The organism is Psychromonas arctica, assembly GCF_036697365.1.
In the GTDB taxonomy this organism is placed as follows: domain Bacteria; phylum Pseudomonadota; class Gammaproteobacteria; order Enterobacterales; family Psychromonadaceae; genus Psychromonas; species Psychromonas arctica_A.
In genome coordinates this window covers 57,672-115,342 of the sequence record NZ_JBAHZA010000010.1, presented here as the reverse complement: position 1 = coordinate 115,342, position 57,671 = coordinate 57,672, and the positions used below count along the sequence as shown (strand labels likewise).

57 protein-coding genes and 1 pseudogene (2 of these 58 cut by a window edge) are annotated in these 57,671 nt (G+C 36.9%); 33 read left to right on the top strand and 25 right to left on the bottom strand.

The features are described from left to right. The 5 genes and pseudogenes from V5290_RS12390 to cdd form a co-directional block, all read left to right on the top strand. A protein-coding gene (locus V5290_RS12390; RefSeq protein ID WP_333386138.1) for an ABC transporter permease crosses the window boundary here: on the top strand, nt 1-608 show its 3' portion. It extends 67 nt beyond the left edge of the window; only the last 608 of its 675 coding nucleotides appear in the window; its start codon lies beyond the left edge, outside the window; the stop codon is at nt 606-608. A 533-nt stretch (nt 609-1,141) separates the two neighbouring features. Continuing rightward, a complete protein-coding gene (locus V5290_RS12385; RefSeq protein WP_333386137.1) occupies nt 1,142-2,140 on the top strand; it encodes a YheT family hydrolase in 999 nt (332 codons plus the stop codon). A 220-nt stretch (nt 2,141-2,360) separates the two neighbouring features. Further along, nucleotides 2,361-2,537: pseudogene (locus tag V5290_RS12380) on the top strand (hypothetical protein); the annotation flags it as partial. Nucleotides 2,538-2,749: 212 nt separating this feature from the next. Next, nucleotides 2,750-3,508 carry a uridine phosphorylase gene (gene udp, locus V5290_RS12375; protein WP_333386134.1) on the top strand — a complete coding sequence of 253 codons (759 nt, stop codon included), beginning with the start codon at nt 2,750-2,752 and terminating at the stop codon, nt 3,506-3,508. A gap of 177 nt (nt 3,509-3,685) precedes the next feature. After that, the gene (cdd, locus tag V5290_RS12370) at nt 3,686-4,093 is read left to right on the top strand and encodes a cytidine deaminase (RefSeq protein WP_333386131.1); all 408 of its coding nucleotides are present in this window, start codon (nt 3,686-3,688) and stop codon (nt 4,091-4,093) included. A 111-nt stretch (nt 4,094-4,204) separates the two neighbouring features. On the opposite strand, the gene V5290_RS12365 is transcribed toward cdd, so the two are convergent. Next, nucleotides 4,205-5,569 (bottom strand): hypothetical protein, encoded by a 1,365-nt coding sequence (locus V5290_RS12365; protein WP_333386128.1) that lies wholly within the window; start codon nt 5,567-5,569, stop codon nt 4,205-4,207. 383 nt (nt 5,570-5,952) lie between these two features. Here V5290_RS12365 and tal point away from each other — a divergent pair, with 383 nt between their 5' ends. The 9 genes from tal to V5290_RS12320 all read left to right on the top strand — a co-directional run bounded on the left by tal (nt 5,953) and on the right by V5290_RS12320 (nt 15,267). Beyond that, nucleotides 5,953-6,903 (top strand): transaldolase, encoded by a 951-nt coding sequence (gene tal / locus V5290_RS12360; RefSeq protein ID WP_333386125.1) that lies wholly within the window; start codon nt 5,953-5,955, stop codon nt 6,901-6,903. A gap of 156 nt (nt 6,904-7,059) precedes the next feature. Further along, a complete protein-coding gene (locus tag V5290_RS12355; RefSeq protein WP_333386122.1) occupies nt 7,060-8,316 on the top strand; it encodes a NupC/NupG family nucleoside CNT transporter in 1,257 nt (418 codons plus the stop codon). Between the two features lie 130 nt (nt 8,317-8,446). Beyond that, a complete protein-coding gene (gene deoC, locus V5290_RS12350; RefSeq protein ID WP_333386119.1) occupies nt 8,447-9,220 on the top strand; it encodes a deoxyribose-phosphate aldolase in 774 nt (257 codons plus the stop codon). Then, nucleotides 9,220-10,467, top strand: coding sequence for a phosphopentomutase (locus V5290_RS12345; protein WP_333386116.1), 1,248 nt, complete (start codon nt 9,220-9,222; stop codon nt 10,465-10,467). Before deoC ends, V5290_RS12345 begins: the two co-directional genes overlap by 1 nt. A gap of 15 nt (nt 10,468-10,482) precedes the next feature. After that, nucleotides 10,483-11,193 (top strand): purine-nucleoside phosphorylase, encoded by a 711-nt coding sequence (deoD, locus tag V5290_RS12340; protein WP_333386113.1) that lies wholly within the window; start codon nt 10,483-10,485, stop codon nt 11,191-11,193. A 173-nt stretch (nt 11,194-11,366) separates the two neighbouring features. Next, nucleotides 11,367-12,155, top strand: coding sequence for an outer membrane protein OmpK (locus tag V5290_RS12335; protein WP_333386111.1), 789 nt, complete (start codon nt 11,367-11,369; stop codon nt 12,153-12,155). A 177-nt stretch (nt 12,156-12,332) separates the two neighbouring features. Further along, a complete protein-coding gene (deoA, locus tag V5290_RS12330) occupies nt 12,333-13,652 on the top strand; it encodes a thymidine phosphorylase (protein ID WP_333386208.1) in 1,320 nt (439 codons plus the stop codon). Between the two features lie 374 nt (nt 13,653-14,026). Next, a complete protein-coding gene (gene add / locus V5290_RS12325) occupies nt 14,027-15,028 on the top strand; it encodes an adenosine deaminase (RefSeq protein WP_333386108.1) in 1,002 nt (333 codons plus the stop codon). Nucleotides 15,029-15,051: 23 nt separating this feature from the next. Continuing rightward, on the top strand, nt 15,052-15,267 hold the full coding sequence (locus V5290_RS12320; protein ID WP_333386205.1) for a TIGR02450 family Trp-rich protein: 216 nt from the start codon (nt 15,052-15,054) through the stop codon (nt 15,265-15,267). A 92-nt stretch (nt 15,268-15,359) separates the two neighbouring features. Here V5290_RS12320 and V5290_RS12315 read toward each other — a convergent pair whose 3' ends face one another. Further along, nucleotides 15,360-17,189, bottom strand: a complete 1,830-nt coding sequence (locus V5290_RS12315; protein WP_333386105.1) for an ABC transporter ATP-binding protein — start codon at nt 17,187-17,189, stop codon at nt 15,360-15,362. A 207-nt stretch (nt 17,190-17,396) separates the two neighbouring features. Between V5290_RS12315 and V5290_RS12310 the strand changes: the two genes are divergently transcribed. Further along, a complete protein-coding gene (locus V5290_RS12310) occupies nt 17,397-18,431 on the top strand; it encodes an adenosine deaminase (RefSeq protein ID WP_333386102.1) in 1,035 nt (344 codons plus the stop codon). 183 nt (nt 18,432-18,614) lie between these two features. Here V5290_RS12310 and V5290_RS12305 read toward each other — a convergent pair whose 3' ends face one another. Further along, on the bottom strand, nt 18,615-19,085 hold the full coding sequence (locus V5290_RS12305) for an Lrp/AsnC family transcriptional regulator (protein ID WP_333386099.1): 471 nt from the start codon (nt 19,083-19,085) through the stop codon (nt 18,615-18,617). 149 nt (nt 19,086-19,234) lie between these two features. Between V5290_RS12305 and V5290_RS12300 the strand changes: the two genes are divergently transcribed. Continuing rightward, on the top strand, nt 19,235-20,149 hold the full coding sequence (locus V5290_RS12300; protein ID WP_333386096.1) for a DMT family transporter: 915 nt from the start codon (nt 19,235-19,237) through the stop codon (nt 20,147-20,149). A gap of 28 nt (nt 20,150-20,177) precedes the next feature. Continuing rightward, complete coding sequence (locus tag V5290_RS12295; RefSeq protein WP_333386093.1) at nt 20,178-21,353, top strand: aromatic amino acid transaminase; 1,176 nt, start codon at nt 20,178-20,180, stop codon at nt 21,351-21,353. A 184-nt stretch (nt 21,354-21,537) separates the two neighbouring features. Here V5290_RS12295 and V5290_RS12290 read toward each other — a convergent pair whose 3' ends face one another. Then, complete coding sequence (locus V5290_RS12290) at nt 21,538-23,049, bottom strand: DUF3943 domain-containing protein (protein ID WP_333386090.1); 1,512 nt, start codon at nt 23,047-23,049, stop codon at nt 21,538-21,540. A 276-nt stretch (nt 23,050-23,325) separates the two neighbouring features. Between V5290_RS12290 and V5290_RS12285 the strand changes: the two genes are divergently transcribed. Further along, entirely contained in the window at nt 23,326-24,366 is a 1,041-nt protein-coding gene (locus V5290_RS12285; RefSeq protein ID WP_333386088.1) for an acyltransferase, read from the top strand. Nucleotides 24,367-24,461: 95 nt separating this feature from the next. On the opposite strand, the gene V5290_RS12280 is transcribed toward V5290_RS12285, so the two are convergent. The 4 genes from V5290_RS12280 to cmoA form a co-directional block, all read right to left on the bottom strand. Continuing rightward, on the bottom strand, nt 24,462-26,546 hold the full coding sequence (locus V5290_RS12280; RefSeq protein WP_333386086.1) for a sodium:proton antiporter: 2,085 nt from the start codon (nt 26,544-26,546) through the stop codon (nt 24,462-24,464). Nucleotides 26,547-26,797: 251 nt separating this feature from the next. Beyond that, entirely contained in the window at nt 26,798-27,388 is a 591-nt protein-coding gene (locus tag V5290_RS12275; RefSeq protein WP_333386083.1) for a CoA pyrophosphatase, read from the bottom strand. Between the two features lie 241 nt (nt 27,389-27,629). Further along, the gene (gene cmoB, locus V5290_RS12270) at nt 27,630-28,616 is read right to left on the bottom strand and encodes a tRNA 5-methoxyuridine(34)/uridine 5-oxyacetic acid(34) synthase CmoB (RefSeq protein WP_333386080.1); all 987 of its coding nucleotides are present in this window, start codon (nt 28,614-28,616) and stop codon (nt 27,630-27,632) included. 35 nt (nt 28,617-28,651) lie between these two features. Further along, the gene (cmoA, locus tag V5290_RS12265; protein ID WP_333386077.1) at nt 28,652-29,386 is read right to left on the bottom strand and encodes a carboxy-S-adenosyl-L-methionine synthase CmoA; all 735 of its coding nucleotides are present in this window, start codon (nt 29,384-29,386) and stop codon (nt 28,652-28,654) included. A gap of 172 nt (nt 29,387-29,558) precedes the next feature. Between cmoA and aspS the strand changes: the two genes are divergently transcribed. After that, a complete protein-coding gene (aspS, locus tag V5290_RS12260) occupies nt 29,559-31,349 on the top strand; it encodes an aspartate--tRNA ligase (protein WP_333386075.1) in 1,791 nt (596 codons plus the stop codon). Nucleotides 31,350-31,536: 187 nt separating this feature from the next. Here the strand turns inward: aspS and V5290_RS12255 are convergent, their stop codons facing one another. Next, nucleotides 31,537-32,514, bottom strand: a complete 978-nt coding sequence (locus V5290_RS12255; RefSeq protein WP_333386073.1) for an integron integrase — start codon at nt 32,512-32,514, stop codon at nt 31,537-31,539. 247 nt (nt 32,515-32,761) lie between these two features. Between V5290_RS12255 and V5290_RS12250 the strand changes: the two genes are divergently transcribed. From V5290_RS12250 to V5290_RS12210, 9 genes are all read left to right on the top strand, one after another. Then, nucleotides 32,762-33,562, top strand: coding sequence for a hypothetical protein (locus tag V5290_RS12250; RefSeq protein WP_333386069.1), 801 nt, complete (start codon nt 32,762-32,764; stop codon nt 33,560-33,562). A 161-nt stretch (nt 33,563-33,723) separates the two neighbouring features. After that, complete coding sequence (locus V5290_RS12245; RefSeq protein WP_333386067.1) at nt 33,724-34,092, top strand: hypothetical protein; 369 nt, start codon at nt 33,724-33,726, stop codon at nt 34,090-34,092. A 144-nt stretch (nt 34,093-34,236) separates the two neighbouring features. After that, the gene (locus V5290_RS12240) at nt 34,237-35,124 is read left to right on the top strand and encodes a hypothetical protein (RefSeq protein ID WP_333386064.1); all 888 of its coding nucleotides are present in this window, start codon (nt 34,237-34,239) and stop codon (nt 35,122-35,124) included. A 114-nt stretch (nt 35,125-35,238) separates the two neighbouring features. Continuing rightward, nucleotides 35,239-35,616, top strand: coding sequence for a hypothetical protein (locus tag V5290_RS12235; RefSeq protein WP_333386061.1), 378 nt, complete (start codon nt 35,239-35,241; stop codon nt 35,614-35,616). 122 nt (nt 35,617-35,738) lie between these two features. Then, nucleotides 35,739-36,725 (top strand): hypothetical protein, encoded by a 987-nt coding sequence (locus V5290_RS12230; RefSeq protein WP_333386058.1) that lies wholly within the window; start codon nt 35,739-35,741, stop codon nt 36,723-36,725. 114 nt (nt 36,726-36,839) lie between these two features. Further along, nucleotides 36,840-37,376 carry a hypothetical protein gene (locus V5290_RS12225; RefSeq protein ID WP_333386055.1) on the top strand — a complete coding sequence of 179 codons (537 nt, stop codon included), beginning with the start codon at nt 36,840-36,842 and terminating at the stop codon, nt 37,374-37,376. A gap of 147 nt (nt 37,377-37,523) precedes the next feature. Continuing rightward, nucleotides 37,524-38,033 carry a hypothetical protein gene (locus tag V5290_RS12220; RefSeq protein ID WP_333386053.1) on the top strand — a complete coding sequence of 170 codons (510 nt, stop codon included), beginning with the start codon at nt 37,524-37,526 and terminating at the stop codon, nt 38,031-38,033. A 109-nt stretch (nt 38,034-38,142) separates the two neighbouring features. Next, on the top strand, nt 38,143-38,379 hold the full coding sequence (locus tag V5290_RS12215; RefSeq protein WP_333386050.1) for a hypothetical protein: 237 nt from the start codon (nt 38,143-38,145) through the stop codon (nt 38,377-38,379). A gap of 54 nt (nt 38,380-38,433) precedes the next feature. Next, a complete protein-coding gene (locus V5290_RS12210; protein WP_333386047.1) occupies nt 38,434-39,426 on the top strand; it encodes a transposase in 993 nt (330 codons plus the stop codon). 456 nt (nt 39,427-39,882) lie between these two features. Here V5290_RS12210 and V5290_RS12205 read toward each other — a convergent pair whose 3' ends face one another. Further along, nucleotides 39,883-40,356, bottom strand: a complete 474-nt coding sequence (locus V5290_RS12205) for a hypothetical protein (RefSeq protein ID WP_333386045.1) — start codon at nt 40,354-40,356, stop codon at nt 39,883-39,885. 5 nt (nt 40,357-40,361) lie between these two features. Then, a complete protein-coding gene (locus V5290_RS12200; RefSeq protein ID WP_333386042.1) occupies nt 40,362-40,997 on the bottom strand; it encodes a hypothetical protein in 636 nt (211 codons plus the stop codon). A 148-nt stretch (nt 40,998-41,145) separates the two neighbouring features. Between V5290_RS12200 and V5290_RS12195 the strand changes: the two genes are divergently transcribed. Together V5290_RS12195 and V5290_RS12190 are read left to right on the top strand one after the other, a co-directional pair. Beyond that, nucleotides 41,146-41,376 carry a transposase gene (locus V5290_RS12195; protein WP_333386039.1) on the top strand — a complete coding sequence of 77 codons (231 nt, stop codon included), beginning with the start codon at nt 41,146-41,148 and terminating at the stop codon, nt 41,374-41,376. Between the two features lie 326 nt (nt 41,377-41,702). Beyond that, nucleotides 41,703-42,086, top strand: coding sequence for a hypothetical protein (locus tag V5290_RS12190; protein WP_333386036.1), 384 nt, complete (start codon nt 41,703-41,705; stop codon nt 42,084-42,086). A 522-nt stretch (nt 42,087-42,608) separates the two neighbouring features. Here the strand turns inward: V5290_RS12190 and V5290_RS12185 are convergent. After that, nucleotides 42,609-43,937, bottom strand: coding sequence for a hypothetical protein (locus V5290_RS12185; protein WP_333386033.1), 1,329 nt, complete (start codon nt 43,935-43,937; stop codon nt 42,609-42,611). 1 nt (nt 43,938) lies between these two features. Further along, nucleotides 43,939-44,268, bottom strand: coding sequence for a methanolan biosynthesis protein EpsI (locus V5290_RS12180; RefSeq protein WP_333386030.1), 330 nt, complete (start codon nt 44,266-44,268; stop codon nt 43,939-43,941). Nucleotides 44,269-44,716: 448 nt separating this feature from the next. On the opposite strand from V5290_RS12180, the gene V5290_RS12175 reads away from it, so the two are divergent. After that, nucleotides 44,717-44,881 (top strand): hypothetical protein, encoded by a 165-nt coding sequence (locus tag V5290_RS12175; RefSeq protein WP_333386027.1) that lies wholly within the window; start codon nt 44,717-44,719, stop codon nt 44,879-44,881. Nucleotides 44,882-44,979: 98 nt separating this feature from the next. Here the strand turns inward: V5290_RS12175 and V5290_RS12170 are convergent, their stop codons facing one another. From V5290_RS12170 to V5290_RS12135, 8 genes are all read right to left on the bottom strand, one after another. Beyond that, the gene (locus V5290_RS12170; protein ID WP_333386024.1) at nt 44,980-45,621 is read right to left on the bottom strand and encodes a YhcB family protein; all 642 of its coding nucleotides are present in this window, start codon (nt 45,619-45,621) and stop codon (nt 44,980-44,982) included. 609 nt (nt 45,622-46,230) lie between these two features. Then, nucleotides 46,231-47,442 (bottom strand): hypothetical protein, encoded by a 1,212-nt coding sequence (locus tag V5290_RS12165; protein WP_333386022.1) that lies wholly within the window; start codon nt 47,440-47,442, stop codon nt 46,231-46,233. A gap of 735 nt (nt 47,443-48,177) precedes the next feature. Beyond that, nucleotides 48,178-48,537 (bottom strand): hypothetical protein, encoded by a 360-nt coding sequence (locus V5290_RS12160; RefSeq protein ID WP_333386019.1) that lies wholly within the window; start codon nt 48,535-48,537, stop codon nt 48,178-48,180. A 17-nt stretch (nt 48,538-48,554) separates the two neighbouring features. Beyond that, nucleotides 48,555-48,968 (bottom strand): roadblock/LC7 domain-containing protein, encoded by a 414-nt coding sequence (locus V5290_RS12155; protein ID WP_333386017.1) that lies wholly within the window; start codon nt 48,966-48,968, stop codon nt 48,555-48,557. A 5-nt stretch (nt 48,969-48,973) separates the two neighbouring features. Further along, nucleotides 48,974-49,522 carry a GTP-binding protein gene (locus V5290_RS12150; protein WP_333386015.1) on the bottom strand — a complete coding sequence of 183 codons (549 nt, stop codon included), beginning with the start codon at nt 49,520-49,522 and terminating at the stop codon, nt 48,974-48,976. Between the two features lie 2 nt (nt 49,523-49,524). After that, nucleotides 49,525-50,421 carry a hypothetical protein gene (locus tag V5290_RS12145; RefSeq protein ID WP_333386012.1) on the bottom strand — a complete coding sequence of 299 codons (897 nt, stop codon included), beginning with the start codon at nt 50,419-50,421 and terminating at the stop codon, nt 49,525-49,527. Nucleotides 50,422-50,801: 380 nt separating this feature from the next. Next, entirely contained in the window at nt 50,802-51,299 is a 498-nt protein-coding gene (locus V5290_RS12140; RefSeq protein ID WP_333386010.1) for an Hsp20 family protein, read from the bottom strand. Nucleotides 51,300-51,480: 181 nt separating this feature from the next. Further along, nucleotides 51,481-52,380 carry a LysR family transcriptional regulator gene (locus V5290_RS12135; RefSeq protein WP_333386007.1) on the bottom strand — a complete coding sequence of 300 codons (900 nt, stop codon included), beginning with the start codon at nt 52,378-52,380 and terminating at the stop codon, nt 51,481-51,483. Nucleotides 52,381-52,503: 123 nt separating this feature from the next. On the opposite strand from V5290_RS12135, the gene V5290_RS12130 reads away from it, so the two are divergent. Next, nucleotides 52,504-53,664 carry an alpha-hydroxy acid oxidase gene (locus V5290_RS12130; protein WP_333386005.1) on the top strand — a complete coding sequence of 387 codons (1,161 nt, stop codon included), beginning with the start codon at nt 52,504-52,506 and terminating at the stop codon, nt 53,662-53,664. An 87-nt stretch (nt 53,665-53,751) separates the two neighbouring features. On the opposite strand, the gene V5290_RS12125 is transcribed toward V5290_RS12130, so the two are convergent. The 3 genes from V5290_RS12125 to queC form a co-directional block, all read right to left on the bottom strand. Further along, entirely contained in the window at nt 53,752-54,456 is a 705-nt protein-coding gene (locus tag V5290_RS12125) for a DUF3581 domain-containing protein (RefSeq protein ID WP_333386001.1), read from the bottom strand. A gap of 172 nt (nt 54,457-54,628) precedes the next feature. After that, on the bottom strand, nt 54,629-55,282 hold the full coding sequence (locus tag V5290_RS12120) for a cupin domain-containing protein (protein WP_333385998.1): 654 nt from the start codon (nt 55,280-55,282) through the stop codon (nt 54,629-54,631). A 28-nt stretch (nt 55,283-55,310) separates the two neighbouring features. Continuing rightward, nucleotides 55,311-55,973 (bottom strand): 7-cyano-7-deazaguanine synthase QueC, encoded by a 663-nt coding sequence (queC, locus tag V5290_RS12115; protein ID WP_333385996.1) that lies wholly within the window; start codon nt 55,971-55,973, stop codon nt 55,311-55,313. A gap of 85 nt (nt 55,974-56,058) precedes the next feature. Between queC and queE the strand changes: the two genes are divergently transcribed. After that, entirely contained in the window at nt 56,059-56,736 is a 678-nt protein-coding gene (gene queE, locus V5290_RS12110; protein ID WP_333385993.1) for a 7-carboxy-7-deazaguanine synthase QueE, read from the top strand. A 100-nt stretch (nt 56,737-56,836) separates the two neighbouring features. On the opposite strand, the gene V5290_RS12105 is transcribed toward queE, so the two are convergent. Then, nucleotides 56,837-57,671: the 3' portion of a polysaccharide lyase family 7 protein gene (locus V5290_RS12105; RefSeq protein ID WP_333385989.1), read on the bottom strand. Its footprint extends 26 nt past the window's final position; only the last 835 of its 861 coding nucleotides appear in the window; its start codon lies off the right edge, out of view — the gene reads right to left on this strand; it ends in the stop codon at nt 56,837-56,839.

Sequence of the window (57,671 nt, the reverse complement as noted above, 5' to 3'; positions counted from 1 at the left end):
TGGTCGCGGCATCACTATTGATTGGTTTAGTGATTGCAATTCCTGCGGGTATTTTACGTAGCCATTCAAATTGGTTTATTAAAGGACCGATTTGGGCTTATATGTATTTTTTCCGTGGCTCACCGTTATTAGTACAACTGTTCCTTATCTATTATGGTGCCGCACAGTTTGATTCTTTACGAGAGAGTTGGTTATGGTACTACTTTCAAGAAGCTTGGTTTTGTGCTTTATTAGCCTTCGCCTTGAATACAGGTGCTTATACCGCTGAAATCGTTCGTGGTGTGATCAGTACAATGCCGATTGGTGAATTAGAAGCTGCTAAAGCTTATGGTATGAGTCGTTGGCAGCGTCTAAAACGCATCACATTGCCTAACTCTTTACGTCGAGCGCTACCTGCATATAGTAACGAAATTATCTTTATGATCCACGGCAGTGCAATCGCTGGCGTAGTAACTATTGTCGATATTACAGGGGCAGCTCGCGTGGTTAATGCACGTTATTATGCGCCTTTTGAAGCTTATTTAGCTGCGGGACTGTTATATATGTGCCTAACATTTTCTGTTATTTATCTATTCAAGCTGTGGGAAAAGAGCTACCAACATAACTAAATAAAATACCATACCAATCATATTCAATAGCCGTGATTGGTCTTATTGTGAGTGTGTTAAAACTTAATCGTCACACTCATATTAACCCTTTCTTTTAAGTACGATCTGTACATGTGAATATGTAAACGTATTAACTTTTCTTACCGACTTCTTTTAGATTATTTATGAATTTTCAGGTGAATTTTTCCGTATTATATTTCTTCAGCGCAAACAGGTTAAGCTTCGAAAGACTCAATTTATGCCTTGAAATTAGTCATTTTTCCTACCTAAAATTTAGATTACTTATACCAATCACACTAAGTAACTGATCTATTTTACTTGTTAAAATAACTTATTTCTTCGTTGTAACTTTCGTAAATAGAACAAATATTTAACTTAAGTTATGCCTTAAACTAAGTTATTTTTCCTGCGCAAAATTTAGATCACTTATTTAATGCAATTGGTATTATTTAAAATAATTGGTATAAAGTAGATCTGTTAATAAATGTGGTTAGTATTATATTAATCACAACATGAACAAAGTTAGGAACACAATGAACCAATTTACTCCTGCAATAGGCCTCTCTAACCATCATTTACAATCTATTATATCCAGTACTGGTCCGCGTAAGTGGCTTGAAAAAAAACGTTGTAAACAATTGTTGGCAACTGCAATTAAAGAGGTTATTACTACACCGCAAGGAGTTAAATTATTAGGTTATCTAACTAAAGCGTCTAAAGGTAATAAAGGCTTAGCTATTTTATTACATGGTTGGGAAGGGTGCTCTGAATCTCTATACATGTTGTCTACAGGTCAAAAACTACTTGATCAAGGCTATGATGTTTTTCGTTTAAACTTTCGAGATCATGGTGGTACTCAACATCTGAATAAAGATTTATTTAATTCAGTACGAATACAAGAAGTCATTGAGTCTGTGAAGTATCTTTGTGATAAATATGGCGGGAGTCATAACTTGTTGTGTGGTTATTCATTGGGGGGAAACTTTTGTTTACGTGTTGCTAATTTAGCAAAGCAGCAAGAATTAAAATTAGATCAAGCGATTGCTATTTGCCCTTTATTACATCCTCCAACAACGATGGAAGCTTTAAATACTGGTTTTCCTGTTTATGAAAAATATTTTGTAAAAAGATGGAAAAATTCATTATTTAAAAAATTACAGCATCACTCTCATCTTACTTATGGCGATGCTTTGTCAAAGCTTAACTCTTTAGATGCAATGAATGACTTTTTTGTTGTCGAACATACAGGTTTTGAATCTACCCAAGCTTATTTTGAGGGATATTCTATTTTAGGCAATGCATTACAAAAGCTAGAAATATCGACGACTATTATTACGTCATTAGACGATCCTATTATTCCAGCACATCAATTAGACGACTTGTATGATTCGCCATTTTTATCAATTGATTTGCAAGATAAAGGTGGGCACTGTGCTTTCATTAAAAATTGGAAATTAGAAAGTTGGGTATGCGATCGCGTAGTTCATTATGCGAGTTTACAATATAGCAAACGCAGTACTCATCAACGTTAGTTGTTCTTTATCATGCTCTTTAAAGCAATTACTTTGTAAGGGGATGAGTTATTACTAAAATATGGTTTACTCATTTCATAAGATAACCACATATTTTGTTAGTAGATTGTTTATAGGGCTATTTTTAGTCATTGTGTCGATCTAGGTCTCACTTTATTCCCTTTTTACTTCATACACTGATTTTACTTTATACAAACATTTTTCAGTACTGGAGTTATTAATGCCGTCAAATCCATCAAGTTTAGCTTCTCGTCAAGCGTTAGCTAATGCCATTCGTGCTCTTAGTATGGATGCAGTTCAACAAGCCAATTCAGGTCACCCTGGCGTACCAATGGGGATGGCAGATATTGTACAAGTGCTATGGACTGACTTCCTAAAGCACAACCCAACTAATCCAGGTTAAGCTGAGCGCGGCCGCTTTACTTTATCCTGGTACAAGTATGTTGGCTTAAACGGCAAAGTGATTGGTATGACAACTTTTGATGAGTTAGCACCAGCAGATCAACTGTTTGAATGTTTGGTTTCACTGTTAAGAACGTGATACAAACCGCAACCCATTTATAATTAAAGAATAAAAAACGGTTATATACCGTTAATGAAGGAGATTTTATGTCTGATGTATTTCATTTAGGATTAACCAAAGCGATGTTAGATGGGGCAACTTTAGCGATTGTCCCAGGTGATCCTGAGCGCGTAAAACGTATTGCAGAGTTGATGGAGAATGCAACTTTTCTAGCGAGTCATCGCGAGTATACGAGTTATCTTGCTTATATTGATACTAAGCCTGTTGTTATTTGCTCAACAGGTATCGGTGGTCCCTCAACATCGATAGCAGTAGAAGAGCTAGCGCAGCTTGGTGTACGTACTTTTTTACGCATTGGAACAACAGGCGCTATTCAACCACATGTTAACGTTGGAGATGTGATTGTGACACAAGCTTCAGTGCGTTTAGACGGTGCAAGCTTACACTTCGCTCCATTAGAGTTCCCTGCGGTTGCTGACTTTAATGCTACTACTGCAATGGTTGCAGCTTGTCGTGATGCAAATATAGAACCGCATGTTGGTGTAACGGCTTCTAGTGATACCTTTTATCCTGGACAAGAACGCTACGATACGGTTTCGGGGCGTGTAATACGTCAGTTCAAAGGTTCAATGCAAGAGTGGCAAGAGCTTGGTGTACTTAACTATGAAATGGAGTCATCGACGCTCTTTACTATGTGTGCATCACAAGGTTGGGCAGCTGCCTGCGTAGCTGGCGTAATTGTAAACCGAACTCAACAAGAGATTCCAGATGAGGCGACCATGAAAAAAACAGAGTCGCATGCAATCTCAATTGTAGTCGCTGCAGCAAAAAAATTATTAAGTTAGGCTACAGGTAGTACTAAATAAAAATACTATTAAAACAAAAAATAAAACAAAAAATCAGAGTGGGTCGTACAACAAATTGAGAAGCTTCAAATGTAATTGGATCACTCAATTTTACAAAACAATAAGTTAAAGCAATTATATATTGTATTTTTTAAGGATATAACAGGGAATTAAATAATGAAAAAAAACTATTTTAGCGAATTAAAAACACTGCTAGATAATAGCTCTGCACCTTATTCAGGGTTTAATGTTGCTTCAGTTGTTGTGTGTAAAGATGGGCGTGTTTTTAAGGGGGTAAATGTAGAATCAGCAGCTTATCCAACGACCATTTGTGCAGAGCGTAATGCAATCTTTACTGCTATTGCGGAAGGGATCAAAAAAGGTGATATTCAAGAAGTACACATTGGTGCTCGTAATGCTGAAAAACAGCTGGTGACGGCACAGCCATGTGGTTCATGTCGCCAAGTGATTGCAGAGCAATCGATGAATGACTGTACTGTCTACAGCTACCAGTCTGAAACAGAATATTCTGAGAATACTATTGCGACACTATTACCTTTTGCTTTTTTAGGTGAAGAGCTTTAGCTCATAATATTCACTGAACTTAAATTTTCACCTCACTTTGATCACCAAAGCACTTTTATATTTAAAGTTATACGGTTGTTTAGACTGAGGTTTTTCATTCTATTCCTTTGATTATTCACCCGTATATTCTTTATAAGTCATGGCTTCATTTAGCAAGTTCATTTCAGTATAAATATGATCAGCAACTGCGAATTGCATCGCTGGAGTTTGCCCATTTTGGCTTTGACAAAAATTAAATAACACCCTGTGTATTTCAGATAGATTAGTAATAGTATTAAAACTATTTAAGCTTTTATTTAAATGTGTATCTAGGTATTTATAATAACGATTAAGGTGCTCTGTATCTTCCATCGTAAAAGGATATTGAAGCGGCTTATTATCAGTTAATAATGAATAAGCACCTTTTTCAAAGCTAAACCAACGATCGCTCCACCAACCAACTTTTCTATTCTTAATAACATCTTGGTTATTCATAAAGGGCAAATAATAGTAGATATCGGCTTTACCTGTTTTAATTTCAGGATATGCAGACATTAACGCGGCAGCACGAATACTACTTTCTAACTCAATATAATGGCTATAGTGCTGCACATTTTTAATGAAACCACGTAATAATGAAAAATGTACATAGACCAGCTTATTTGGATAAATCAAATTACAGTGATTGATTGCTTTTAATTCACCAATTAAGAGTTTCTCAAAATGCTTACGATGTAATGTTTGTTGGTAATGGCTTTTAATTTCGTTTTCAATGTTATTGGAATAGGATTCTTTAATGACCGTATTCTCAGTACTATTGTAAATATCTTGTTTGAGTAGATTTACTTTAGTGAGATTAGTGGTCTGCAAAAGAATATAACCGCTAACTGCTTCGGCACTTAATAGCGTATAAAAACCACGCTTATGATGTAAATGGACAACTTTACCTTGCGTTTGTAATGATAAAGCTTCTCGGTTTACCGCTTCTTGCTCCTTTAAACGACTAAAATTAGTCAATAACAATGATAACTTTTCTAAATAAAAATAATAAAGGCGAGCTGACAATCCTGTTCTTCTAATGGCACTGTTAATATCTAATTTATCAATAATAGTTTGTAGTACCTGGGTAATGGCCTCAATATTTTTATGTTTAGTTTCGCTGTATACATGTTGGCAACTTTTGCATTTTAAACGTTGTGTACCAGCAATAGTAAAACCATGTAATTGTGAGCTATTCTTTTTATTAAAGAAAAAGTGACTATAGCAATGACGACAATGTGTGATTTTCCTCCCAAAATGAAAATCAAGCTTTTCTTTTAAGATATTTTCAATTAATTGGTTATTTATCCAAGGAGGATTACTTCCGCACGCTTTACACTCAATAGAGAGATAACCTAAACGTTTGCTCTGATAAACATAATCTTCGCTGTTAGCTACACCAAAGTTCCTACAACTCACTGTTTTACAACAATTAAAATCTTTTCTTATATCAAACATACGTTTTTCTCCTTGAGGGCCACATTAGCATAAACCACATATTTTGTTAGTGCCAGGCTATGTGAGGGGCCAAATATCAACTATAGTGATCTGGATCACATTTGTGATTTGTTCGAATGCCTAGAATTTGTTCATAGGAAACGAGATAGAAGAAATTTGTAAGAAGTAACATGGAAGTTGTTTGTCAGATTTATTTTTAAAATATATCTATACCGCCACCATGAATACTATCAAATATTGTGAAAGTATTAGGATTTATATTGGTCACTGACTTTGTCCATATTGATACCATCCTTTTTATCGTAAAAACACCTGTATAAATAAGAGACTCGTTGTAATGAGATCTCTGCTTACCAATAATGTATGAAAGTGAAGGATTGAATATGCAAAGTAAATTAGAGCAGTTACGTAAAGTAACGACCGTGGTTGCAGATACTGGCGATATAGAAGCGATAAAACAATATCAACCTGAAGACGCAACAACTAACCCATCACTTATTTTAAAAGCAGCTTCTATTGAAGCTTATGCACCACTAGTTGCCGATGCCATTGAGTATGCGAAAAAACAAAGCGCCGATAAGCAACAACAAGTACAAATTGCTTGCGATATGCTAGCGGTAAATATTGGTAAAGAGATCTTAACGACTATCCCTGGTCGCATTTCTACTGAAGTAGATGCTCGTCTTTCATACAACACAGAAGCAAGTCTAGCAAAGGCTCGTCAGCTAGTAAAAATGTATAACGATGCCGGAATCAGCAACGATCGTATTTTAATTAAGCTAGCGGCAACCTGGAACGGTATTCAAGCAGCTAAAATACTTGAAAAAGAGGGAATTAACTGTAACCTCACGCTGCTTTTTTCGTTCGCTCAAGCACAAGCCTGTGCAGAAGCGAATGTATTCCTTATTTCACCTTTTGTTGGTCGTATTATGGATTGGTATAAAGCTAAGCAGGGAACTGATTTTTCTGCTGCTGAAGATCCTGGTGTGCTATCGGTTACAAAGATTTATAACTATTACAAAGAGCACGGTTACAACACAGTTGTAATGGGAGCAAGCTTTAGAAATATAGGTGAAATTTTAGAATTAGCAGGCTGCGACCGTTTAACGATTAGCCCACAGTTATTACAAGAGCTAAGTGATTCAGAAGGTACGATTGAAACCAAATTAGTCGCAGATAAAAAAGTTAAAGCTGCACCAACAGCGTTAACAGAGTCAGACTTCTTATGGGCTCACAATCAAGACCCAATGGCTGTAGAAAAATTAGCAGAAGGTATTCGTAACTTCGCAGTGGATCAGAACATATTAGAAACCATGATTATGGAGAAATTATAATCGCGGTGCGCAAATTTGGTTTGTTATGGATGATAACAAACCACAACATATTCGAGTTTTTCGGATTATACATGCCTGGGTTGGCCAGGATATCAGACGGAGATGACTGTTGAGTTATTCTTCAGTCTAACTGACATAAATGAACGGAGTACAAATATGCAAATCGTTATGGGCTTAGTAGGTATTATCAGCCTTCTTTTAATTGCCTTTATTTTCTCAAAAAATAAAAAAGCAATCAATTACAGAACAGTGGGTGGGGCGTTTGCGATTCAAGCTATTATCCCTGCTCTTGTTATCTTTACACCGTGGGGCGTTACATTCCTACAAGGTATTACTAGTGGTGTACAAAGCGTAATTGATAGTGCCAATGCTGGTGTTAGCTTTTTATTTGGCGGATTAGTGTCAGGTAAAATGTTTGAAGTGTTTGGCGGTGGCGGTTTTGTCTTTGCATTTAAAGTACTCCCTATCATTATTTTCTTTGCTTCGTTCATGGCTGTGTTATATCACCTAGGTATCATGCAGTTCATTATCAAAATTTTTGGTGGTGCATTACAAAAACTACTTGGTACAAGTCGTACCGAGTCTATGTCTGCGGCTGCTAACGTGTTTGTTGGTCAAACAGAAGCACCATTAGTGGTTAAACCGTACATTAAACATATGACTCGTTCTGAATTATTTGCTGTTATGTGTGGTGGTTTAGCATCGGTAGCAGGTTCGGTATTAGTAGGTTACGCATCTTTGGGAGTAAGTCTTGAGTACCTAATTGCAGCTTCTTTCATGGCTGCACCGGGTGGTCTATTAATGGCTAAAATCTTAGAGCCTGAAACGGAAGTAGCACAAGAATTATCTGCTAAAGACTTAGCTGCTGCTGAAGAAGAAGATAAACCTGTTAACGTAATTGATGCTGCTGCATCTGGTGCTTCATCAGGTCTTAAATTAGCGCTAAATGTAGGTGCAATGTTAATCGCATTCATCGCATTAATTGCACTCATTAACAATATCTTAGGTTCTGTTGGTGGTTTTGTTGGTTTTGAAGCATTAACACTTGAGCAAATCTTAGGTTATTTATTTGCGCCAATTGCTTTCTTAATTGGTATTCCATGGTCTGAAGCGGTTGCTGCAGGTAGCTTACTTGGTCAAAAACTAGTAGTGAATGAATTTGTTGCTTACATTAACTTCATCGGTGTTAAAGAAGCAATGAGTGAGCATTCTCAAGTAATTATTACTGTTGCTTTATGTGGTTTTGCTAACTTATCTTCAATGGCAATCTTACTCGGTGGTTTAGGTGTATTAGCACCATCTCGCCGTGCTGATATTGCGCGTCTAGGACTTAAAGCGGTAATGGCTGGTACGTTATCTAACTTAATGAGTGCGACGTTAGTAGGTATATTCTTTGCACTAAGCATCGCATAAATATTGAGTATTAATGAGGGTTCGTTTAGAACCCTCATTTGTTTTATTTTAGTTTTATCAATTGTGTTAATAATTTATTAATCAACATAATCGATAAACCCTAAATACAATGAAATCAAAGGATTTTTAAATGAGTGATTTACAATTAGCATCGCGACAAGCAATTCATTTGATGGATTTAACGACATTAAACGATGACGACACAGATCAAAAGGTCATCGACTTATGTAAGCAAGCGCATAGCGCTGCAGGAAATACGGCTGCTGTTTGTATCTATCCCCGTTTCATTCCCATCGCACGTAAAACATTACAAGCTCAAGGCACTACTGATGTCAAAATAGCAACAGTAACTAACTTCCCTCATGGTAACGATGACGTTGCTATCGCTGTTGCAGAAACTAAGGCCGCTGTAGCGTACGGCGCAGATGAAGTTGACCTAGTATTCCCATATAAAGCGCTGATTGCAGGTAATGCTTCTGTTGGTGAAGAGATGGTGAAGGCTTGCCGTGAAGTATGCGGCGAAGCGGTCGCACTAAAAGTGATTATTGAAACAGGCGAATTAAAAACAGCTGAACTGATCGAACAAGCAAGCTTGATTTGTATTGAAGCAGGCGCTGATTTTATTAAAACATCAACGGGTAAAGTACCCGTTAATGCAACGTTAGAAGCGACTAAAGTGATGATCGAATCGATCAAAAAGTCAGGAAAAGACGTTGGCTTTAAAGCTGCTGGTGGCGTTAAAGATGCACAAACAGCAAACGATTACATGCAATTAGCTCGTGACATTATGGGCGCTGATTGGGTAGATGTTGATCATTTCCGTTTTGGTGCATCTAGCTTACTAGGCAACTTGCTAACTGAACTTAATTTATCAGATACACCTGTAGAGACGGGAGGTTACTAATGAAACGTACCATTATTTTATTATTAGATTCGTTAGGCATAGGCGCAAGCCATGATGCAGACCAATTTGTAGGTAGTTTAGCTGATGGCACTACGTTCAATGATGTAGGTGCAAATACTTTCGGTAGTATTGCTAAGCTGTGTGCAGCTGGAGAAGCTGATATCGGTCGAAAAGGGCCTCTACATTTACCAAACCTAACTAAATTAGGTTTAGCACACGCCTGTAAAGAAAGTTCAGGTGAATTCCCAATGGGCTTAGATGAGTCTATCGAACCTATTTCTGCTTATGGTTATGCCCAAGAAATCTCGACAGGTAAAGATACGCCAAGTGGTCACTGGGAAATTGCTGGTGCACCTGTTTTATATGAATGGGGTTACTTTAAAGATAAGCAAAATAGCTTTCCACAGGAACTATTAGACTTAATCGTTGAACGTACTGGTATTTCTGGTTATTTAGGTAACTGTCACTCTTCCGGTACTGTGATTTTAGATGAGTTAGGTGAAGAACATATTAAAACGGGCAAGCCTATTTTCTACACATCAAGTGATAGTGTATTCCAAATAGCCTGCCACGAAGAAACTTACGGTGTAGAAGCATTGTACGACCTATGTAAAACCGTTCGTGAGTTACTTGAACCTTACAATATTGGTCGTGTTATTGCGCGCCCATTCTTAGGTGACAAACCGGGTAACTTTGCTCGTACCGGTAATCGTCATGACTATTCAGTATTACCGCCAAGTAAGACACTACTAGATCGTATGGAAAGTGCCGGCGGTGAAGTGGTGAGTATTGGTAAAATTTCTGATATTTACGCGGCACAAGGTATTACGCAAGCGATTAAAGCAACTGGCTTAGAAGCGTTATTTGATGCGACGTTAAAATCACTAAAAGAAGCAACTAAAGAGACCATTATCTTTACTAACTTTGTAAACTTCGATGCTGACTTTGGTCACCGTCGTGATGTAGCGGGTTACGCTGCAGCACTAGAGTATTTTGATACTCGTATACCAGAGTTACTTGAAGTATTAGACGACGAAGATCTTGTTGTGCTGTCCGCTGACCATGGTTGTGACCCAACTTGGCCTGGTTCAGACCACACACGTGAACACATTCCTGTACTTTTCTACGGAAAAAACGTACCAGCTGGCCCAGTTGGTTTACGTGACACCTTTGCAGATATCGGCCAAACAATTGCTGAATATCATCAATTACCGGATCTTGAATACGGTAAAAGTATTTTTAAATAATGTTGGAGAAATAAGATGGCAACACCTCATATTAATGCAGTAGACAATGCATTTGCAGAAACAGTATTAATGCCTGGCGATCCACTTCGCGCTAAGTATATTGCTGACAACTTTTTAGAAGATGCTGTGCAAGTAACTGACGTACGCAACATGTTAGGTTTTACGGGTACTTACAAAGGAAAAAAACTATCTGTAATGGGTAGTGGTATGGGAATCCCATCTTGTTCTATTTATGCAACAGAGCTAATTAAAGATTACGGTGTAAAAAACATTATCCGTGTTGGTAGCTGTGGTGCTGTTAGCCCAGATATCAAAGTACGTGACGTGATCATTGGTATGGGTGCTTCTACAGATTCAAAAGCAAACCGTATTCGTTTTGCGAACCACGACTTTGCAGCTATTGCTAGTTACGAGTTATTAGAAAAAGCGGTAAACGCTGCACGTGCTCGTAACATTAAAGCGCAAGTAGGTAACATTTTTTCTGCTGATACATTCTACACGCCGGAGCCTGAAGTATTCGATACATTAGAAAAATACAACATTCTAGGTGTAGAGATGGAAGCGGCTGGATTATACGGCGTTGCAGCTGAATATGGCGCAAAAGCACTATGTATTTTGACAGTATCGGATCATATCCGCACTGGCGAACAACTATCTTCTGATCTGCGTCAAAATAGCTTTGATGAGATGGTACTAATCGCACTTGATTCTGTAGTTGCAGAATAAGTGGGAATCAAAAAGACCTGGCATGAAGTTATTGAGTCACTGAGATGACAGGCATTTTGTTATCACTCACTAGTGTGCAAGTGGTGGTAACAAAATTTTATTATTGAGCTTTTAGCCGCTGACGGCAAAAATTCATCACTAAGCATTTTTTACTTTTTAAAAGGAATTTAACTATGAAAAAAACACTACTCCCTCTAGCCTTGCTTGCTTCATCTTCTGCATTCGCAGCCGACTATACTGACGGCGATACGCATAAAAATGATTACAAATGGATGCAAGGTAACTTAATGTACGCTGTAAACGAGCTTCCTGGTGAATCAGATCATGATTATCTTGAGCTTGAGTTCGGAGGACGTGCAGGGATTTTAGATTACTACGGTTACGCTGACGTATTTAACCTAGCAAGCAGTGAGTCTTCTGACAAAGATGGCGAAGATAAAATATTTATTAAGTTTGCACCGCGTATCTCTCTTGATGGATTAACAGGTAAAGATCTATCTTTTGGTCCTGTTGAAGAAGTGTACTTTGCAACACTATTTAACTGGAGTGGCGGTAGCGATTCAGTAAATAACTCTTTCTGGGGTATTGGCTCTGATGTAATGGTGCCATGGTTAGGTAAAGTTGGTTTAAACCTTTACGGACTTTATGACCTAAATGAAAAAGAATGGAATGGTTACCAAATTTCTACTAACTGGTTCAAACCTTTCTACTTCTTTGACAATGGTTCATTTGTCTCTTACCAAGGTTACATCGATTACCAGTTTGGCTACGATGATGATTTTTCTGCATTGTACAATGATAACGGCGGTGCAATGTTCAACGGTATCTATTGGCACTCAGATCGTTACTCTGTAGGTTACGGTCTAAAAGCATTTAAAGATGCTTACGCTTTAAGAGATGGTGGTTTCGCAGGTAAAACAACTGGTTTAACTCATTTCTTCGCAGTTACTTACAAGTTCTAATAATAAATAATACCTGTACTTAAATTATTTAAGTTAATGATGTTAATGCTTGCAGCATAGTGGCTGTGCTGCAAGCAGTCTTACTTTTCCCCAATTACTTCCTAAGTTATTTGTAAATATGATCTATTTACAAATCATTTAGTGATGATCTCACCTAATTATTGGAGTGCACCTATGATCCTAGTACCGCAAGAAATTATTCGTCATAAACGTGATGGTAAAACCTTAAGTAACGAACAGATTAACTATTTTATTCAAGGTATTACCGATAATAGTATTAGTGAAGGGCAAATTGCTGCTTTTGCTATGGCTATCTATTTTCAAGATATGAATATGGATGAGCGTGTAGCGATAGCCTCTGCCATGCGAGATTCAGGTGATGTACTTGATTGGTCATCATTAAATCTAAATGGTCCAATCGTTGATAAACATTCTACCGGTGGTGTTGGTGATGTTATTTCATTAATGCTAGGCCCTATGGTCGCTGCATGTGGTGGTTATGTGCCAATGATCTCTGGTCGAGGTTTAGGCCATACAGGTGGTACCTTAGATAAGCTTGATGCCATTCCTGGCTATCAAACTACAGTAACCAATCAACACTTCAGAGAGGTGGTTAAAACCGCGGGTGTTGCCATTATTGGGCAAAGCGCCAATCTAGCACCCGCTGACAAACGCTTCTATGCAACGCGTGACATTACCGCTACCGTTGAATCTATTCCATTAATTACTGCATCGATTTTATCTAAAAAATTAGCGGCAGGTTTAGATGCTCTAGTGATGGATGTAAAAGCCGGCAGCGGTGCTTTCATGCCAACCTATGAGCAGTCTCAACAGCTAGCAAGAAGTATTGTTGACGTAGCCAATGGTGCGGGATGTAAAACCTCCGCTTTAATTACTAATATGGATCAAGTACTAGCTAGCAGCGCTGGCAATGCCGTTGAAGTGCGAGAAGCGGTCCGTTTTTTAACTGGTGAATACGTCAACCCAAGGTTACATGAAGTCACTATGTCCTTATGTGCTGAAATGCTAGTGTCTGCTAATTTAGCTTCTGATACGGAGCAGGCTAAAGGCAAGTTGCAAGCAGTATTAGATAACGGAAAAGCAGCGGAAGTGTTTGGCAAAATGGTGGCTGGCCTGGGTGGCCCAGCTGATTTTGTAGAAAACTACGATAATCACTTGGTTAAATCTGCGATTATTCGTCCTATATTTGCTAACCAATCTGGTTATGTGACTGCTATTGATGCACGAGAAGTTGGTATGTCAGTGGTAAACATGGGAGGAGGGCGTCGGGTTGCAACAGATAATATTGATTTTGCAGTAGGCTTGAGTGAACTAATAAGCATTGGCGATAAAGTTGATACTCAGACGCCAATTGCCATGATACATGCGCAAACTGAGCAGCAGTTTATCGAGGTTCAGGCAAATATATTAAGTGCGATTCAATGCTCTGATACTAAACCAAATGCTGAACCACAGGTATATGAGACGATACGATAAAGTTAAAATAAATAAAGTACCGAGGAATTTAAAGTAAGTGGCGTTAAATTTAACCTTAGTTTTTGGTTAAAGTTACTACCCCTTAGTGTAAGATAGCGCCCCTTAAAATTTGTAGTAAACAGAAAAAGTAAAGCGAGTTATTAATTAACTTACAGATTAACTCACTAAGTAACTCTATAATGCATAGTTAACAACATATTATGTTAACTCACTTAATTTTCTATTTAAAATTAGTTTATTAAGCATTTTGTTTATGACAAAAAATAACCGCATTACTTATACTGTGCTGACTTAAATTACCTTAATTTGTAACCTCGGAAATTGCATTTTAAGGTGGTTTGGGTTCTAAAACTGTTTCATAAAAGGAATAAATAATGATTAATAAAAATATCCCTCTCACTGATATTCACCGCCATTTAGATGGCAATATTCGTATTGAAACTATATTAGAACTAGGCCAAAAATTTAATTTACCATTACCTGCAACGGAGATTGAAGCTTTACGTCCGTTTGTTCAGGTAGTTGAAACACAGCCTGATCTTGTTTCTTTCTTATCAAAGTTAGATTGGGGTGTTGCAGTATTAGGTGACTTAGACGCATGCTACCGTGTTGCTTATGAAAACGTGCAAGATGCTAAAAATGCATTAATCGATTACACCGAATTACGTTTTTCACCTTATTACATGGCGATGAAGCACAACTTACCTGTACAAGGTGTTGTTGAAGCTGTTGTAGCTGGTGTCGCAGCAGGTAGTCGTGATTTTAACGTTAAAACTAACTTAATAGGTATTATGAGCCGTACTTTTGGTGCTGAAGCTTGTCAAATTGAGTTAGACGGTTTATTGAGCCAAAAAGACAAACTAGTTGCTGTTGATTTAGCCGGTGATGAACTCGGTCAGCCTGGTAATATCTTCGTTAAACACTTTAAGCAAGTACGTGATGCTGATTTACGAGTGACTGTACATGCAGGTGAAGCTGCCGGTGCAGAAAGTATCTGGCAAGCGATCCAAACACTAGGCGCGGAACGTATTGGTCATGGTGTGAAGGCTATTGAAGACATTAAACTAATGGATTACTTGGCAGAGAATAAAATTGGTATCGAGTCATGCATTACCTCTAATATTCAAACTAGTACCATTGCTGATATCAGCAAGCATCCTATTAAAACATTCTTAAACCACGGTGTACTAGCTTGTTTAAATACAGATGATCCTGCAGTTGAAGGTATTGAACTGCCTTTTGAATACGAAGTGGCAGCACCGCAAGCGGGGCTATCAGTTGAGCAAATTAAACAAGCACAAATTAATGGTTTAGAAATCGCTTTCTTATCTGAAGCAGAAAAAGCCGCGTTAAGAGAGATTGCTGCAAACCGTTAATTTCTTGTATAGGAGTGATGGTTATCAATCAGATAAACCCGAAAAAACTATTAAATAGTAAATGGACGGCGGTTAAGTCTATTAATAAAGAGAAGCACTTTTTAATTACCAAAGTGACCTTTGATGAAGAAGGGGTTGTCATTTTGTGTGTTATTGAAGCGATTATCTCTAACCGCCAAATAGAAATTGATTGGCGAGATTTAAAGAATATAGACCTGTGGAAGCAGGGCTGGAAATAACCTCTTAGCTGTTTAAATAGTTGCTATTCACGCATTAAAAAGCCATCAATTATGATGGCTTTTTTTGTGTCTAAAAGTCGAAGTGTAGACTACTAATCACACCCTAAAAAACCACCAGTTTGATGTGCCCAAAGTTGTGCATAAACACCGTTTTGCGCAAGCAACTCTTGATGGCTACCTTGCTCAATAATGTTGCCTTTATCTAACACAATTAATCGATCCATCGCTGCAATAGTTGATAAACGGTGTGCAATCGCAATCACTGTTTTACCCTGCATCAATTCGTTTAAGCTTTCCTGAATCGCAGCTTCAACTTCAGAGTCTAGGGCTGATGTTGCTTCATCTAATATCAAGATAGGAGCATCTTTTAATAACACACGAGAAATGGCGATTCGTTGTCGTTGCCCACCAGAAAGTTTCACGCCACGTTCACCCACCTGTGCATCGTAACCGACATTACCCTCATTATCCGTTAACGTTGAGATGAACTCATGAGCTTGCGCTTGTTTCGTTGCATTCAACATATCTTCTTCAGTTGCATCGGGGCGACCATATAAAATATTTTCACGAATTGAACGGTGTAATAATGAAGTATCTTGCGTCACCATGCCTATTTGTAAGCGTAAACTTTCCTGCTGTACATCTTTGATGTCTTGCCCATCAATGATGATTTGACCTTTTTCTACGTCGTAAAAGCGCAGTAATAGATTAACTAAAGTTGATTTACCTGCCCCTGAACGGCCTACTAAGCCAATTTTTTCTCCAGCTTTAATATTTAGATCAAACCCTTCGATCACACCTTTATTTTCACCGTAATGAAAACTCATCTGTTTAAAGTATAAATTACCTTCAGTTACTTTAAGTGGCTTAGCATCTTCTTTATCTTGAATAATATTGGGCTTAGCTAAGGTATTCATACCGTCTGTCACTGTGCCGATATTTTCAAACAATGCACTTAACTCATACATGATCCATTGTGACATGCCGTTTAAACGTAAAGATAGGCTGATTGCAATGGCTATAGAGCCTACTGAAATGGCACTTTGCATCCATAAATAGATTGAAATAGCAGTGATTGAAAAGGCTAATAGATAGTTAGAAATCTGTACACACATATTGATGCCTGTTGCTAAGCGCATTTGGCGGTATACCGTATTTAAAAAGCCTTTCATTCCTTGTTTAGCATACTCTGATTCTGAATCAGTATGCGCAAATAACTTAACTGTTGATATATTTGTATAGCTATCAACAATGCGCCCTGTCATGGTTGAGCGTGCGTCTGCTTGCTCTGTCGCGACACTTTTTAATCTTGGTACAAAGTAGTATTGGATACCAATATAAACCACTAACCAAACTAGCATGGGTAGGGCAAGTCGATAGTCTGCTTGAGCCACCATAACAATCATTGAAATTAAATACACGACGATATAAACCATTACGTTTAATAATTTCATCACTGTTTCACGCACTGCTAATGCGGTTTGCATTACTTTGGTGGCGATACGTCCTGCAAAGTCATCTTGATAAAATGAAACGCTTTGTTTCAATAGATAGCGATGTGCAAACCAACGAATTGACATTGGATAGTTACCGAGTAACACCTGATGAATAACCAATGAATGTAACAGTATTAGCACTGGGATCACTACTAATACGGTTAATGACATCAATAACAGCTTTGCACCTTCATCTTGTAACAATGTTTCTGGATTTTTGGTTACTAGCCAATCGACTAGTTGTCCCATGAAGCCAAATAGAGAAACTTCTAACACCGCTAATGTTGCAATTAATAAAGTCATAAAGCACAAAGCTGTTTTATAGCCTTTTGTATAATGTAAACAAAATGCAAACAAGGTATTCGGCGGTTGAGTTGGTTCTTGATCATTTAATGCAGGCACTAAATTTTCAAAAAATTTAAACATGTTAAGTCCTTAAATCTTTTCGCTTTTATGACAGTCATTGAGTCAGTAGGGAGGTTTGAATAGGTGATCATAATGGTTAAGCGATACAACACAAGCTTTAATTAATATCCTACCTTTTTAGATGATTTTTATAATAAATGAGTGTGTTTATTTTATTCTCAATTAAAAATTAGCTATCTTAAGTGATGTTATCAAAAAGAGAATATTATGCCGAATTCAACGACACAAACTAACAATAGTTCGCCTTTATCAAGTTGGTTAACGCAATTACCTAAAATTGAATTGCATTTACATTTAGAAGGCAGCCTAGAGCCACAAATGTTATTTGACCTAGCTGTGCGTAATAACGTTGATTTGCCCTATGTAAATGTACAAGAGGTAACAAAAGCCTTTCAATTTACGCAATTGCAGGACTTCTTAGATATCTATTACCAAGCAGCGCAAGTATTGGTTACTGAGCAAGACTTTTATGACTTAACTTGGGCTTATTTATTGAAGTGTAAAGAGCAAAATGTATTACACGTTGAGCCATTCTTTGATCCACAAACTCACACTGATCGTGGCGTTGCTTTTAGTACTGTGATCAATGGTATTGACCAGGCATTAACAGACGGAAAAGAAAAGTTAGGTATCAGTAGCGAACTTATCATGTGCTTTTTACGTCACCTTGATGAGAAAAGTGCCTTTGAAACATTAGAGCAGGCGATGCCTTTCTTAGCAAAATTAAAAGGCGTTGGATTAGATAGTTCAGAATTAGGGCATCCACCTGAAAAATTCAGTCGAGTATTTGCCAAAGCACGTGAGCTAGGTTTATTAACGGTTGCCCATGCTGGCGAGGAAGGTCCTGCAGAGTTTATATGGACAGCCATTAATGATTTAAAAGTATCACGCGTAGATCATGGTGTTAATGCGATACAAGATCCTGAGTTAATTACCTACTTACGGCAAACTCAAATGCCACTTACAGTATGTCCTTTATCTAATACTAAGCTAAAAGTATTCGAGCATATGCAACAACACAATATTCTAGATCTATTAGCATTAGATATTTGTGTCACGGTAAATTCAGATGACCCGTCTTACTTTGGTGGTTACATGACTGAAAACTTTGAGGCGCTTGCTCAGGCGTTGGATTTGAATCAAACGCAAGCGATTAAGCTAGTTCAAAATAGTATTACAGCGAGTTTTTGTGATGAGCAGCGCAAGCAAGAATTAACTAAGATCTTAAATGATTATCAGTAAAGCCTTATTCCAGTAAAGTTTACTCTGTTCATACGCTATTTATACCAATTATATTAAATAAGTGATCTAAATTTTACGCAGGACAAATGACTGAGTTCAAGGCGTAATTTAAGTTAAGTAGTTGTTCTACTTTCGAAAATTACAACGAAGAAATAAGTTATTTTAACAAGTAAAGTAGATCAGTTAATTAGTGTGATTGGTATTATAGATAGGTAAAATACGCTGCGTGTTTAACTGCCTAACTGATAAATGCGTATGAATATCTTTGACGCTAGGTATCTTATGTAGTTTAGTCGTGAAGGCTTCGTATCCTGGTAAATCATGCGTCACTACTTCAATCAGATAATCAAATGCGCCAGACACAATATGTGCGTTCACTACTTCTTTCATTGCTAATAAAGCAGTTTCGAACTCCTCTAACGCTTTCTCTTGATGACGATTTAAGCTGACTTCTACAAAAAAGGTCATGTTGATTCCAACTCGTTTTTTGTTCAAGTTTGCTTGATAGTCTTCTATATAGTCTTCTTCTTCCAAACGCTTCAAGCGCCTTGCACAAGGGGAAGGAGATAAATTAACTTTATCTGCAAGCTCTGCGATAGAGATACGACCTTCTTTTTGTAATATGCTCAATATATCTTTGTCTATTTTATCCATAACTATCCCTGTTAGTGTTTTAATGCGTCAAATCTATTTTTTGGAGCTTATTAAGCTCAAAATAACTTAAATTAAATTTTATTTGAGTGATAAACGCGTGGTTTTTGATGAATAATATTATATCAAAATCTTAATAGGATGCAGAATTCATGCTTAATACTCAAAGTGTTTATAGTGATAAAGTCCATAGGCTATTTTTACCAACTAAGGTCTTAGGCTATTTAGCAATGACCTTAGTTTTATTTATTTGGTCGAGCTTTGCACTATCGATTCGTACTATAGACGGTTCAAGTTTAACTATTGCCGACGTCGCATTATTGCGATTTATGGTGCCCGCAATATTATTAGCCCCTTGGGCGATTAAACACCTTAGAGTGATTAAAACAATTAAGGCTGTTGATATCGCTCTTATTCTATTAGGTGGTATTCCCTTTGTATTCCTTGCTGCTTTAGGCGCTAAAAGTGTGCCAACAGCTTACGTCGGCACTATATTAGCTGGCACACCTGCTGTCTTTGTCGCCATTATCGGTGCAGTTTTCTTTGCTCAAATAATGTCGAAGAAACGTTGGTTTGCGTTGTTTATGATATTAGTTGGTGTGGTAGTAATGATGCTTAGCGAACAGCAACTCTTATCGTTAAAAGACCCGAGTGGATTGGGCTTTTTATTCGCTGCTAGTGCCTGTTGGGCTATTTTTGCTATTACGTTAAAGCGAGTAAATTTAAAACCAATCACAGTAGTAATTATTTTGTCTTATTGCTCAGGTTTTATTATGTTAGTGCTAATCAGCTCTGGTATGGTAGACAGTGAGTTAGGGCATTTCTCATTGCAGCAAGCATTACCCTTTATCGCCATTCAAGGTGTTGGCATTGGTGTCGTTGCGACTATCTGTTTTTCCTATGCGATTAATCAGTTAGGCGCTGAGCAAGCATCTGTATTAGGATCTCTTTCACCAGCTATCACCGCGCTATTAGCCGTACCAGTATTGGGTGAATCTTTATCACTGTTTATTGGCTGTGGTATTGGAATAACCATCATTGGCGTTATTTTATCTCATCGTTGTTAAGTTATATTTATTTAAGGAAATCAAAGATATGTTAGAAAATTTACCTGTTGTTGAAGGTGATCCTCTTTGGGCATTATTACATCAGTTTAATGCCGATCCGCGTAGTCAAAAAATAGATATGTTAGTTGGTGTTTATCGTGATGAAACAGGTCAAACTCCTGTCATGCAAGAAGTGCAAAAGGCAGAATTAAAACTAACAAAAGAGGCTGCATCTAAAAGTTATAAAATGTTATCGGGTAATCTTGAGTTTAACGATCATATTACTAAGTTTGTATTAGGTAACAATAGTCCACGTTTTGATGAGCAGTGTACGATACAAACTGTTGGTGGAACAGGTGCTTTAAGAGTACTCGGTGACTTTATTGCTGCGTTATCGCCTCAAACGGTGATTTGGAATACAGAGCCAGGTTACCTTAATCATCGTCCTATAATGGAAGGTGCAGGATTAAAAGTAGAATCTTTTCGCTGGCATCATAATGGCGGTATATTAGATATTGAACAATGTTTTGAAGACCTAGCAAAAGCTAAAGAAGGGGATGTATTAATATTACATGGTAGCTGTCATAACCCTTCAGGTGTTGATCCTTTAATTGACCAGTGGCAACAGTTCATTGATTTTTGTGTTGCTAAAAAAGTGATTCCATTAATTGATATTGCTTATCAAGGTTTTGGTGTTGGGCCAGAGGAAGATGCAGCTGGTTTACGTTTATTTGCTGAGCAAGTGGATTTTATGTTGGTCGCAACAAGTTGCTCAAAAAACATGGGATTATACTGCGAGCGTACCGGTGCAGCGATGGTATTGAGCAGTGATAAATCACAACATCAGCCTTTACGTACGCTATTAGAGCGTATTACTCGCGCCAACTATTCAATGCCGCCAAACCATGGTTCAGCTGTGGCTTCATTATTATTCAGTGAACCAGAAGCCTGGCTAAAAGAGTTATCTGTGTGTAGAAACCGTATTAATGACCTACGACTTGGGTTAGGTAAACTATTATCTGAAATGGGAGCAGATCAATCTCTACAAGCAGTGACTAGACAAAAAGGGATGTTTTCGATGTTGCCACTGACAGCTGAACAGATGACTGCGTTACGTGAAAAGCATGCGATTTATGGGATGTTGAACGGCCGAATTAATATTGCAGGTTTAAAGCAAGAGCAAGTAAGTTACTTGGCTAATGCATTAATTGATGTAATGAAGTAAGGCACACTTTAACGGCTTTATTGATATTGTTTACTCAGTGTTTTCGCACTGAGTAAACCTTGCACCTGTTAGCTTGTCCCTGGAACCTGCCCCTTGCCCCTTGCCCCTTGCCCCTTGCCCCTTGCACCTTGCACCTTGTCCCTTCTACCTTGCACCTTCTACCTTGTATCTTTTACCTTTTACCTTACTTTTCACCTTCACCAAAACGGTAAATTATTTTACCCGTTAATAGTTGATCATGGCTGCCTTCATCAGAGGTAAAGTAGTTAATTAGGTCTGCTTGTATTGCCCATTTTTCATTTAAGCGATAATGTAATCCAACACCAGCATTAATTTGCAAATTATATTGGTCATCATCTTTATCCCAAATCTCTTCTCCAATACCCGCAGTGATATAAGGGCGAAGGTTTGCTTGGCTATTGAAGTAATATTGCCCATCAACACTGAATGATTCGTAGGTATAATCAGGGTCTACAAAACCTTCGAATAGCTGCGTTGAGTTATAGTTTAAACGTGCAGAAAAAGCGCGAGTAAAGTACAAACCCAGTGAGAATTGCGCGTACTGTTGATTGATTAACTTACGTTTATTATCAAAATTAACGTAACCCGATCCTAAACTTAATCCAATAATCCCTGTATCAACAGGATCTTTTGAGTGACCAAAATAGTAACCTTCGTTCACCTTACGTCTGCCGCTAATGCCTGATTGAGCAGGGCTAGTATTGTTGCCAATTGCATAGTTAATTTGGAACATGATTTGTTTGTCGTTCGGAATATTGCCAGAGTCACCTTGTTCAGTTAAACGAATATAGCCCGTACCTGCTTTGATTAAATCTGCGCCAAATAAACGGTTAAAATTACGGCCAATAGAATCAATTGGATCAAGTAAAAATAGGGCGGTATTGCCTAAGTATTCACTGCCCATCACGGTACCGCCTCGTGCCCAGATTTCACGTTCTTTATTAAATGCCCATTCCCCATAAACCCAGCCTAGGACAGGTGTTACAACAATATCTTGCATAGAAGGTGTTTCAGCAAAAGCTTCAACGCCATACTCCCAAAAAACAGTGGACATTAATGCTGAATATAGAAATGAATCCCATTGACGGTAGCCTGATTTTCGTGCCGCTTGGTAGTAAGCTCCACCAAAATAAGGGTGCATGACATAATTTAAAACGACATCATCTCTATCCCAAACAGGTCCATCTGTGACATTATCTATCCATTTTTGTGCAAAACTATCGTCATCATCACTATTCCAGTTAGTCACAGATTCAGGCATTACTGCCAGTGCTGAAATAACCCCTAACCCATAGTAAAAGATAGAGTTAGTTTGTGATAATAAACGTTCGCTGTCTTCACCGTGTGTTGGTGAAAAAAGCGAAACAGTGTAAGGATTATCGTAAAAACTTTCAGGTACATCAAACTGTTCCCAAGCAGAGTTAGTAAAGGAAGTTTGGTATTCTGCTTCTTCCTCTGGCTCTGCTAGTACTAGATCAGGTAAAGGCTCAATAATATCTTGGTCAGTACCAGTATATTCAGGTGTTTGTTGTAATTGATTTTTTTCTGCGAGCGGTAGCTGGCTAGATGAGTGTAAATCACCATCTTGCTTATCACTTTCTGCTGCAAATAAGTTAGGCGCTACCAATGCTATTACACTACAAAATAGATAAGCTCTAGTGTGTTTAATGATCAAAAATAAATCCTTTTAGACAATTAAAATGTCTGATAATAAGTCTTAGGTATTTACTTTATTTAACAACAATAAGAGTAATAACAGCGACTGAAAGACGAGGGGAAAAAATTGCGCTTATTATCACGTTTTTTCATTTTTCTGCAATGTTTCATTTTTGAAATATTTCTGAACTATTGTTGAGATATTCTTTAGTTGATAGGTTTTTTGTTAGATTTGTTATGAACTTAATAACGATTATGAACTCTATTTTTTATATTTATTTAATTAGGTAAATCTATGCAAGCAGCACGTCCTTCTATCTTTTATATCGACTTTTTGCGTTTTATTGCAGCTATTGCAGTGGTAAGTATTCACGTGTTAGGCCCTTTTCGTTATTTATATGGTGAAATCCCAGATTCAGAATGGCTAGCGGCTGCTGGCACAAACAGTGTTACAAGATGGGCTGTGCCAGTTTTTATGATGATCAGTGGCGCGTTGCTACTCTCAAGTAATAAAGTCTTTGAATGGCGTTATTACTTAACTAAGCGCGTTAGTAAAGTCGTTATACCTTTTATCGCTTGGACCATTATCTATGCGCTGGTGGGCGGCTTTATGCTTGATGCTATCTATTCTGGTGATTGGCAAAGTGATAAAGCGTTAGAGATTTTAACAAACTCACCGCTTGAGCCTGTTTGGTATCATTTGTGGTTTTTTTATGACTTTATTCCTTTATATTTTGTGATCCCATTTTTATTGCCTCTATTAAAACAAGCTAAACCCGATCATATTAAATTAGCGCTGGCTTGTTGGTTAGTGTTATTGACTATGCATTGGTTAAAAGTAGGGGATGTATTGCAACAGAACTTAGTTTTATATACTGGGTATCTAGTATCTGGTTGGTATCTGTTTAATCGTGATAACCGCCCGCAATTAAAGTTATGGATTATTGCCGGTGTGGCTATGCTGTTATTAAACTTCATCGGTACTTGGTACTTAGCCTTGGAAGAGGGGAAATATCGTTCGTTATTTATGGGTTATAAAACCTTGAATACCGCAGTGATTGCTGGGATGTTATTTGTACTTGCCCAAACCTATGCAGAACGAATTCAAGGTAAGTGCCGTGCACTAGTCAGTTTAATTTCCACTTATAGCTTAGGAATTTATTTGATTCATCCGCTATGGCTAATTCCCGTTAGAAATCTAAGTAATGGTTACTATGATGCCTTTATGACGAATTGGATTGCTATTCCGATGTTAACGATTATCGCGTTAGTTTTATCGTTATTCAGCACTATGTTATTGGTGAAAATACCATTATTGAAACGTCTAGTGCCTTAAAAGAGCAAGCACAAAAAAAGCGATGTCAGTAATATAAAATCATTCATATTACTGACATCGCTTAACTGACTTATTAATCTTTTAATGATTAGTTATTAAGTCGTTTCTTTTTGATTGGCAAGCGTTTCATCTTTGATGCTTTCTTCTACTATTTCAGCTGTTTCTTCATCTAGCTTAGCCGCTTCTTCAGCGGCCAACAAACGCGCTTGCTCCTCTTCTTCTAACGCTTTACGGCGTGCTTTTTCAGCGGCACGTTGTTTTGCTTCTTCAGCTTCTTTTTCCGCTCTTGCTTCTGCTGCAATAATAGCAGCGGCTTTTGCTTCCGCTTTGGCTAAGGCTTTTGCTTGGCGTTCAGCTTCTTCATCTAATGCTCTTTGCTCAACAGCGCGATCCTGTGCTTCCTGTGGTAATAAACTGATTAGCTCAATACCAATTGGGAAGTTAACATTGGTTAATCCTGACACCACATGCAGCTCGCCTTCTTTGGTGATATATAAGAGTGGCATTGCCGTTTCACCGTAGCGTTTTTTAAAGCGGTCAAAGGCAAAGTTTTCAGTGATATTAGTGACCTTAATAATTGCACCTTTCGCCATTAAACTTGCCAGTTTGGCGTAAGAAACACCTTCACCAAATAAGCTCAAACGTTTTAAATAGCTTTCTGATAACTGGTGACGTGCACTGCTGATATCTGGGTTATTTAACCCAAATACTTTTTCTGTACCAAATAAATCTTGGAAGTGGAAAGTCACTAGCGGATTCAATTGTCGGTAAGGCGACATCACTAACACACGTCCAATACCGCTTAAATCCATAAAGTTGCTGGCATGCTCTGAAGCTGGGTTACCAAAGTAGACTGGGATATTCTGCATACGCGCTTTACGAATACTGTCCCAGTTATTATCGGTCAAAATAACTTTGATATTTTTAGAAATTAACAGCTTAGCGAGTTCACGAGAGAAGGTCGATGCACCGAACATTAATAAGCCTTCGTTAGACCCTTCTTTCACCCCTAAAAATTTAGCCCAAGGTCCTGCCGTTAAACTTTGAATAACAACTGTACCAATGATGATTAAAAACACTAAAGGCACAATCGAATCTGCACCGTCTAAGCCTACTTTTTCTAGCTTGATTGCGAATAAAGATGAGATAGCAGCAGCAACAATACCACGCGGTGCAACCCAACTTAAAAACCACTTTTCTTTCGAAGAAAGGTTAGTGCCTAAGCCAGATATCCAAACACTTAACGGGCGAGCAATAAACATCACTACCAGTAATACCCCTAAACCACCAAATCCAAGATCCAGCATCGCGCTTGAATCAAGACGCGCCGCTAAAAGGATAAATAGCGCCGAAATAAGTAGTACCGTTAATGTTTCTTTAAACTCCAAAATATCCGCAATATCCACACCACGCATATTGGCTAACCAAATGCCCATTACCGTCACGGTTAACAAGCCAGACTCTTCTTGGATGATATTCGACGCAACAAAAATACCCAGCATAATGGTTAATACAGCAGTGTTACGTAAGTAATGTGGGAATAAGTTTTTACGAATAGCAATCCCTGTTAAGTAACCGGTGACTGCACCAGCACCAAAACCAAGCGATAAAGTGATACCTAAAGATTGTAAAACGTGAGAGGTCGGGTCAGCATTAACTGCGATATATTCAAACACTAAAACCGCTAATAATGCTCCAATAGGATCAATGACAATCCCTTCCCAGCGAAGAATTTTAGCTAAGCTAGATTTAGGTTGAACAGTACGTAGCATAGGCACAATTACCGTTGGTCCTGTCACCACAACAAGCGCGCCAAATAACAAGGCGATTGACCATTCAAAACCTAATAAATAGTGAGCGGCGGGGGCAATACAAGCCCAAGTAATAAAAGCACCAACTAACACTAAGTGACTGACCATTCGGCCGTGCTCTTTAATCTCTTTAAAGTTAAGCGTTAAAGCACCTTCAAATAAAATAACTGCTACACCTAGCGAGATAATGGGGAATAACAGGTCTCCGAATAATTCATCGGGGTTTAATACACCCATCACCGGGCCCATTAAAAGCCCACATAATAATAGCGGTAAGATTGCAGGTAGATGAAGTTTCCAGCCTATCCATTGACACAAAAGCGATAGCACACCGATTAATGCCAGCATGCCTGTGATGTGTTCAACCATATATATTTCCTTTTACAAATTATGTTGCTATACCAAGATAGAATATCTTGTTGTTATGAAGATGAGATGAAACCAATACAGCGATATTTTCCTTTGTTTTGCTCCTTTACCTTTTTCTGTTGTTTATACTGTCTAAGAGCAAACTGAGATCAGCTAGAGTCGATAATCTAACTTGTTTTTACCTGTGTATATTACCACTTTAGTTAGTATTTTATGTCATTGAATATAGATAGGGTTAATGTGAGCCTATTTCAAGCCTGTAATTGCTGTTGTAAATTGATGATCATTTGTGCGGTGGCACCCCAAATTAAATGATCTTGATAAGCACAACAGTAGGTAAAATGACGTTTACGATTAGCCACTAAATGTTGTTTAACAAAATTATCATTGTTTAATAAGTAATTGAAGGGCACTTCAAAGCAACTTTTGACTTCACTTTGATCTATGACCACTTGCTCATTACCAGTTACAAAGCCTACAAAAGGGGTGACATGATAACCACTGGTAGTGGTGATTTCAGGTAGTCGGCCAACTAACTGAATACTGTCCTGAGCAATGCCTATCTCCTCTTCGGTTTCTCGCAATGCGGTAGTTGCTAGTGACACGTCTGTTACTTCAAAGCGACCACCTGGAAAACTGACTTGCCCTGGATGATGCCTTAAATGCATAGCACGTTGCGTTAATATCATATGCAAACCATTACTGCGTTGAATTAAAGGCATTAATACCGCGGCTTTTTTGAGTGGTTGTTGCTGATATTGAAGTTGTGCGAGATGAGAAGAGGGAGGCGTTAGGTTTGCTTGCTGCAAAATAAAACGGTTGAGAAATTGTTGTCTATTCATCTGTTATGACTCTCCCACTCTGACTAAATCAAGTATTAAAATAGGCTATATCATCAATTAATACAATATAATCATGCCGCTGGGAAGCATAGAGAGGGGGCTTATTACTTTTCAGAGATAAGTAATAAGCATTTTTATTCAACTAAATGTCCAACAAAACTCCAACTCCCCCTTCAACTGAAGGGGAAGCTAAAGACTTAATTGATAGGCTGAGTTAAAAGGTTTAGGTTTAGTTAAAGGTTTAATTAAGTGGCTTCACTGCTTTTTTAGCAATAAGTAAAGCACGTTTCGGAGCAGGGTGACCTTCAATGGTTTTAGTTGGGTCGTTAGGATCTAAATAATCCTCAAGAGATTCATTTTTCATCCAAGCAGTACTGCGTTGTTCACCGGTTAACGTGTCATTAATATCAACAATGCGTACATCTTCAAATCCACACTTTTCAACCCATAACTTAAGCGCTTCGGCACTTGGTAGGAACCAAATATTACGCATTTTTGCATAACGGTCTGCAGGCACCAATACATCGTCTTTATCGCCTGCAATGACCAAGGTTTCTAATACCAATTCACCGCCTTCCACTAACTGATCTTGCAGTTGTGTAATATGGTCCATAGGCGATTTACGGTGATATAGCACTCCCATTGAAAATACCGTATCAAAGGCTTCCAGTTTAGGTAATTCTTGAATACCTAAAGGTAATAAATGTACATTTTGATCTTTATTAGCAAAGTGTCTTACTGCTTCAAATTGGCATAAAAACAGTTCGCTAGGGTCAATGCCCACTACAAATTCTGCACCTTCACCACGCATACGCCACATATGATAACCACTGCCACAGCCTACATCTAATACATAGCGGTATTTAAGCGGGCTGATATGCGGTAAAACGCGATCCCATTTCCAGTCACTACGCCATTCTGTATCAATCTGCACACCGTGAATATGGAAAGGGCCTTTGCGCCACGGGTGAAATTTTTGTAACAGGTTCTCTAACTTCTTTGTCTCACCCGTTGATAATTCGCTGCCGTTACCAATGCGCACTTCATCCTTTAATTCAATATGATCGGTTTTAATAGTTGGAAACTTATTTAAAACGCGTATCCAACTCGCCAACGTACCGTGAACATGGGTATTTTCCCAATCATGTAATTGTGCGGGTAAATCACGCAACCAATGGCTTAAACGGTTTTTAGCGATAATGCTGTAAAAGTTATTGAAGTCGATCATGTGTTGCCTTGCTGTCTTGTTATAACGAGTAAAGATTAATCTTTAATACTAAGAATTGAACCAAAGTTGAAGCACTGGTACCAAAGGTCGTTGTGTTTAAAACCTGCTTCTTGCAGTCGCTGATAATGTTGCTCCACGGTATCTGAAATCAAGACATTATCTAAAGAAGAACGTTTTTGGCTAATCTCTAATTCGCTGTAACCTTGGCTTCGTTTAAAGTCTAAATGCAAATCGATTAAAAGCTGGTGGCTAGTTTGGTCTTCAAAAATAAACTTTTCAGACAAAATTAAAACACCGCCCGGTAATAAACCGTTATAGATATTAGTTAATAATGATAAACGCTTTTCTGGCGTTAAGAATTGTAGCGTGAAGTTTAATACCACTACAGATGCATTCTCAATCTTGATATTGCAAATGTCATCTTGCAACACAGTTACAGGTACATCTGATTTATAAGCCTGAATATATTGTTGGCAGGTTTCTACCATCGCCGATGAATTATCAACAGAAATAATCTCACAACCTTGCTTTTCAGCTAATCCACGGCGCATTGATAGCGTTGCCGCACCTAGCGAACAGCCTAAATCATACAAGTTTGAGTTATCTTGTGCGCAACGTTGAGTGATCATCGCAATACTATTAATAATCTTTTCATAACCCGGTACCGAGCGTTTGATCATATCAGGAAAGACTTGTACCACTTGCTGATCAAAACTAAAGCTATCCACTTTTTGTAAAGGTTGACTAAAAATATTATCGGTTTGGCTCATAGGGCTGCCTAATTAATTAAGGTTTAAACTGGGTTGTTGAATTTGTATTGCCGCGCATTTTACTTAAATTGTGTGGCACGGTCATTTTTTTATTTAGCCATATGCCTTGAGGGCATTTTCTTTTATAATGTATTGAATTATTTTGTAATGTATTTAAAAACAGGAATCGATAATGCGCACTATGTATTGTGGTGAAGTGACCGAGGCTAACATTGGTCAAGAAGTTGAATTAGTAGGTTGGATAAACAAACAACGCGATCTAGGTGGTGTAACCTTTTTAGACGTACGTGATCGTGAAGGTATTGTACAAGTTTTCTTCGATAACGACACACCAGAAGCAACGGCTATAGCAGCGACTGTTCGTAATGAATTTTGTATTAAAATGAAAGGCGAAGTACGTGCGCGTCCTGAAGGTCAAGTAAACAAAAACATGACCACTGGCGGCATTGAAATTCGTGGTCTTGAGCTAGAAATCTTAAACCGTGCAAAACCATCTCCACTAGATAGCAACCAAACCAACTCTGAAGAGCAACGTTTACGCTACCGTTACTTAGATTTACGTCGTCCAGAAATGGCTGAGCGTATGGTTTTCCGTTCAAAAGTAAGTAGCTTTGTACGTCGCTTCTTAGATGACAACGGCTTCCTAGACGTTGAAACACCTATCTTAACGAAAGCAACACCTGAAGGTGCGCGTGACTACTTAGTACCAAGCCGTACACACAAAGGTCAGTTCTTTGCATTACCTCAGTCTCCACAGTTATTTAAACAACTATTAATGATGTCTGGGTTAGATAAATACTACCAAATCGTTAAATGTTTCCGTGATGAAGACTTACGTGCCGATCGTCAACCAGAATTCACGCAAATAGATATCGAAACTTCATTCATGAGTGCTGATGAAGTGATGGATAAAACAGAAGAGATGGTGGTTAAGCTTTTCCAAGAGATGCTAGATGTTGATTTAGGTTTATTCCCTAAAATGACTTACGCAGAAGCAATGCGTCGTTTTGGTAGTGATAAGCCAGACTTACGTATCGACTTTGAATTAGTTGACGTAGCTGACCTATTAAAAGAAGTTGAATTCAACGTATTCTCTGGTCCAGCAAATGACGCTGACAGCCGTGTTGCAGTAATCTGTGTACCAGGTGGCGCGTCACTTTCTCGTAAAAATATCGATGAATACGGCAAGTTCGTTAACATCTACGGTGCTAAAGGTTTAGCATGGATGAAAGTGAACGAAGTGGCTAAAGGCCTTGAAGGTGTTCAATCGCCAATCGCTAAATTCTTAAACGAAGAGATCGTTGCTGAAATTCTAAAACGCACAGAAGCAAAAGATGGCGACATCATTCTATTCGGTGCAGACAAAGCAAACGTAGTGGCAGAAGCAATCGGTGCATTACGTCTGAAAGTAGCAGAAGACCTAGGCTTAATTAAAGATGAGTGGAAACCACTTTGGGTTATCGATTTCCCAATGTTTGAACCACTTGAAGATGGTTCATTAACACCATTACATCACCCATTCACAGCGCCAATTAACCTAACCGCTGAAGAGTTAGAAGCAAGCCCAGTAGGCGCTATCTCTAACGCTTACGACATGGTACTAAATGGTTGTGAGTTAGGTGGTGGTTCTGTACGTATTCACAAACAAGATATGCAAGCTGCGATTTTCCGCATCTTGAACATCTCTGATGAAGAAGCACAAGACAAGTTTGGTTTCCTATTAGAAGCATTACAATACGGTACGCCACCACATGCAGGTTTAGCATTTGGTTTAGACCGTTTAGTGATGTTAATGACTAAAACAACGTCAATTCGTGAAGTAATTGCCTTCCCGAAAACAGCATCTGCAGCTTGTCCATTAACTAATGCTCCAGGTTTCGCTAATCCAGCGGCACTGGCTGAGTTGAACATTGCGGTTGTGAAAACGGAAAAAGAAGAGAAAGAAGAATCTAAAGAAGGTTAGTCCTTTTTTTGATTTAGTTTTCTCTTTATAGAGAGGGAGATGATGTTACTAGTAATGGTAATGTTATCTCCCTTTTTTTGTTTGTGGATTGAGGTGGCTTATTCCTCGTTCCCACTGTCTCAGTGAAAATGCATAGTGGCGGTTTGATGTTTAACTCCGTCGGCGAGCCATTCTGTATAACGGCTTATTATTCATTTATTGCTTGTAAATCAGAGAAAGGGCTACGTACACCATTTGCACCAGCTTGTAATACATGGGTATAAATTTGTGTTGTCCTGATATCTGAATGACCTAATTGTTCTTGAACTGTTCTTATGTCTGCGCCGCGTTGTAATAGGTGTGTGGCGAATGAATGACGTAATGTGTGACACGTGACGGGTTTATCAAAATTTAATTGTTTTGCTGTCCGTTTAATTGTTCGCTGTAAATTACTTTCATGCAAATGATGTCTTCTTAGGTTATTTGTTCCTGGTTCTAAACTTAGTTTTGATGATGGAAACAAATAATGCCAGCTCAACTCTTTTGGTGCATTCGGATATTTAGCTGCAAGTGCAAAAGGTAAATAAACACCATTGTAACAAGGGTTTGTAATATCTTGTTGGTAATACAAACGTACACTAGATATTTGGTCTCTCAAAGGAGTTAATAATTCTTTTGCCAGTGTAACTCTTCGATGTTTGCCCCCTTTACCATTCCAAATTTGAAGTGATGAATAATCAAAGTCAATGTCTTGAATTCGTAACCTTAACACTTCCATAAGTCGTAAACCGCTACCATATAGAATGTTACAAGGAAGTGAGAGTGGTGCGGGTATATTTTTTAGTAATAATGCCATTTCGGCTAAGTTTAAAACAACAGGGAGTTTAGGTTGTATGTGGCTGCGGTTAAATTTGAGTGTTAACGTTAAAGGATTATCTAAAAATTCTTTATACAAGTACACCAGCGCATTTAATGCTAATGATTGTGTCTTAGGGGCAACATTTCGTTGGTTAGCTAAAAATGAAAGAAAGGACTCAACATCCTGATTATGACATTCAATAGGGTGCTTTTTTTGATTGAAATGTATATAAGACGTGATCCAATAAATATAGGCTTTAATTGTTTTTTCGGCATAATTTTTCATACGCATATTCTCAGCAACAGCCATTAAAAATGGTGACTTCATAAAATACCTCTACAAATAAAACTAATGTTTATTTATACAGTGTAGTTAATTTGCTATCTTTCCGCCGTAAATATTGCATTTTGTCATCTTTCTGTATGATTTATAATTCATTTTTTATTTTAAATTGTTGATTAAAATGATAATTGCAGTAATGTATATATATTATTTATCATTAGATATTTGCCATATTTCCGCGGGAAAGGTGACATTTTGTTATCTAATAAGATGTTATAAGTCATGGTGGAATATGGAACATTTAATCGAAGATAATAATATTTCAGTGACTGAGGATACTGTTCTACCAAGCGGGCATCTAGCGAAAGCAGGTAGCAAGGTAACAACGGTGTCTGCTCAGGGGGAGTATAATGGATTTCGTATGCGAGTACCTCCGCCAGAATTTGAAGCTCTGATGTTTTTCAACGCATTAGAGGCTGCAACTAAAGCTGAATTGTTAAAAAAGACCATTAAAGTAGAAAAGTCTAGCTTTGATGGTATGAATCAAATAGATATTTCAAATGATAACATGGCAGCCTTTTTTGCAATGTGTCAGCAAGCAATGGCCGCTATTACATTTTCCATTAGTTCTATAGAGTCGTGGGTTAACAAGTCATTTGTTATTCATGGTATGCGCGATGGAGTGCCTGTCCAATTAAAAATGATTCGTCCGAATAAACCAGATCGAATTATATCTGCTGATAAAGTTGCAGCTGATCTAGGAATCCCAATCAGACCAAAAATTTTCCAATTAGCTCCCCAGATTTTCAATGCGCCACCATTAAAAGAGCATAGCGTATTAAAGAAAACTGTTGGTGACCTCGTGGATGAGCGTAACGTCATTATGCATATGCAAGCCAAACTATCTATAAACAGCATTGAGTTCGGGCGTATTAGTTATGCAGTAAAGCTCTTCAAAGTAAGTGCTTTTCATGGTCCAGAGCAGATATTGAAGTACCTAAATTATATTTATGAAAAATCTCATCAGAGTTCACCTCTGTGGTTAGAAACAGCGAACAAAGAACTTAAGATTCAGCGTAAAAAGGTTAAGTGACTTATAACAAGGCGTTTAAACGGAACTAAAACAGTCAGTTACGTTTCGCTTCGCTACACATTTTAACCCACAATTTTAGTCCGCTTAACGCGGCGTTATCTTGCTTATCAAAGGTGAGCACTTTTATTTGAGCATATATGAAAAGAATTAAATTTAATAACATGAGAATGATAGCTACTGAATGTGATGATAAACACTCATTAGAAATATGCGTAGGAAGTGGGCACGCTGATTTTACGGTTAACTTTATCCTAAATAAGCAAGACTTCGATGTAATTGAAAAAGATGAAGAGCGAGCTGCGTTTTTACATGCGGCATTACATCATTCATTCCAGCATAGAGAGACTAACCTCAATAATAAAGAACAGCGTCATTTTTTGGATGTTATTCTACACGGTGAAAAATCTGTGGTTGAGAGTTTTTTAACCCAAATGGATCATGGGGATGCTAATGGCGCTATTTCAAATATGATTCGTATTACTTGCAAACGGGAACAGTCAAGAATGCGACAAGGTCACTGGTTTAATTAGTGGTATTCTAGTCCTATGTAATAGCAAGATAACAAGTCACTCAAAAGGACAAATAACAGTTGGCTTTTGCTCCTTCGTCGCTTATTTTAGCCAACTATTATTTGCCTCTTAGTGAGGCGTTATACCTTAAGGATAGTTTTGTAGATGAATCAAACATGGAAAAATATATTAGTAGCTGCACTTAGTGCTATTTTTGCTTTTGCTGGAAGTTACTACATATACTCAGAACAGTTAAAAATATCAAAATTAGATCTTTATAAGGATTTTGATGAAAACTATTTTTCAAAACCTAAATTCCCCTCAAGTGATATCATTCTTACTGTTGACAAAGAAGAAAAAGAAAAACTTGGTTTATTTCAAGTTTCGCTACTGAATTACACAACTAAAGATTATTTGGATATCCCTATAAAGATTAAAATAACTCCGAAGAAAGTATCGGAATTCAAAGTTCTAGCTCATTCAGCTGTCGGGCAAGATGAGGTTTCTGATTTGGTTATCTCTACTAAGGATATGGATTTTGATGGGAGCTCTTATAATTTTTCATATGAAGTGTCTTCTATAAATCGTACTGAAAGATCTGAATATGGAATGCAGTTAAGAATTCTATTCGAAGGAACAGAAGAACCCAAAGTAAGCGTTGTCGCGAAAGGCGTTGGCGTAAGGGATTTTGATGTAAATAATAGTCCTTACCAGAAAAGCGTGAATATCAAAGCTGCATTTTTGGGTATAGGCCTTATTCTTGGTTTTGGATTGGTAATGTTTATATTGATGGTGCTTATTCTAGGCCCATTGATTTCTATTTTTACTAAAGATTTAGATATAAAGAACCGTAAAAAATACGCAGAAGAGCTTTTCAAAGTAATAAAAAACAACAATCTACAGCCAAACAAATCAGACGGTGATATTGCTAACTTTGTCGCTGATATGCTTTATCATCGACAGTGTGAGTGGTGGAATAATAAGACTCCAATAGGTAAATGGAGTTTAGGTCTAATAGGCCCAGACCGAAGTGATCACCTAGTTGAGGTATAACAAGAAATTAAACAAGGACAAAAAACAGTTGGTTTTTGCTCCTTCGTCGCTAATTTTAACCAACTATTTTTTGCCTGTTAATTAGGCGTTAGGCTTAAAGGAGCTGCCGAGTATATGCAATGTATTGATTCTTCATTTATAACTTCAATGATTTGGTCTTTTTTTTTAGTATTGGCAATTGCACAACTCAGATGTGATGGTCATATTAAATCATTTCTTCAAGAACTTTATGGGCCGCCTATACTCATGGCACTGGTTATTTCTGGTATTTTTATGTTCTTTACATATGAGTCATTGCCTTTACCAAAAACGCAAACCATTGGCACGCTCTTAAATAGGCCAGCTCATTTTATTGAATCTTTGATGTGTAACTTTAATACAGTTTTTAATGTATTAGGTATTATCCTTCCTTTTATAACTATTTATTCTTTTTTAAAAGAGCACTATCCTGACGTGCTTAAGGATATTAAAGAAAAACTAGGTATGGATTAAATTTAAGCCTAACAAGAACTTCAAACGGAAAAAATACAGTTGGCTGTTTTCACTCCGTTCAACATTTTAGCCAACAATATTTTTCCGCTTAAGTAGGCGTTAAGCATCTAAGGAAGTTTACTATGCACCTTCTGGGTCAGATAGCCGAAGAAATCAATAATAATGCTAATGATTACAACGTTGGTAATTTACAAGCACTCCGTAAAAACATTGGTTCCTTATCTAGATTGCCATCACGTTTTTTGTTTGATCAAAGAACCGTTTTTGAAGAATGGGGATGGCATTATGGCGGAAGGAAAGAGTTGCAATTTAACATTGGTATTGAAGGAAACCTTCTTAGATATGGAGTGGCATTCTCACTTGAGTGCAGTCAATCGCTTCCTAGTATCGATGTTTTAATTCCTAAGATTGCTCTTTTTAATGAATTTTTATCTGAGTCCAGTGATCTCTTTTCAGATTTAAGGATGTGGCATTACGAGGAGAATAGAAGTCATGATTATATGCCTTCATCAATTCCTGAAGAATTAATTCGAGAAGGTGTTTTTGTTTTTCTTGGTGGCAGGCAAGAATTAAACAAAATCGACTACTCACTTGTTCTTGAAACCCTAGATCGGTTATTACCTCTTTATCTATTTACCGAAAATGCTAAACAAGAAGAGTATATAAACAAAGGGTTTAGTGGGTTTAAGTTTAAGCCTGGTTGTTCAATTAAACCTTCATCCACATCAGGAATGTCAGATAAGAAGGATCTAAATATTCGATTAAAACATAATGACTACCAATATCAGCTCTATGATGAATTAGTGAAAATCTATGGAGAAAGAAATGTAGGTACTGAAATAAGTGTTAATGGGACTAGTATAGATCTTGTTGTAAAACAAAACGAAGGTTATTACTTCTATGAGATAAAGACTGCTTCTACTGCCAAGGCATGTATACGTCAAGCCCTTGGACAAATATTAGAGTATTCATATTGGCCTGATAATCAACAAGCTAGTAAGTTAATAATTGTTGGTGGGGCTTTAGCTGATAAAAATGAAACAATGTATATTGAATATTTACGAAATGAATTTAGTATTCCGATTGAATATCGTGCAATAGATGCTTAACAAGCGCTTTAAACGGAACAAAAACAGTTGGTTAGGTTCCGCTTCGCTCCACATTATAACCAACAATTTTTGTCCGCTTAAGCGGGCGTTATGTGTAAAGGAGTACGCCAAGTCGTGAAGCAAAAATCTGTTAATTTCGTTCAGCATCTTGCACATGAAATAGATGAAGAGAATGTAGAGGATTATTTATCTAATCTTTATCCATTAATAGGAATGATCGTTGTAGATTTTAATGGTCTTGAAAGTGGCTTAGATTCAGTGTTATGCGAGATATTCTCTGATCGTTCAGACTCTACTGGCCTTATTGTTCTTCATAAAATGGGGTATGCGGCAAAAGTAGACCTATTCAAAAGGTTTAATGATGATTTTCAATCATCATTAAACACCTCTATAGACGGCTACAATTTGCTGCTTTCAAATTTAAAGGAATCTGGGCGTTTAAGAAACCTAGTGGCTCATGCCGATTGGGAAAGCACAGATGAAGATGGTTATACATATATCAAACTCAATATTTCCAAAAGAGGAATGGAGCAACAATATGTCCAGTTCTCTGAAGATTCACTTGAAAAAATATATGAGTTAATACTTTCTACCAGAGCAGCTCTTGGTGACTTTTGGGATGCTAGACAATACGCATTAGACAATGCATAAATTTACACATAACAAGCTAATTAATAAGGACAAAAAACAGTTGGCTGTTTTCGTTCCTCAACATTTTAGCCAACAATTTTTTGCCCATTATTAGGGCGTTATGTGTGAATGCATTTATCTCTTTTCAACTAAATAAGAAGCACCTCTATGATTAATTGGTTTGTAGAAACATTCTCCACCTCTTCAGAACAAGCAAAACTGTTTTCTATTGTTATCTCGGCTGTCCTAGCTGTTTGTTTATTACTGCTAAATCAGTGGTTCATTGCAAGGAAAGCGAGAAAGGAATTGTTCATAACTAAAATAGAAGAGCTTCTAACCACTATTTATACCTATGAGCGACTGTCATTAGATATTTTATCTCGCTTATTTAATCTACCAACTATCGATCAAATTACACTTGATAAAATGGCTGAGAGCGCAGAGGTTTCAGACAAGCTAGAAATGTTGTGTGTGCTATATTTTCCAGAAATTCACTTTGATTCAAGTGAGAGCCAAAATATTATTTTAAAAGCACATAAGGATGTTGAAATTGTAGGTACAAATTACAAACATCCTAAAAGTTCATATTCATCATATATTCCAAGCACCAAGAAGCTTCAAAAAATATTAACACCGTTAAAAGAAGAAACTAAAAAGTTGATGAAAAATCACACATAACAAGCAATTTAAACGGAACTAAAACAGTGTGCCATGTTTCGTTCCTCAACAAGTTTGGCACACAATTTTAGTCCGCATGATGTGGGCGTTAAATTACTAGGAGAATATAGTGGCAGTCGTTCAGCCTACAACGTCAAAAAAATCAGTAATGAGAGCAGGTAAAACATTAGCTGACTGTTATGAAAATCAATGTGAATTAGAAGCTGAAGCTTTAGATATCTTGAATAATTGGCGATTATCTCACTCATACCCGCTTGAAAAAATTCGCTTACATCTAGAGAAGCATGCTAAATCAGTAGATTCTAATAGAAGATCGTGGACACCCAACTACTTTGAATTAATTTAAAACCTAAACTATCTTTTAGATGTGCTTATTGTTGCATTTAGGGGGTAGTTTAATATGACTCAATCTCGCCAATCACAAGTATCGTTATCTGATACGCCTTATTACCACTGCATTTCACGCTGTGTTCGCCGCGCTTATTTATGTGGGGAAGACAAGTATACTGAAAAGTCTTTTGAACATAGGCGTCAATGGGTGGTTGAACGGATGCATTACCTTGCTTCGCTGTTTAGTATTGATATCTGTGCCTATGCCATCATGTCCAATCATTATCATCTGGTGTTACATGTAGATGAAGCATCAAATGGAGTGCTAAGTCATGACGAAGTGTGTGAGCGTTGGTGTCAGCTATATTCAAGACCAGTATTAGTTGAACGTTGGCAATCAAAACAAACAATATCAGAAGCAGAAAATAAAGTGGCCCTATCTATTATTGACAATTGGAGAGCCAGACTCGCTGATATCTCATGGTTTATGCGTTGCTTAAACGAGTTCATCGCCCGTAAAGCTAATAAAGAAGATGAATGCTCTGGTCGCTTCTGGGAAGGGCGTTTTAAATCTCAAGCGCTATTAGATGAAGATGCCTTGTTAACTTGTATGGCTTATGTGGATTTGAATCCAGTTCGAGCAAAAATGAGTGATAGTGTAGAAACCTCTGAATATACGTCTTCTTATGAGCGCATTCATGGTGTTGCTCAACAAAACGAAAAGCCACTAGAATACACTTTTACTAAAAAACCTTTATTTGGTTTTATAGGTGATGAAAACGAACAATCAACACGAGGTATTCCATTCTCGCTATTAGATTATATTGAGTTAGTGGATTGGAGTGGTCGTATTATAAGAGAGGGTAAACGAGGTGCTATTTCAACCCATCGACCTAGCATACTCACTCAGCTTGGGTTAGATGACGACACTTGGTTATCACTAGCCAGTCGCTTTGGTAAAGATTATCACGGAGCGGTCGGGTCGTTAGAAGCATTAGCCGTTTATGCAAGCCACACAGGAAAGCGTTGGATAGCCAGTAAAAACCAATTACGGCTGCATTAGCTAATCGGTAGTTTATTTCATTAACAATAATGTCCTAATTAGCAACCGCTAAGCACTTCTGCATGTGAAAATTGATATCTTTAAGTTTTTTCCTTTAAATTAAACGCATTACTTCCAATATATCAATAATTTATATTGTTCACTTAGCTTTTTGATTAATTAAAGTCGTACCATCATGATAATGTAAATTAATGGATGTTTGTTTTGTCTTTTACCTTTCTCCATAGCGCTAACCCTCGGAGACAGCTATAGATGTTGTAATTTGTTACCTACAAATTAGTGGGAAGGGCGTTTTACTTTCTTATAAATCGTGAGGCAAGCGCTATTAGATGAAGATGTACTATTAACTTGCATGGCTTATGTGGATTTGAATCCAGTACGAGCAAAAATAATGCTTCAATTTTTTACAGGTATTTTGTAACAGTATTTATAGAATATCCATAAATACCTATTTACCTACATAGCATATAAAGATACTAACACTATCCCTTCGCCCAAAGGAGTCACACTACCATTTACAAATGGAGAGTGCTCTGCTTGTACAAAAAGGTTCGCTTGAACATCATGCACTCCAATTATCTCATAACTGCCATTATGGTATGTGGCATCTAGCTTTATTTTGTTTTCAAGCCAATCACGATAAAAAGTATCATTTAATTTTGTATTACTAACTACTTCAAATGGTGTGCTGTTTTCTATGACAAATTTGTAATCTTCTTGAGAGTAGGTCAGCAAAGCATACAAATTTCTATCTCCAGATAATTGCCACTTTACTTTCAATGGTGTAGCTGGCATTGACATGATTTTAGGTAATAGTCCTAATTCATAGTGGACTTCATGTTCTGATTTTACAGTATCTGGATCTTTCACTTCTTTGCATCCTATTAATAATATAGAAACTATTATGGCAATTAGATAATTGAATTTCATGTTACTCATCTTTTTTTATTTGGTCTTGTTGCGATTGAAATTTTTGGAATACCCATCTTAGCAACACCTAAATCAAAGCCTTTCCATGAAAAGCTACGTTTTAAAGTAGATGTATTTAAGTAACCCTGAGCAAAGCCAACCACTACAAAATTCCCATTTTCATCATCAGGTATGCCTGACGCTATATCTGTCATACCGGGGTTAAAGTTGTATTGATCTTCAGCATGCAAAGTAAAGTTCATTTTGAATATAGGTTCTTTTATTACAGGTCCTGGTTTAGTAACTGTAACACTTGCGCTAACCCAAATAACATGTGCCCCGATGGCTTTTTGCCAATTTTCTGTTTCTGGGTATGGGAAAGCTTTGCGTATAAATTGGTATTTAGGATTATTTGTTCCACAAGGAATTATAGGACCAGAAAGAGAGAATTTTTCAGGATCTCCATTATTAATCCAAAGTTCGATTGCAGCATTCTGAGCATCTAAAATAGCGTTACGTAATGTTATTTTTCCACTAAGATCGTTCATTACGTAACGTTCATAAGAAAAAGTACGTTTTTTTCCTCCTCCATTCAAAAAATGACTATATGCTGCTACACCATCCGATAAATCTGGCCTAAGAAGCGATGCACCCTCTAACATCGCAGTCCACTTGTATAAAGAAATGTAGTCATCTATTGTTGGCTCTCGCTTAGGAAAGTTTGAAAAACCTTTATTTGGTTTTATAGGTGATGAAAACGAACAATCAACACTAGGTATTCCATTCTCGCTATTAGATTATATTGAGTTAGTGGATTGGAGTGGTCGTATTATAAGAGAGGATAAACGAGGCGCTATATCAAACCATCGTCCTAGCATACTTTCTCAGCTGGGTTTAGATGACGACACTTGGTTATCACTAGCCAGTCGCTTTGGTAAAGATTATCACGGAGTGGTCGGATCGTTAGAGGCATTAGCTGTTTATGCAAGCCACACAGGAAGGCGTTGGATAGCCAGTAAAAATCAGTTACGACTGCATTAGCTAATCGGCAGTTTATTTCATTAACAATAATGTCCTAATTAGCACCCGCTAAGCATCTCTACATACAAAAATTGATATCTTTAAGTTTTTTCTTCTAAATTAAACGCATTACTTTCAATATTTCAATAATTTATATTGTTCACTTAGCTTTTTGATAACCAAAGTCGTATTATCATAATAATGTAAATTAATGGATGTTTAGCTTGGCTTATCTGTTTGGCTACCTAGTTTGGCTTTGAGCTATGGCTCGGGAGGTTAGCTCGTTATACATATGATACTGTTGCCTCACAGATTGATTTCGTTTCTGGCTCTGGAGTTGGAATAATATGCAAATAATTAATATGTCTTTAGTTTTTGAATCAATGCTGTTTTCATTTTGTTGGCTTTTTTTTAATTTTGTTATTATTTTTATTGTGCATTTTTTAATGCCAAAAGATATATTGGAAACCTATTTTAAAAAGCCTTATTTTAAATCATCGGAAATCATTACTTTTACTGGGTTCCCTTTTGGTTATGTTAGGACCTTAATGTTTATGAGAATTTTAGGTTTTCCTATCAGTGGAAAGAAGCGAGGCTTAGAAAAGGTATTTGAGATTTCTCCAGTATGGTTATGTAACTTATCTAAATATGTTATTTTTTCTTTTTTAGCTTCATTTTCGTTATGGCTATTGCTAATGGCTATTGCTGGAGTACATATGATGCTAAATTAAATCAAAAGTAGCGGAAACAAAAGTAGCGGACCCCCACCACCTTTGAATTAATTTAAAACTTAAACTATCTTTTAGATGTGTTTATTGTTGCACTTAGGGGGTAGTTTATTGTGGCTCAATCTCGCCAATCACAAGTGTCGTTATCTGATACGCCTTATTACCACTGCATTTCACGCAGTGTTCGTCGCGTTTATTTATCTGGAAGATAAATATACAGAAAAGCCTTTTGGATATAGACGATATGAGGTGTTGAACGGATATATTACCTGACTTCTAATTTTCATATCGATATTTGTGTTTATGCTTCTTCTAGATAGGCTTAAGTGTTTAATTTCTATTACTTAGTGCTAGATGTTTAATCACAAACAGAATAATGAAGATAAAAGTAAATCGTTAGCCCTAAGTATTTTTGATTATTCAGAAAAAAGTTGAAGGTCATACCAATTACATTAAGTGAATACTATTATGTATAAATTGGTATTTCCTTCATTGATAAATGAACTATTAATGTTTACTAATCGACTATTTATTGTCTAATCGTTTTTTCAGGTTTAATGCTGCATCAGCAGCTAATAAACGCATAAATTCAGAACCGTTACTTTGCTCACCTTGTCCACCGCCAATCACAATTTCAGGAACTAAACGGCTTTTACCTAAACTAGTGAAAAGAGATGTTTGAATTTCAACTTCTGCTTTCAGTGTTTCATCAAATACATATTTAGGGTCAAGTGCTGAAGACTTTGCTCTTTGACGAGCTTCAGCTAAAACATCCATACCTTGCGCTTCCAAACGTTGTTGTTTTAATATTTCAGCTTGCTCTTTAGCTAACTCTGCTTTGACGGCTACACGCTGTTGTGCAGAGATAATTGCATTTGCTTTAATCCTTTCTGCATCGATTTGCTCTTTAATCTTCAATTTTTTAGACTCGGCTCGTTGCTTCGCAATTGCTTGTTCGCCCAGTGCAACTTCAGTACGCGCTTGTTGTTCTGCTTTTTTTAGATTTTGTCTTGCAAGTGCTTCATCTGCAGCGGCTTGTTTCTGTGCTTCAAGTCTTGCATTTACTTTATTTTCATATTCAATATCAATAATGCTTGCATCAACGACAGTGATACCGTACAAGCCTAAAATAGGAGCGTTACGCAATAAGTTACCTTGCTTGTCCTCTTTTTTCTTTATTGTTACACGTTGCTGTTCATTATTTGTAAGTGTATTTTGAGCTCTATTACGGCCGTTAGAATCAATAATTTGCTCGGTAACAAAAATGCCATTAATAAGTTGGTCTGAAAAATCTTGGCTTAATTGGCCATTACCACCTGAATAATGTTGCTCTACAGACATAGTTCTGGCTGATGCTTTAACATTTTCAGTTGTCGCACGCATCAATAAGTTTGATATTAATGTTTCTTGTGAACCAAATTCCTCGTGTATTTTGAGTAAACCCCTTAATTCACCTGATTCCGTTGGCGGTACATTACCCGGTAGTCTAAAGCGTGCGACACCTCTTGCACCGCCTGTTGTTGTATCAAGAAAGCGAATTGGAATTAAAGGAACAATGGCGCTAGCCGTAGCAGATTTATCACCGGTAAAATTAATGGAGATAACTTTTTTGTAAGCGGAAATAGTACCAAAAGCTTTAAAGTAGGGACCTGCTTGATTAATAACAGTTAAATTACCAGTGAAAGCAGACTGATGTACTAATCGCTCATCAGCTTCATTCCAAGCAATCATTTGTGAAATTAGTATCGCAATAACTATTAATACGGTTAATGATGCAGTGATTAATATAAGGTTACGGTTGCCAAAGCGGCTAGCGAATGAGTTTTCTGTAGACTCTTGGTCTTTATTTGACATGTTAACTTTTTTCCATGTTGAGTTTTTTATTAACAAAATAGATGATTTGATCTTCACTTAAGCGAGAACAAAAACTACCTGAACGATGCAATGAGATAAATGTTGCAAGTATTTCTTCTTTAGTTTTTAAAATATTTTCCTTGTTTTCTTGTGTTTCATTTTTTTCGATAAGCTGAGTTATCAATTGATCGACTACAGTATCTTCATCAAATAACACGTTATATTCATTCGATTTACTCACTTTTCCTCTTTTTATATTTCTAAAAATTACATAAAAAGCGACAAACATAATTACGATGAGCGTTGCTAATGCCATAATATAAATAAACATAATTTCTACTACTTCTAAAGTTTATTGAGGGTTCAATAGGTACTTACGAACCTAGTGACGTGAAAGAGAGTGCGCATTCTACATAAAAAAAATATAAATAAAATAGAAATTTTGGGAAATAGAAGTTATGGAAAGAACAATTGTGGAAACCCATAAATTTTGACGAGTTATAATTGATCTTCTATCTTTTCGTTAGGTGATGATTACATGTGAGAAGTATTTATACCAATCACTCTAATTAACTGATCTATTTCACTTGTTAAAATAACTTATTTCTCCGCTGTAATTTTAGCCAATAGAACTGCTATTAAAGAATTAACATCTTACCGTTAATTCTTTGATAGACTATTAACGATGTTAATCGACGAAAGGCTTAAATTACGCCTTTAGCTCAGTCATTTTTCCTACGTAAAATTTAGAACATTTATTTAATATAATCGGTATTATCATGACGCAGCCTCGCCAATCTCAGGTCTCTTTTTTAGATCCTATTATCATATTTTCTCGTTCTGTTCATGGTGTTTATTCAAGTAGCGAAGGCAAGTATATAGAAGCACTTTTTGAGTATATAGGCGAAAAGCCGCCAGAATGTCGAGTCTCCGGGCTAATATAAAAGTGTGTTATTTGAAGGTTATTTATTCTGATTACTTACAGGAGAAGAGCAGTCGTAATCAGTGTTACGACTGCTCTTTGACAGGTTTTTAATTAACTTTACTTTGTTTCTTCTTTTTTAACATCAGAGTTTTCTGATTTCATTTCAGTTTCAGTTATTTCAACATCTTCTGATTTAGCTTTAGTCTCGGTAATTTCAACGTCATCAGATTTCACTTCAGTTTCAGTGATTTCAACGTCTTCTGATTTAACTTTAGTCTCGGTAATTTCAACGTCATCAGATTTCACTTCAGTTTCAGTGATTTCAACGTCATCAGATTTCACTTCAGTCTCAGTAACTTCAACATCTTCAGGTTTAAGCTCTGTCTCGGTAATTTCTACTTCTTCCGAATTAACTTCACCTTCAGTGATTTCAATTTCTTGATTAGTGTTTTCTGCTTCTTTTAATAAAGGAAATTGAGTGGCTGCAGTTTCACCTAATAATGACTGTGATTGGTCTGCCATATGGCTGTAAAGCGCTTGATAGCTACTCGCCACTTGTCCCATTAGTTCTGCGCTGCTATTAAAGTGGTCATTGACTTGTGCTTTATATTTTTCTAGTTCTATTTTATTTTTCTCAAGCTCTTCTTGCTGTTTTGAAGATTTACTTCTACCTAGTGTTAAGTGATAGATAAGAAAGCCAATAATACCTCCGGCAATAAGTGCTAAGAGTAAAGGTATTAATTCATTAGATTCGTTCATATTTATTTCTCTGTATTAATATTATTGTGAGTTGTAGTCATTAATGCTTTTGTGATGAAATTTATTATTTAAAATACTAATTATTGATTAACTATACTATAAAAAGTTTCTAAATCAGATAATCAAAACAGAAAGTGTGCGACAGTTAATGTCTTAGGAGTAATATTTTTTAGGGGATACTTCAGAGTCATGTTGTTTTTCCATATTAGGAGTTTCTCATAAGGCTGTAGTTACGTTGCTAGTTGCTTCTCATTGTCTACCTCTTAGCTAACATGAATTAGAAAATAGAGTCACTGAATATTAGTACTAAGAAATATGTTATTGCTTAGTTCAAATATCTTTAATAGTTAATTATATGATACTTAAGCTCAATTAATCTAATTTAGGGCTGTTTTAGTAGTTCCACAGATCATAAGAAATCGCTTATCTATTATGCTGATTACAATAGTCGAATTCTTCTTTGTAAGTTTACAAAAGGGGCTGTTATTTACGTCAATTTATACCTTGAATTGGTGTTAAATATTTCAGTGTGGTTTATTGGCTAGTTTATGAGGATGAAAAATAGGTAAATGTTAAATGCTCACATTTACCTATCATAGCGGCTAATTTTTATTCTATTTCACTCACTAGATATGCGCCTTCTGGCCTTTCATAAACTGAGTAATCTGGTTTAGGGGTTTGTGTCATTCTATTACTAATTTCAATCATTATACTCATTTCATCGGCAGTCATGTAGCCATTGTCTTGAGTCGTTGACCATGTCATTGCAGCTCCTCCATCAGTAACTGTTCTAACAAATCGATAAGCTTGCTCAACATCAAACATAAGTTCAGCTTTTGAACCACTCCACGAGTTTCTAATAGGGAACCAGCCGTGTTTTAATGCATATTTACTGCCATCATAGGTTTCCCATGGTACCTCAATCATATCTGGAATAGTATATTCCTCATAAGCCCAAGAATTGGGAGGCGCACCTCGCCCTAATGGTGTGACATGTCCGTTAGTAAAATCCATGTATTCATTTGTCACTACATGTTTTACTATTTTATAATCGCTTTCATCTTCATCATCTAAACCGTCAGAATCAACATATAAATATTCTCCGTTATCATCGGTAAAGTAGTGTTGGTCATAATTAACGGCAATCGTTAATTCGGGATCAACGCTACGCAGCATAGCAACAAAGTCAGATACCTCACCTGGCAAGTTTCTGGAGTTGTCTAACCAATAGCCATCTACTAAACCATCGAAACGCTCTACATATCCTCGAGCTAAATTACGCCAAGCAGCTGCTTCATCTCCATCCCACTCATTGATATAGTATTCATCCCATGCAGCTTGGATATCAGTATCACCTCGCTCCTCTGCCATTGAAGGTCCTGCTGAATTTAAATATAGAATTACTTTTTTACCCGCAGCGCGATATATATTAATAACATCAAGAATGATTTTTTCATTTTCTAATGTGGGTACCATATCAGGGTGAATTGCTGATACATCCACATTATTATTAGTTCGTAATGTGAATAGGTGGCCGTGCGCTGGGTGGGTAAATGATGTTATGACGTATTCTGCCGCAGGAATGTTAGTAACAATTTCTTCTGCACCTGCCTGCCAATTAGAGGAGTCTGCGGAGTTATCCAATTTATAACCACCGTCTACACGTTGTGTAATCCCCCAAGTACCTGCCATCCAACTAGCATTGTATTCAATACCAGTCGCTTCTGTGTTATTAATGTTATATGAGTCAGTTGTATTTGTAGACTCAACTTCATCACTACTGCTTCCACAGCCTACTAAAACAGTAACTGAAATTAACATTAGTAATCTTAAATTTATTTCTTTCATTATTAATCTCTACTCATATTAAATAAAGGGTAATCGGCACTCATTTCACTAGCCATATAGTGTAGTAAATTTTATGTAATATTGCTTGTGTATATGGTCAATAATGTTGACTGTATAACTTTATTCACTCGGTGATGGTTTATTTGTTAGCCATTGGTTAATTATTTAATACAGATGTCTGCGGAAGGGGATTGTTATTTTTCTGATGTTTAGGTGGGTTTGCACTGTATTATCTATCAGGAAAGGTTATAGGGTTAGTGTTAAACAGCTGAAGTTAATCAGTGTGATTGGTATAAGAGTAATTTATACCAATCACACTGATTAACTGATCTATTTTACTTGTTAAAATAACTTATTTCTTCGTTGTAACTTTCGTAAATAGAACAACTATTTAACTTAAGTTACGCCTTAAACTAAGTCATTTTTCCTGCGCAAAATTTAGATCACTTATTTAATGCAATTGGTATTAGGCGTAATGGATAGATGTATGAGACTTATACTTGTTGTAATTGGAATGCAAATGATCATTGAAGGTATAACTGAAGTGACTATTATTATAGTTACTTAAAGTTGTTATTTTAACAAAATAGAAGTTTGGTAGGGGAGGATTTTTTTGGTTAAAAAAAGAGTATCTTTATTTAAAAGATACTCTATTAACCCGGTAATAATTTAAAATATAGATATTTATAGATTAAATTATGTTGAGTTTTATATTGTTAAGCTAGATTCAACACTGTTAACTTTAATACGAGCTAATGCTAAGTTAGCAACTGATTTATTTAATACTAAATAAATAAACAGGTCAGGGTTCGAAGTTACAGGTGAGATAATGTGGTACTGTCTATTAAGCGTTATTAATATATCGTCAATACTATCTTCAAGCTTTAATTCCTTTATTGCTCGTTTTTTAGCTGATACTACTTCTGTATTTACAGCAGCTGCTAAATCCAGATCAATACCATCGCCTGCTTTACCAAGTACCATGCCTGAGTTACTATCAACAATACATGCTGCAATAGAACCATTAATATCTAATAGTTCAGTTAAACTTTTTTGAATATCTGCCATTTTTCTCTTCCGTTAGTTTAGTTATCATCATTAAGAATGTTTTGAATCAGCGTACAACATTGCTTTGCTGAAAAAAGCAACTCGCCAAGTAGTTTATTATCTTCAGAAATAAACGTCATAACAACTGTAGTTGCTTTAGTTTGTATTGTACACCAAATTATTTTTTTCAAATTACTTTCAAGTATCAACATGTCACAATCATCACCTGAAATCTCATGAGAAATGGATTTCGCAAGAGCATGAATTGAACCACTCATTGCCGATAACTTTTCATGTGAAATACCATTAGACTTAGAAGAGGCAATACAAAAACCATCTGTAGTCGAAATAACCGCTGAATTGATATGTTGTGTGTTGTCAACAAAGCTTTGTAAAACTGAATTTATCTCATCAATTTTATTAGCACCAAAAAACTTTTCAACTAAAAGCATTGTATTCATTCTCCTAGAATATATTTTGATTCACAAAGGCTAATTAAACCATCTAGTAGTATCAATACGTCGTCTTTTTGTCTTACATCAACAGTAAATACAGGTATGGATAGACCTTTTGATTTGAGGTAGTCATGATAAGCTAGAACATCTACTTGATGATTAAGATCGCTTTTAGTAATACCTATAACGGCTTTTGATTGATCAATTAAATCCGAGAAACCTTTTAAGTATATATCTAGATTAGACAGTGGATCTGATATTGAATTATCAATTAAAATAATAACGCCTAATGAACCATCAGAAATAACTGACCACATAAAGCTTAATCGTTCTTGACCTGGTGTACCGTATAGTAAAAGCTTAGATTCATCACTTAACGTCAAAGTACCAAAGTCCATAGCCATGGTCGTTAACTGTTTGTTACTTTGCTCTGTATCATTGTTATCAACTTCTGTTGATACTGGCTCTATTTCACTAATTGACTTTATTGCAGTTGTCTTTCCAGAACCCATTGATCCTGCAAAAATTATTTTTTCTGTTAATTGTGTCATTACTATATCCCTAAAGATGAACGAATGCGTTTGAATAACTGTAATCGATTATTTTTTTCTGGTTTGTCACTTGTAACCTGTGGTTCTTCTTTAGTATTTGTACTGGTTAATAAACCAATCGAAGTCAATTCATCAATAAATCGCAATAACCTCTGTTTTTCAGTTGGGCCACCTAAAAAGTTTTCCATTTGTTTTAAAGACATTTGCTGTGCCATTAATCGAGTCGCTAATGGAATAATTCTATCTCCTTTTGTCAAATCATTAAAATCTGGCCAAGTAGTTAGTTTATAAAAAAGTGCTTCAGTGTCAGGTTGAGGAGTTGGTTCTGTTGCTAATTCTTTATCAAAAATAATATCTTCAACAGTCGCTTCTGATTCAAAAGGAAGTGAATTCATCTCAAATGACGGAGATGTTTCATTTTCAGTTATTTTTCTGAGTTCTTCTTGATGAGAGGCTGTTAATCTTGCTAACTCTTCTTGATGAGATGTTACTAGTCTAGTCATCTCTCTTTGGTTGTCTTCTTTAAACTTTCTAATCGATTGAATGACAGACTTTTCATTTTCACGCTTTTGAATAAGCTGTTTTTCTAAGCTCTTTATTAATACTTTATGTTTATCAATTGCTTGTTGGCAAGATTCAAGTTCAGACAATAATATATTCTCTATTTCGAGAGAAATTAAAATTTGCTTTTCATTTGATGAATCAACTAGGTTTTGAACGGCAGTCATAACATCATTATTTTGTTGTAATAAAGAGTGCTCTAAGCCTTTCTCTTTATCCATTCTTTTACGGTATTCCCGTAAAACAGCTGTTTTTTCTTCAGGTGTGTTTTTAAGAAGAATTGAAAGATATAAATCGCTGTTATTACTATTTGGTAATTCTTTATGTGTTATGTCCATATTCACATCCAACCTCAATTGCAGCTTACTTAAATTAGGTAATATTATACATGTAATTATGATTTATATAGGGGAAAATACAAAGAATAACAATAATTAGCGATCTTAAATTATTAATAGTTATTTTGTTTGAGTATGTAATGTCGAATTTCTATAAGAAATGGAAGTGTAGTGTGTCTATAAATTTTAATGACTAATATTTTTAGTGGCATTTTTAATGCATATTATATTTATATTTTATGAGTCATTCCTCGCAATTCATCATCAGCGTTGCTGTTGATTATACTATGTGTAGTGGTACAGTGATTTTAAGGTTTTCTAAAGTAAAGAGGCAGCTTTACTGCCTCTTTTTGCCCACTTTATCCTGTTGAGAAAAGATATTAAGCGACTTTGTCTTTGTTTTTGCTGTTATCGTTAATCACTTTTTCTTCTTTTTGATGAGTTAACGATTTATCCGTTTGATTGATTGAAATCTTCTTCGGCTTCATGGTTTCTGGTATCTCTTTAACTAAATTGATATTTAATAAACCATTAGAAAGATCTGCGCCCGTTACCTCGACATAATCTGCTAAATTGAATTTACGTTCAAAGGATTGGTTTGGTATCCCTTGGTGTAAATATTTACGATCGTCTTGCGTATTATGTTTTTTGCCTGAAACACTTAATACGCCTTTTTCAACTTGAATATCTAACTCATCTTGTGAAAAACCTGCGACAGCAAGCGATATCGTATACTCGTTTTCACCCAATACTTCGATATTATAAGGTGGGTACCCTGATGCTTTTGTATCTGTGCTTAATGCGTTATCAATCAATGAAGCTAAGCGGTCAAAGCCAACGCTATTACGATAAAGAGGAGTTAAATCAATTGTATTCATAATAAGTCTCCTTGGAGTAAATAAAATAAAACAATAAGCGATGAGTCGTTATCAATGTGTCATCGCATCACACTATTATATTTAGGGTGGTTAAAAATAGTTTTCAAGAGCTACAGTAAAATTTTTTAATAAAATTTGTAAGGAGCGTATTCGTCTTACTTGTTTGATTGAATTTGTTCGACTAAAAATATTCTTTTTTGTGTTGATAGGCTTGTTTAATATGCTCGATTAATCGTTTTAGTTTTTCGGGTAGATGTTTGGTAAAAGGGTAGATGGCGTAAACACCGAGCTGCCTTGGCGTATAATCAGGGAGAATGGTAATAAGTTCGCCTTTTTGTAAGTCTGGATATACACAACACCGTGGCACGTAAACGATGCCAAATCCTGCTAATGCCGCTTTACGCAATGCTTGCGAGTTGTTGGTGGCTAAGTTACCACTAATGCGCACCGTTTCTGCTATGCCATCTTTAGTAAACCGCCAATCGAAAGAGCCTTGAGCCTGATATGTATAAGCAAGGCAATTACGTGTTTTTAAGTCTTCGAGGCTGGTCACTTCACCGTGTTTTTTTTGATAGTCGGGTGAGCAACACACTACCCAGTTAGATTGGATTAGCGGTTTTGCGATAAGACTTGAATCCTCTAATGTACCAGTACGTACTGCTAAATCTAACCCTTCTTCAACTAAGTTAACAAAGTTGTTTTCAAGGCGTATATCGACGGAAATATTAGGGTATAAGTCACAAAAGTCAGCAATCGCTTCTGCCAATAACAGTTCACCTGAGATAGTGGGGACTGAAATTTTGATGTGTCCGCTTAACCCTTGGCTAAATGCAGAAACAGAGGCAATAGCATCACTGACTTGCCCCTCAATATTTTTAGCATGAATATATAAGTTTTCTCCAGCTTCCGTCAAACTCAGGCGTCGCGTGGTGCGGTGAATTAATTGTACCCCTAGTGCTTGTTCTAATTTGGTGATTCTTTTGCTTAATGCAGGCGTTGATAGATCAGCGAGTTGTGCTGCCTTACTGAAAGATCCGTTGTCCGCTACGTATACAAATAAGGTTAAATCTGCTGAGTTCATAATGATTACGACGTTTTAGAAAATAGTTTATTATTTTATGTTGTATTTATCGCAAATAAAACCAGGACTATAGTGAATGACAAGTGCTGATTCACAAATACTCAATAAAGAAGGAATACTGCTGTGACCTTGTCATTCATGAGATTAAAAGATTGCCATAACTTTCAAGATTTTCGTACCCTGGCAAAAAAGCGTTTGCCCGGTCCTATTTTTAATTATATTGATGGTGGCTCCGATGATGAAACCACTTACCGTCGTAATACCAGTGCTTTTGAAACCTGTGATTTAATACCGAATGTATTAACAGGAGTGAAGGAGGTGGATTTATCAGTAACAGTGATGGGGCAAAAGCTCGATATGCCAATATATTGCTCACCTACGGCATTACAACGTTTATTCCATCATCAAGGTGAGAGAGCTGTAGCAGCGGCTGCAGAGAAATACGGTACCATGTTTGGCGTGTCTTCATTAGGCACTGTCAGCATGGAGGAAATAGCCAAACAGACCAATACACCACAAGTTTATCAATTCTATTTTCATAAAGACCGGGCTTTGAATAAAGCGATGATGGAGCGTGCTAAATCAGCCGGGGTAGAAGTAATGATGCTAACCGTTGATTCCATTACAGGAGGTAACCGTGAGCGTGATTTAAGAACGGGTTTTTCAATTCCATTTAGGCTGAATTTAAGTGGTATGTTGCAGTTTGTATTGAAGCCAATGTGGGGAATTAATTATGTAATTCATGAGCCTTTCAGTCTGCCTCAACTTGATCAACATGTGAATATGGGTAGTGGAGCTACGTCGATTGGTGACTATTTTACAACTATGTTGGATCCATCGATGAATTGGGATGATGTTGCTGAGATGGTGAAATTTTGGGATGGCCAATTTTGCTTGAAAGGGATCATGAGTAAGGAAGATGCAAGAAAAGCGGTCGAAATAGGTTGTACCGGTATTATCATCTCTAACCATGGTGGTCGACAGTTAGATGGTTCGCGCAGCTCTTTTGATCAGTTAGCTGAAATTGTAGAAGAGGTTGGCGATGAGATTGATGTGATTTTTGATAGCGGTATACAACGTGGGACACATGTTTTAAAGGCCTTGTCACTGGGTGCAAAAGCAGTAGGAATAGGGCGAATGTATTTATATCCATTAGCAGCAGCTGGTCAACCTGGTGTGGAAAGGGCACTAGGTTTGATGAAGGCTGAGTTAGAGCGAGATATGAAGCTAATGGGAAAAACATCCATAGACCAATTATCCAGTGATAATTTACGGTTTCGTTGATGTGTTGTGAGGTTTAGCTATTGAGAATGGGGATTATAAGCACCAATCATTAATATGTTGGTGCTACTTTAAGCTTTTAACGCGAGATTAAAATGCGTTGCGGTTTGCTAGGTAGTTATCAGCAAATGCGGTAATAGCATCATGGTCATAAGGTTTTAAACCACCAACGACTACCGTTTTAATACCACGGCCGATGATTTTATCACCGTCATAAATATCAAAATGTAAGAATTCGTTAGCACGTTTTGATTCAACTTCTAGCTTACTTTCAGCTAATTCTACACGCAGAGGATTGGTTAACGTGAGGCTATCAAATTCAAAACTCATACTGTTATACATTACTAATGGTCGAGCAGGATTAAACATCACTTGATGCTTTTTCATTAACGGCATTAATAGTGTTGGGAAGTTTTGACCAGAGAACACAACGTAGTTTTTGATTAGTGATTCAATTAAGTCTAAATCTTGTGTCATTTCACCTGATTTGTTGATTTCTAATACGCTTTTACCTTGTGCATTTGTAACCACAATATCGTCGCTTGTTGCTTCAGGAAAGGTCAATGGAATATTGTCACCCACCATGTTGGTGAAAGTGAAACTCATTGATTTGCTTACACCGTATTCTTTTAATGCTAATGAAAACAATAGATCGCCAGGTACACAGAATCTTTTTGAGTCAGGGTCATGAATAGGGTTGAAGTCTTGGCATTCTTTTTTGGCAAAGATACTTGCTTGCTCTGCACTAATGGTGATGTTGCTGTCTTGCTGGATATAATAAGGATCTAGTAACATTTCAGCTCTCTGATTAAAAACGTATGAATAGGAAAAAGCATGCCAAATAACGGCGTAACTTCACATTTTATAAAAAAAATCATTAATTTGGAATAGCAGAGCTTGAAATAGTTAAATATTGGCGCTAATCCTGCTTACTTTATTCGCTATTACCATTCATTAATCTGGTGATTTAAATCGGTAAGTGTCCTGTCTTCACCAAAATAATCGTTTCTTCTTCAACAAACGGATTATGTTCACTCATATGAGGGCTACGGATCCAAGTATGCGTCGGGTAAAGACCAAACTCATCTTGGAAAGTTCCTGAAATCACTAAGATCTCTTCACCTCCAAAGTGTTTATGTGGTTTGAAGTGTTCGCCTGCTGGCCATTTTACGAGTGCGGTATGTTGGCCTTCAAAGTCATGTAGAGGCATTACTTGTAAGTTACCGATTCCCTGTAGCCAAGGTGCTTTTTGAGTATTGATGCGCACTGATTGTAGGTCGGTATCATCAAATTGATTGAGTTTTACAAAAATTAAACAACCTGGTTCACTGAAAGGTTTATGGCGGCTGTTTGGCGGATTACGCAAGTAAGTACCTGCGGTGTAATCGCCATCTTGATCAGAAAATACACCTTCTAATACAAAGATCTCTTCACCTTGTGGGTGAGGGTGCTCACTAAAGTAAGACTGCGGTGCATATTCTACAATGCTAGTAATATGCACTTCATCTTCGGATCTGGCTAATGGTTTACGCAATACACCAGCCATTGGACTGTTTATCCAAGCTTGCTTTTGTGTATCGATAACTACTTTTTGGGTAAAGTCGATATTAATATTAGCCATGTTATTCCTCAGTATTGAGTTTTAATCGTTAAGCTTCGTAGCTAATTGGGTCGCTTAAACCATTCTTAGCGAAGGCTTCTAAACGCTCTTTACAGCTACCACATTCTCCACAGGCTTTTTCTCGCCCGTTATAACAGGTCCATGTTTTGCTGTAATCAAGGCCCATTCGTAGACCATCTTTTAAGATGCCCACTTTATCGCTTTTTAAATAAGGCGAATGAATTTCTGTTTTCTCATAATTGGCGACAGCTGCGACTTCATTCATTTTCTCAACAAAGATAGGGCGGCAATCCGGGTAAATTTCATGGTCACCTGAATGAGCACCGTAATAGACTTTTTCCGCTCCAATAGACACTGCGTAACCTACCGCTAAAGAAAGTAAGATCATATTGCGGTTAGGTACAACGGTATTCACCATGTTGTTATTATCATAATCACCAGTCGCAACTTCAATGGAGCTATCTGTTAAAGAAGACCCGCCAATGAGCTGGTTAATTGCAGTGATGTCGATAATTTTATGGTTGATAGCAAGCGATTCACATACTTCGCTGGCAATTTGAATCTCTTTCACGTGGCGCTGACCATAATCAAAAGTAAGCGCAAAAGGGGTTAACCCTTCTTCAATGGCTTTATGTAAAACAGTATAAGAGTCCATACCACCAGAATAAATAACCACGACCTTTTTGCTCATAACGCTTGTGTTTCCTATTGTATTCACTTATAAACAGCCCAAATTAAAGTGAGTAAGTATATCCAAAAGAAGGCATGTTACGTCAATGAGTCAAAACTATAAAGTAAATGAACTATTTCAAACTATTCAAGGCGAAGGTTTTTATACCGGGGTGCCTGCTATTTTTGTTCGTTTACAAGGTTGTGATGTTGGTTGTGCATGGTGTGATACTAAGCATACTTGGGAAATTGATCCGGAGAAAAAGTCTGATTTAGTGATTGTTACAGATAAAAGTAATGAGTCCGACCGATGGGCTGACTGTTCTGCTAAAGAGATTGTTGATGAGATAAAACGTTTAGGTTATACCGCTAACTTAATTGTGATTACCGGAGGAGAGCCTTGTATGTATGATTTACGAGAGTTAACTCAAGTGTTACATGAGTTTGGTTTTACGATTCAAATTGAAACAAGTGGTACGTATCCGGTCTTAGTGGATCAACAAACTTGGGTGACGTTATCACCTAAAGTAAATATGCGCGGCAAAAAAGAGGTGTTAAAAGAGGCTTTGCAACGTGCCAATGAAATCAAGCACCCAGTGGGCACTGAAAAAGATATTGAACAATTAGATGCACTATTAGCAAAACTAAAGTCAGTGTCTGATAAAACTATTAGCCTACAACCCATTTCACAGAAAGCCAAGGCAACAGCGTTATGCATGAAGGTATGTATTGAGCGTAATTGGCGTTTATCGGTACAAATGCATAAATATTTACAGATAGATTAATCTATTAGTATTGGTTGTATTTTGTTGAGTAAGTTTGTCGAGGCAGTGAAGTGTTAACCCTGCTTATTAAGACTCACAGAAGTTAACACTCGTTATTGATTTACTCAGTTTCAGTCGCTTTATATTGTAATTTGTAGAAGTGTGCTTCACTCATACCATGAGTAAATTGGTTATAAACACCAGCCTTAAAGTAGCTTAGTAGATGGCGCCAGTAATCGATGTCATGCTCTACAAGACGTTTACCATCGACATCAATGAGTAGTTGTTTATTACCGACAGTGATATCAAATGCTGTTGCTTTACCAACTGGAGCTTTGCCTAAATCATATTTCTTATAAGCAACATCAGCTTTACACATCTCTTTATCTTTATTCTTTTTACCAAACGTCCCTTTACAGATGACTGCATTATTTTTCACAATGCCCCAAAAGTGGCCTTTTACGCCGTTGTTATCTTCTTTCCATACGACACGCAATAATGGATGTGGCACATTATGTGTACCTTGGTTATCCAAGCCTTTATTGTGTACCTGTAGGAAGGTTATCTCATTCTGCTTAGAGTCAGAATCTTTCATTGAGCCTACAGGATCAATCATCTCTACTTCAGCACTCAGTGTGTAATGTTTATTAGGTAAGTCAGTACGGAAGTTGTTATGAACGCGTACTTCATTACGTAGATGCGTCTGTTTCATCTTAAATACGAGGGCTTCAGACTTTTTATCTACATAAAAATAAGGACTTACAAGACCACTAAAATCACCGTCTAGCGCAAAATATTCCTTGTTACCTTTTTTACCTTCAGGATCTGATATTTGTAATTCAGACGCTTTTAGTACCGATTGAAATTGCGGATAATTAACCGGCTCACCTAAGCTATCATCAGGGTTTGAAAATGTAACATTTGCTTGCGCTAAAGAAGTAAATGCGAGTAACGCT

Excerpts from the sequence above, each read along its gene's own strand:
- V5290_RS12385 (WP_333386137.1), top strand. The coding sequence starts at position 1,142 with ATGAACCAATTTACTCCTGCAATAGGCCTCTCTAACCATCATTTACAA.
- udp (WP_333386134.1), top strand. The coding sequence starts at position 2,750 with ATGTCTGATGTATTTCATTTAGGATTAACCAAAGCGATGTTAGATGGG.
- cdd (WP_333386131.1), top strand. The coding sequence starts at position 3,686 with ATGAAAAAAAACTATTTTAGCGAATTAAAAACACTGCTAGATAATAGC.
- V5290_RS12365 (WP_333386128.1), bottom strand. The coding sequence starts at position 5,569 with ATGTTTGATATAAGAAAAGATTTTAATTGTTGTAAAACAGTGAGTTGT.
- tal (WP_333386125.1), top strand. The coding sequence starts at position 5,953 with ATGCAAAGTAAATTAGAGCAGTTACGTAAAGTAACGACCGTGGTTGCA.
- V5290_RS12355 (WP_333386122.1), top strand. The coding sequence starts at position 7,060 with ATGCAAATCGTTATGGGCTTAGTAGGTATTATCAGCCTTCTTTTAATT.
- deoC (WP_333386119.1), top strand. The coding sequence starts at position 8,447 with ATGAGTGATTTACAATTAGCATCGCGACAAGCAATTCATTTGATGGAT.
- V5290_RS12345 (WP_333386116.1), top strand. The coding sequence starts at position 9,220 with ATGAAACGTACCATTATTTTATTATTAGATTCGTTAGGCATAGGCGCA.
- deoD (WP_333386113.1), top strand. The coding sequence starts at position 10,483 with ATGGCAACACCTCATATTAATGCAGTAGACAATGCATTTGCAGAAACA.
- V5290_RS12335 (WP_333386111.1), top strand. The coding sequence starts at position 11,367 with ATGAAAAAAACACTACTCCCTCTAGCCTTGCTTGCTTCATCTTCTGCA.
- add (WP_333386108.1), top strand. The coding sequence starts at position 14,027 with ATGATTAATAAAAATATCCCTCTCACTGATATTCACCGCCATTTAGAT.
- V5290_RS12315 (WP_333386105.1), bottom strand. The coding sequence starts at position 17,189 with ATGTTTAAATTTTTTGAAAATTTAGTGCCTGCATTAAATGATCAAGAA.
- V5290_RS12310 (WP_333386102.1), top strand. The coding sequence starts at position 17,397 with ATGCCGAATTCAACGACACAAACTAACAATAGTTCGCCTTTATCAAGT.
- V5290_RS12305 (WP_333386099.1), bottom strand. The coding sequence starts at position 19,085 with ATGGATAAAATAGACAAAGATATATTGAGCATATTACAAAAAGAAGGT.
- V5290_RS12300 (WP_333386096.1), top strand. The coding sequence starts at position 19,235 with ATGCTTAATACTCAAAGTGTTTATAGTGATAAAGTCCATAGGCTATTT.
- V5290_RS12295 (WP_333386093.1), top strand. The coding sequence starts at position 20,178 with ATGTTAGAAAATTTACCTGTTGTTGAAGGTGATCCTCTTTGGGCATTA.
- V5290_RS12285 (WP_333386088.1), top strand. The coding sequence starts at position 23,326 with ATGCAAGCAGCACGTCCTTCTATCTTTTATATCGACTTTTTGCGTTTT.
- V5290_RS12280 (WP_333386086.1), bottom strand. The coding sequence starts at position 26,546 with ATGGTTGAACACATCACAGGCATGCTGGCATTAATCGGTGTGCTATCG.
- V5290_RS12275 (WP_333386083.1), bottom strand. The coding sequence starts at position 27,388 with ATGAATAGACAACAATTTCTCAACCGTTTTATTTTGCAGCAAGCAAAC.
- cmoB (WP_333386080.1), bottom strand. The coding sequence starts at position 28,616 with ATGATCGACTTCAATAACTTTTACAGCATTATCGCTAAAAACCGTTTA.
- cmoA (WP_333386077.1), bottom strand. The coding sequence starts at position 29,386 with ATGAGCCAAACCGATAATATTTTTAGTCAACCTTTACAAAAAGTGGAT.
- aspS (WP_333386075.1), top strand. The coding sequence starts at position 29,559 with ATGCGCACTATGTATTGTGGTGAAGTGACCGAGGCTAACATTGGTCAA.
- V5290_RS12255 (WP_333386073.1), bottom strand. The coding sequence starts at position 32,514 with ATGAAGTCACCATTTTTAATGGCTGTTGCTGAGAATATGCGTATGAAA.
- V5290_RS12250 (WP_333386069.1), top strand. The coding sequence starts at position 32,762 with ATGGAACATTTAATCGAAGATAATAATATTTCAGTGACTGAGGATACT.
- V5290_RS12245 (WP_333386067.1), top strand. The coding sequence starts at position 33,724 with ATGAGAATGATAGCTACTGAATGTGATGATAAACACTCATTAGAAATA.
- V5290_RS12240 (WP_333386064.1), top strand. The coding sequence starts at position 34,237 with ATGAATCAAACATGGAAAAATATATTAGTAGCTGCACTTAGTGCTATT.
- V5290_RS12235 (WP_333386061.1), top strand. The coding sequence starts at position 35,239 with ATGCAATGTATTGATTCTTCATTTATAACTTCAATGATTTGGTCTTTT.
- V5290_RS12230 (WP_333386058.1), top strand. The coding sequence starts at position 35,739 with ATGCACCTTCTGGGTCAGATAGCCGAAGAAATCAATAATAATGCTAAT.
- V5290_RS12220 (WP_333386053.1), top strand. The coding sequence starts at position 37,524 with ATGATTAATTGGTTTGTAGAAACATTCTCCACCTCTTCAGAACAAGCA.
- V5290_RS12210 (WP_333386047.1), top strand. The coding sequence starts at position 38,434 with ATGACTCAATCTCGCCAATCACAAGTATCGTTATCTGATACGCCTTAT.
- V5290_RS12205 (WP_333386045.1), bottom strand. The coding sequence starts at position 40,356 with ATGAAATTCAATTATCTAATTGCCATAATAGTTTCTATATTATTAATA.
- V5290_RS12200 (WP_333386042.1), bottom strand. The coding sequence starts at position 40,997 with ATGTTAGAGGGTGCATCGCTTCTTAGGCCAGATTTATCGGATGGTGTA.
- V5290_RS12190 (WP_333386036.1), top strand. The coding sequence starts at position 41,703 with ATGCAAATAATTAATATGTCTTTAGTTTTTGAATCAATGCTGTTTTCA.
- V5290_RS12185 (WP_333386033.1), bottom strand. The coding sequence starts at position 43,937 with ATGTCAAATAAAGACCAAGAGTCTACAGAAAACTCATTCGCTAGCCGC.
- V5290_RS12180 (WP_333386030.1), bottom strand. The coding sequence starts at position 44,268 with ATGTTTATTTATATTATGGCATTAGCAACGCTCATCGTAATTATGTTT.
- V5290_RS12175 (WP_333386027.1), top strand. The coding sequence starts at position 44,717 with ATGACGCAGCCTCGCCAATCTCAGGTCTCTTTTTTAGATCCTATTATC.
- V5290_RS12170 (WP_333386024.1), bottom strand. The coding sequence starts at position 45,621 with ATGAACGAATCTAATGAATTAATACCTTTACTCTTAGCACTTATTGCC.
- V5290_RS12165 (WP_333386022.1), bottom strand. The coding sequence starts at position 47,442 with ATGTTAATTTCAGTTACTGTTTTAGTAGGCTGTGGAAGCAGTAGTGAT.
- V5290_RS12160 (WP_333386019.1), bottom strand. The coding sequence starts at position 48,537 with ATGGCAGATATTCAAAAAAGTTTAACTGAACTATTAGATATTAATGGT.
- V5290_RS12155 (WP_333386017.1), bottom strand. The coding sequence starts at position 48,968 with ATGCTTTTAGTTGAAAAGTTTTTTGGTGCTAATAAAATTGATGAGATA.
- V5290_RS12150 (WP_333386015.1), bottom strand. The coding sequence starts at position 49,522 with ATGACACAATTAACAGAAAAAATAATTTTTGCAGGATCAATGGGTTCT.
- V5290_RS12145 (WP_333386012.1), bottom strand. The coding sequence starts at position 50,421 with ATGGACATAACACATAAAGAATTACCAAATAGTAATAACAGCGATTTA.
- V5290_RS12140 (WP_333386010.1), bottom strand. The coding sequence starts at position 51,299 with ATGAATACAATTGATTTAACTCCTCTTTATCGTAATAGCGTTGGCTTT.
- V5290_RS12135 (WP_333386007.1), bottom strand. The coding sequence starts at position 52,380 with ATGAACTCAGCAGATTTAACCTTATTTGTATACGTAGCGGACAACGGA.
- V5290_RS12125 (WP_333386001.1), bottom strand. The coding sequence starts at position 54,456 with ATGTTACTAGATCCTTATTATATCCAGCAAGACAGCAACATCACCATT.
- V5290_RS12120 (WP_333385998.1), bottom strand. The coding sequence starts at position 55,282 with ATGGCTAATATTAATATCGACTTTACCCAAAAAGTAGTTATCGATACA.
- queC (WP_333385996.1), bottom strand. The coding sequence starts at position 55,973 with ATGAGCAAAAAGGTCGTGGTTATTTATTCTGGTGGTATGGACTCTTAT.
- queE (WP_333385993.1), top strand. The coding sequence starts at position 56,059 with ATGAGTCAAAACTATAAAGTAAATGAACTATTTCAAACTATTCAAGGC.